Raw genomic sequence first — 54,339 nt, 5'->3', positions numbered from 1 at the left:
TTACCGAACAGGCGCAGAGCAGTATCCGGCTCGGCCAGTGCCGCACCGAGGCTGCCGAAGCTGACGCGCTGCGACTCCCCCTCAACCAAGATCACCGCAGAAGCCGATGGGCCGAACTGACGAATGGCCGGAATCGGCAAACCGAGAATCGCCCGCGCATGCAGGGCAAATTCGGACAGATCCTGGGAAATCAGGGCAACCAGGCCGGTGTCGTGCGGGCGCGGCGAAATTTCGCAGAACCACACCTGATCACCTTTGACGAACAGCTCAACTCCAAACAGCCCACGCCCACCCAGCGATCCGGTAACCGCCAGAGCGATACGCTCGGCTTCGGCCTGAGCTTTGGCGCTCATCGGCTGCGGCTGCCAGGACTCCTGGTAATCGCCCTTGACCTGCCGATGACCGACCGGCGCGCAGAAAGTGGTGCCGCCACTGTGGCGCACAGTAAGTAACGCGATTTCATAATCGAAATCGATAAAGCCCTCGACGATCACCCGCCCTTTTCCGGCGCGGCCACCGGCCTGGGCGTAGTCCCAGGCGGCCTGCAGATCATCCAGGCTTTTCAGCACCGACTGGCCTTTGCCGGAAGAACTCATGATCGGTTTAATCAGACAGGGAAAGCCGATGCTCTCCACCGCCACGCGACACTCTTCGAATGAGTCGGCAAACTGATAGGGCGAGGTCGGCAGCCCCAGCTCTTCGGCGGCCAGACGGCGGATGCCTTCGCGGTTCATGGTCAGCTGTGCAGCGCGGGCGCTGGGGATGACGGTGAAACCTTCATTTTCCAACTCGACCAGGGTCGCAGTGGCAATCGCCTCGATTTCCGGGACGATGTAGTGCGGCTGTTCCAGCTCGATCACTGCACGCAGGGCGGCACCATCGAGCATGTTGATCACATGGCTGCGGTGCGCCACCTGCATGGCCGGCGCATTCGCGTAGCGGTCCACGGCGATTACCTCAACACCGAGGCGCTGCAGTTCGATCACCACCTCCTTGCCCAGCTCGCCAGAGCCACACAACAGCACGCGGGTCGCGCTCGGCGACAAAGGGGTTCCGATACGGGGCATGGTGAATCCTCAAACTGATCAAGAAAGTTACAGCAGAATGCCTTTAGCCTTGGCCCGTTCATGACAGCGCATCAGCACCTCACGGCGCTCGCTGTTTTCCATCAGGCTCCAGCGGGTAATTTCGGCGACCGTACGCTGGCAACCGATGCAGATATCTTCATCGTCCAGCGCGCAGACATGCACGCAGGGCGAGGCGACGGGACGTTCCTGCGATTGCATCAGCCGTCCTGCTCCTGCAGATCACGGGCATAGCGCTGGGCGTTGTGCACGTAATGGGCGGCGCTGGCTTCGAGCATCTTCTTCTGCGGCTCGGTCAGTTCGCGCACCACCTTGCCGGGCGAGCCCATGACCAGCGAGCCATCGGGAATTTCCTTACCTTCACCGATCAGGCTATTGGCGCCGATGATGCAGTACTTGCCGATTTTCGCACCATTCAGGATCACCGCATTGATGCCGATCAGGCTGTAATCACCCACCGAGCAGCCATGCAGCATGGCGTTGTGGCCGATGGTCACGCCAGTGCCGATGGACAGCGGAAAGCCCATGTCGGTGTGCATCACCGTGCCGTCCTGTACGTTGCTGTTCTCGCCGATATGAATCAGCTCGTTGTCGCCACGCAGCACAGCGTTGAACCACACGCTGGCACCCGGCTCCAGCCTGACCTTGCCGACCAGCGTGGCATTCGGTGCAACCCAGCTGTCGGCATGGGCCTCGACGTGGGACGAACCCAGGCGGTATTTCATGGATGCTTCCTCATAGGCTCAGGTGAGCTTGATAAAGTGCTCGGGCGGCTGGTGCATATCGATATGCACATCATCGAACACCAGGTTGACCAACTCGACCAACATGATCGCCGTTAGCCCCCAGATTTTATATTCGCCATAACGGTAACTCGGCACATACCAGCTACGCCCGAGGTAATCGATACGATGGGTGGTTTCCCGCGGGTCGTCGCGAAAGAACGCCAGCGGCACGGCAAATACAGCGGCAATCTCACCGTCGTTGGGTTTGTACTCGACAAAATCCGGCACCACACCGACATAAGGGGTGACCTGAATACCGTGGCGCGATACCAGCGTGCTGAGCGGCCCGACTACCTCGACCAGCCCAGGCGGCAAACCGATTTCCTCTTCCGCCTCGCGCAAAGCAGTCTCGATCAGATCGGCATCTTCCGGGTCACGCCGACCACCGGGAAACGCCACCTCACCACCGTGGGTGGACAAACCGCTGGCGCGCAAGGTCAGCACCACTTCCGGCTCATCACTGCGGGTGATGGGCACCAGCACTGCGGCCTCAGGGTAACGCTTGTCGGTCTGCAGAATGTGCGGGCTATAGCCACGCATGCGATGGAGCAACTCGTCCAGCATGGGGATTCTCAGTCTTTTGTTCTGCGTTCGATCATGGCACGAAAGCAGCGCACGGCCCAAGCCCCGAACCACGACTGCAGTCATCCTGACACTCGGCAACTCAGCCTGCCAGGCCGCTTGCCGAGCAGCTGAGATGCGCGCCAAGATAACCAACACGCAGCGAGGGTCTGGCATGAAGTTCTGTAGCAACTGTGGTGGCGCGATCACCCACATCATCCCGCAGGGTGACAACCGCCTGCGCCACGTCTGCGCGCAGTGTCAGACCGTGCATTATCAAAACCCGCGAATCATCGCCGGCTGCCTGCCGGTGTGGGGCGAACAGGTGCTGCTGTGCCGCCGCGCCATCGAGCCACGGCGTGGCTACTGGACCCTGCCAGCAGGCTTTATGGAGAACGGCGAAACCCTGGAACAGGCCGCCGCCCGCGAAACCCACGAAGAAGCCTGCGCGCGAGTGCGCAGTCTGAGCCTCTATACCCTGTTCGACCTGCCGCACATCAATCAGGTGTATATGTTGTTTCGCGCGGAGCTGATCGACCTGGACTTTGCCCCGGGCGAAGAGAGCCTTGAGGTTCAGCTATTTCACGAACAGGACATCCCCTGGTCAGAACTGGCTTTCCCGACCATCGGGCGTACCTTAGAATGCTACTTCGCCGACCGCGTGCAACAGCACTTTCCGGTCCGCAACGAGCCGCTCGAAGCCTTGCGCGCACATTACAAGAAAGCCTTTTGATCCATGGGAATTACGATGCGCTGGTTGTTCGCCCTACTCTGCCTGACCGTTGCCCTGACTGGCCACGCCAACACCACCCCGACCCTTAACGGCAAAACCATCGACAAAGTGCTGGTGGTCAAGTCCGAACGCAAGCTGCACCTGATCAGCCGCGGCAATACCCTCAAGTCCTACCGCGTATCGCTGGGCAAACAGCCTGAAGGGGCGAAGCAACGCGAAGGCGACCTGCGCACCCCGGAAGGCTTCTACTGGATCGACTGGCGCAAGACCAGCGACAAGTACAACCTGTCGATGCACATCTCCTACCCCAACGCCCGCGACCAGGCGCAAGCCCGCGCCAAGGGCGTGTCGGCCGGCGGCATGATCATGATCCACGGCACGCCGCTGGACGAGGAATACCCCGAATGGTTCTTCCACACCCTGGACTGGACCGAAGGCTGCATAGCCATGAAAAACACCGACATGCGAGAAATCTGGGCCTTGGTCAAAGATGGCACGCTGATCGAAATCAGACCCTGATCGACCGACATAAAAAAGGCGCCTTAGAGGCGCCTTCTTATGAGCTAGAACTGGATATCTTACAGCCGCCACACTTCAAAAGCTGGCGTCTCATAAGGATGCTGCTTCTTCATGGCCTTGACCGCGTCATGAATCAGCTCGTCAGCCACCACCATCTCGACTTTCCACTCCGCCACTTGTTCGACCTGTCCAGGCTGACCAATAAATGGCTGGCTACCTTCCAGAGCACGGAACTGGCCCTGCCCCAGGGCTTGCCAACAACACTGATCATAATGGCCAATACGTCCGCCACCGGCACTGAATACCGCGCTTTTCACGGCATCCAGATGAGTTTCAGGCACATAAAAACACAGCTTGTACACGTTAGCACCTCCAGCCCAGCAAATGCGGGCCTGTCAGGGGTTTTGCTGTAATTTGGGTAGAAATTTTGGGTAGAATCACTGTGTAGAATCTGCCCTTTATAGTGTCATTATGCCAGCTAATCACTTAATTCAACGTGGCACTACTTGGCATTTTCGCCTAGACGTTCCGGTCGACCTTCGCGCCCATTACGGCAATCGCAGAATCCTATCTAAGTCACTGCGCACAGGTGACAAGATTCCAGCCAGAGAACTGGCCTCACGGCTGACAGCGCAATGGAAAGCTGAGTTCCGAGCAATAGCTAAAGCGTGGTGATGAATGGCGAGAACAATCATTCAATTACAGCAAGTCTCTAGTGGCCTGTCTGGTTAATCCAATAACTCATTCCGAATTACAGCCAGCTTTGCTCGATGCACGGAGCTGATAATCGACTCAGCCGTTTTGCTCCAGCGGAACGGCTTAGCCGAATGTTCGTTATGAGCCTCAATGAAGCGACGTATCGCCGCTCTCAGGTCAGCCACGCTGCTGAAGGCATCACGATAAAGCGCCCGTCTTTCCAGTTGCGCAAACCAGCCCTCCACGGCGTTCAGCCACGAGGCGCTGGTCGGTGTGAAGTGCAGCTTGAAACGGGGATGCTTCTCCAGCCATTCCCTGACGGCAGCGGTCTTGTGAGTCGAGCTGTTGTCCAGAATTACATGCAGGTCCAGCTCGGCGGGAGTGCTGCGGTCGATCTGTCGAAGGAACTCCAAAAACTCCTTGGCCCTGTGCCGCTGGGTGATACGGCCGATGACCTTACCCGTCAGGATGTCAAAGTCTGCGTACAGACTGGCCGTACCGTGGCGCTTATAGTCATGCGTCCGCCGCTCAATCTGCCCGGGCTTGAGCGGCAGCATGGGCTGTGTGCGGTCCAGCGCCTGGATCTGTGTTTTTTCGTCAACAGATAGCACCAGGGCGTTGTCGGGCGGATTCAAATAGAGCCCGACGACATCGACCACTTTGTCTGCAAAGTGCGGGTCGTTACTGATCTTGAAGGTTTTCAACCGGTGCGGCTTGAGGTCGGCAGCAGCCCACACCTGTGCGACCTGCCAGATGCTGACCCCAGCGTACTTGGCCATCAACCGTAGGCTCCAGTGGGTAGCTTCGCGCGGTACTCGCTGGGTCGTCAGCGTCAGGATTTCCTTGATCTTCGCTTCGTTGAGCTTGCGAGGCGCTCCACTGCGCCGCAGGTCACTCAGCCCCTCCAGACCGGTCTCCTGGTAGCGTTTACGCCATTTGAAGACCACTGGCGCAGAGACTTGCAGCTGCTCGCTGATCTCCTTGGGCGTGAGACCGTTGGCCAGCAGCAACAGAATTCTGGCCCGCTGGCCGATGCTCTGAGGCAGCGATCCCATGCGTAACCAGCCTTGCAGCATGTCGGCATCACTGGGACTCAAGAAGAATGGGGCTGCTGGCCGGGCCATATGGGAGCTCAATTCATGACGATAGAGCGCGCAGTATACTGGCCCGGCATTGGATTAACGAATTTTACAGACAGTTCACTAGCAACCTTTGCTGACAGTGCTGTCCTAGACGTTGTCGGCACTCGCCCTCTACCACCCTCAGCAACTGAATATGAAAGCGGCATGGTCATTTCAGGCGATGGGGAGACGTTTAGCCATAACCTTGAAGGCGGTACGCTAGCTGAGCAACTGGGCTTGATTAATGCCTTTGCTGAGACCAGTAGAGAAGCACAGGAAAGCTCTGTTCTGAAGGATTACCAACTCTCTCAATCTGATAAAGCTGAGCTTTCTGGAATCCTCGCAAATCCAGCCAGCTACAAGCCAAAGTCTCCAATCAGTAGCAGCGCTCTAAAAGCCTTTGAGCAGTATCAGCAAACCCAGACCGACAACGCCCGCACCATATCTATGGTGATGAGCAAACTAAAGGCTTTCTCTGCCTACCTGACAGCTGAAGGCAAGCCGCTGGATTACGACACCGTAGCCGACTACCTCGACACGATCAGCGACAAGCGGCAAACCCGACAAGGTCATCTGTGGGCGTTGCGCAAATTCCATAAGTGGGCCACCAAGACAGCAGGCACCTACCGGGATCAGTTTAAAGGGCTGGCTAGCCCCTATGACGATCACGAACACGCCCGAGTAGGTAAGGCCGGGGGCGAATCATGGACGCCATACACACCGGCAGAAGTGGTACAGCTTCACACAGCCGCCCTATCCAAGAATGACCAAGACCTAGCAGACCTGATCAAGTTTGCCTGCTACACCGGGTGCAGGATCGAGGAGATAGGCCGTATCAGCACCAGCACCACCATATTTGAGAAGGATCAGCCGGCAGCCTTCAAGGTCGAGGACAGCAAGACAGCGGCGGGTATTAGGTAAGCGCTCCATAGACCCCACCTCCCTCTGGAGAGGTTTTGCGTTTTACAGTGGCGTCGTTGGTTGGCAGTTCCAAGGCAGCAGCGCTTCGTAGGCTTCAACGCTGTTGGCCAGCGGCAGGCGTTCGAGGACATGGCGCAACCAGGCGTAGGGCTCCTGGCCATTGGTCTTGGCGGTTTCCACCAGGCTGTAGAGTTGGGCGCTGGCGGTCGCGCCTTTCGGCGTGTCGCTGAACAGCCAGTTCTTGCGACCTATGACGAAGGGCCGGATCGCGCGCTCGGCAGCGTTGTTATCGATCGGCAGGTGGCCAGCCTCGATGTAGCGTTCGAGTCGGCTCCAGTTGCTCGCCAGGTAGTTCACTGCTTTGCCCAGGGCATTCTGCGCCGTGACCTGCGGCTGGGTTTTCTCCAGCCAGGTCTTGAGCTGATCGAGGAGCGGTAGGCTGTGCTGCTGGCGGCCCCGGTAGCGCTGTTCATCGCTGGCATCCTTAAGTTCGCGCTCGATGCCGTAGAGCTTGTTGATCATCCCCAACGCGATGTCGGCACGCCCGGTTTTGCCCTTCGGTTGCACCTTTTGCGCTTCGACGAACTTGCGCCGCGCATGCGCCCAGCAGGCCAGGCGTTCAACACCTTGTTGTGCGGCCACGGCGTTGTAGCCGGCGTAATCGTCGGTCATCAGGTAGCCGCGATAACCGTCGAGCAGGCGCAGCGGCACCTCCTGCGCGCGGCTGGTTGTGTAGTCGAAGAGGATCACCGGTTTGCCAGGCGGGCCACCGGTCTGCACCCACATCCAGGAGTGGCTGCTCGGATCGCGCCCAGGCTCCTTGAGCACCTGCACGCGGGTTTCATCGCAGTGGATCACCGGACTGTCCAGCAGCCTGTCGCGCATCAGGTTGAGCAACGGTTGTAGCAGTTCGCCGCACTGGATCACCCAGCGCGCCAGGGTCTGCCGGGGGATGTCGATGCCATGGCGACTGAGCATCTTTTCGAAGCGATACAGTGGGATGCCGTCGGCGTATTTGCTGGTCAGCAGCATCGCCAGCACGCTCGGGCTGGCCAGGCTTTTCTCGATCAGTTGGGCCGGTTTGTCAGCGGTGACCGGCGCGCTTTCGCAGGCCTTGCAGGCATAGGTCTTGCGAATGTGGCGGATCACCTGAACCTGCATCGGGATGATTTCCAGCTGCTCGCTGGTTTCTTCGCCGATGGCCTGCTTGCGGCAACCGCATTCGCAGGTCAGTTCGTGTTCGGGCAGTTCGTGGATGACCTCGACACGCGGTAGTTCGGCCGGTAACGGCTTGCGCTTGCCGCGGCGCTTGGTCGGCGCAACGACTTCTTCCTCGACCTCAGCGGCCGGAGCTTCAGCCGCCGCTTCGGCCAGGCTTTCCGCTTCGTTGAACATCTCTAGCTGCGGTGAATCCGGGTCGCTGCTCTGCTCGGATTTACGGCCGAACAGGCGCTGGATCAACAGCGCGTTTTGTTCGCGCAGGCGCTCGATCTGCCCATCCTTGTCCTTGGCCAATTCCTGCGCCGACGACAACACCTCAGCGAGCAATTGCTTGAGCGCGGCGGGGTCATCAGGAAGGGTTTCGGGCACAGAAATCATGCCGTGGATTATACCGGCTCAGGTGACGAACCTAGGGGTCAAAACCTGGTGCGGCCGGTTGCGCCACAGGTCGATACCGTCCAACAACCAGTTCAACTCCTGGGCCGTCAGCACGATCGCATCTTCGCCAGGTTCCGGATGCGACTTGAAGCGTTCAGCCTCCAATCGCTTGAGCCACAGGCAAAAGCCGTTGCGCTCCCAATACAAAATCTTCACCCGGCTGCGCGCGCGGTTGAGGAAGACGAACAGCACCGGGTCGAACACCGCCACCTTGATATCCAGCTCGACCAGGGCGGCCAGGCCATCGATGGATTTTCGGAAATCCACCGGCTTGGGGTATAGATAGACTTTTTCGACTTTGGCGTCGGGGCGCATCATGACGGCTGGCTCCAGAAAGAAATTGGAGCTCAGCATTGGCTGGCCTGCGGATCATTTGTAGATGAGGTTTATGGAGCGCTTACGGTATTAGGACTATCCCCATCCATCCTGATTTACTGCCCACTTACCAGCGCCGACTAGAAGCGACTGAAGACGGGTACCTATTCGCAGGTAAGCAGGACAAGGCCGGCAAGCGACTGAATGCAGTGCAACAGAGATTCACCAAGCTGAAGCGCGAACAGAAATTTACAGACCTGCATGTTTTCCACTCATTCCGAGGGACGGTAATCACACAGCTTGAGCAGGCTGGGGTTAGCCCACTGGCGATAACCAGTATCGTGGGTCATAAGAGAGGGTCAATCACGTTTGACGTATACAGCGCAGGTGCCAGCCTCCGACAAAAACTTGAAGCTATCAGCCTGCTTTCATTCGACTTCTGACCAGCACCATCACACCCACGGCAGTAGCCCTCAAAGCCTTCGTTCGGCTGCGAAATAGGCCCGTAGAATCGTTTTCTCTGTTTAAAGGTACGCCAGTAGCTCTAAGCACCTAGCTCGCTTTCCTCGCTTTCTAGGGCTGCTTTTACTAAGGAATTACAGGAAAGATCATAGATTTTGCAGAAAAGCAAGAAAAAGCTTGACAGTTTTTTAGAATAGTTTAGAATGCTTCTCCCTGTTTTTGAAAACCATGCAATCGCAACAGCAGTAAACATGGGGACTGTAGAGCATTCAGCGTACTAGATTAAAAAATAAATCAAAAATAGCTTGACAAAGCTTCATAAATAGATTGACAAAAATCCACTTTTACTGATAGAGTGGTAATAGTAAATGAGAGTTTTTATATAAACCTCTCAACCCGAATTAGCTACCTCCTCCTCTGCTAATACCAACTCACTCCGGTGAGTTTTGTTGTTCTCTGTTCTCTCGCTCCAAATCGCTGCTTCTCATTGTTCTATTTCTTGCAAATGTCAGTGTGCGGTTTACCTCGACTGCATCAAAAGCACTGACAACCCCCGCTGACTGCTGGCCTTCTTCTCCAGCACCAGCACTTTAAACCAAAGCTTTGTACAAAGCTTTGTTATGGCTCACACATATTCCTATTTGGGTTATTTCAGGCACAAGGGCTGGAATATGTGTTGAGCTTTTTGTTTGCCAATTCTCAGAAACACTTACCTAAACCCAACTCATTAAGGAGTTCTTAATGCGCATCATCCTGCGCCCGTGTTTATTCTGCGGGCATGATATAGAGACAAAGCGAAGTCACACGATACTTCACAGCACTTGCCACGTTCCACACCATCGCTTGAAAAACAAACTCTTCCCCGACATGCCACCAGAAGAATTTAATGCTTTCTGTCGTGCAGAGTTAAAGGAAGGCCGACACCCCAACCCTAAACATAAAATCAACCAAAAATCAGAGGAACAACAATATGGGACGTAAGACCGTAGACCAGCCCAAAGGAAGTACAGAGCGCGCAAGGCGCTTCCGTAAGCGTAGAGCACTAATTGATACCTTCACCATCCTAGCCTATAGCACCAACGACAACGCTTCACTGGAAGCATTACAGAGCTTTCTAGACAGCATTAACAAAGACACGCAGGAAGAGACAGTAGAAGCCAATCAATAAACAATTGTTTGTTAAGTTTTTACCCCCTCTTTTCAACGATCACCCCAAAACCAATACAACCATAGTCACATTAGGCTAACGGCCTTTTACGGCCTAAATTCATAAGGATTTAATAATGAGTAGACGTTATCCAGATGGTACACGAAAACAATACCAATCGTTCCTACTACACCTGAATGTAGATGTTATTCAACAATTGGATTTACCAAAAAGCTTTACCCGCCATAACAATGACCTTAGCTTTTTAGTGAATGAATTGCTATCCGGTTACGTCAATGAACTTATAGACATTAAAGAGAACTCAGACAATGAGAAAGACGTTGTATCTGAATGACCGCGAATACGAAAAACAGACAGTTCTTTTGCAATTGGACAATCTGTTCTTTTTACAACGTGAAGCTTTGGCCACTGGCAGCAGTGTTAGTGAAATTCTAAACACCATCATCACAAAACACTTTGAGGAGATTGAACAGAATGAGTGATTATCTTGCCAACGGTGAAGAATGCCTATTAAAGATGGTACGACTTAGGATGAATCGAACCCTTGTAGAACGCTATGAAGCTATGGAGTCATCAAAACCCACCTTTTCCACTCTACTCAACTCGTTGCTTGAAGATTGGTTGGTTACAGAAGACCTCAAAGCAGAGTTTGAAAAGCTGAACAATAGCTAGTATTAAAACTTGTACATTTAACTCACTCCAGCCCTTTAAACATGCGACTTCCAACAATTTAAGGAGGGCGGTTGCAGGAGCTGAGTGCAACACGGTTATTGAATTGACGCTGGCGCATCATGCCGCATAGCCATGGCTTCTTGCATTACTTCGCTCATGACTTCGATCGGGCACTTGAAGTCGAAGCGCTTACGCGGCCGCATATTCAGTTGCAGTGCAATGGCATCCAACTGTTCTTGGCTGTGTCCCGACAAGTCTGTGCCCTTGGGCAGGTACTGGCGAATGAGGCCGTTGATGTTTTCGTTGCTGCCGCGCTGCCAGGGGCTGTGTGGGTCGCAGAAGTAGATCGCTATGCCGGTTCTCTGGGTGATCTCGGCGTGCCGCGCCATCTCCCGGCCCTGGTCGTAGGTCATGCTCTTACGCATCGCCAGCGGCATACGATTGAGTGCGGCGCTGAAACCTTCCATCGCCGAGGTCGCCGTCGCATCGTTCATCTTGATCAGCATCAGGTAGCCACTGGTGCGTTCTACCAAGGTGCCGACCGACGAGGCGTTGGCCTTGCCCTTGATAAGGTCGCCCTCCCAGTGGCCCGGCATCAGGCGGTCTTCAATCTCCGGCGGGCGCACGTGAATACTGACCAGCTCTGGGAGCTGGCCACGTCGATCCACGCCGCCAGAGCGCGGCCTGCGCGTCGTCTTGCTTTGGCGCAGGCAGATAATCAGCTCCTTACGCAGCTCGCCGACCGGCAAGGCATAGATCGCGGTATAGATCGTCTCGCGACAGACGTAGGCATCTCTGAGGCTGGGTATGTTCATGCTGCGCAGCTTGCCGGCAATCTGCTCGGGAGACAAACGCTCACGCAGCATATGGGTCACCAACTCGAAGCGTTCACTACCGGGCAGCAGCTTTCGCTTGGGCCGGCAGACTTGGCGCCGGGCTCTCATCTGCTGCTGCGCCGCACGGGCCGAGTAACGACCGCAGACCTCTCGATTACGGCGCAACTCGCGACTGATAGTCGAGGGGGATCGGTTGATCAGGTGGGCAATCTTGCGCAGGCTAAAGCCTTGGGCATGACCGATTTGAATAGTGGCGCGCTCTTCAACGCTGAGTTCGGAATAAGACATAGGGGCAGCACCGTATCGGAAAGATCAGGTGTTGCACTCAGTTTTTGCCGCCGCCGAGTTATCAAAATGCGCTTAGCCATTACAGGAAAAGCAGAAGAACAGTTCCTCAAGCTACTTGATGAGACAGGGGTAAATAATCCCACACACCTCAACAATCTACCTATCAGCTTTATCAGCACTCATCATTCCCAGGAGGCAATTACTTATGCCCAACATCGAGACAAACACAAACAAGAAGAAGCTTGAACGCATCTACACTTGTTCAGCATGCAGCACCAGCTACCCTACCACCCGCTACAGCAATACGCACTATTGCAGCCCTTCCTGCCGTTCTAAAGCCCGCAGTGACAAGACAGCAGCTAAAAGAATCGAGAAGATCCCTTACAGTGACAACTGGTTATGGAATGCTCGGGAATGCCGTAGAGCTGGCACAGTAGAAGTCTTGCAAGACGTAGACTTAGAAAAACTGTTTGAAATCTACAATCGCCGTTATAAGTGCTACGGCTGGGACTCAGACAAGAAGCAAAGTAAATTTCACCTTTGCCATATATCCCCCGTATCTGGTAATGGCTCTGTAGGTCTTCTACACCATCAAAACCTTTTTATTGGCGGGAGTCTTCCTAACCAAGTACAGGGTACAAAGTATTATAAAGGTGCTGGCTTAAGCATCCGTAGTATCAAGCTCTTACCAAAATGGCGAGTCGCCAAGGAAGATTCAGACAAGCAAGTCTTTGCAACGATTCAAACATATTTGGGAAGCAAGCTCACCGACTACGCCAAGGCCAACCCCATCAGAAAGGCCAACCGTTTTGTTATAGCTGACCGCATATTCAAGCTTGATAATAATACTCTTCCTTTGTCTGATCTTCGCAAGATGAGCACAAGCAACCTAATGCAGCTAGAGGCCGATTTGTTAAACAAGTCTGTATTCACATTAAGTTAACAGCGCGCCGCTCTCTGTCGGTTTATCTTGAAGAGCTTGAACGCTTCGCCAGCTACAACACAGAAAAGAAAGATGATTATCTCTTTGTAGCTGCTGCTGTTCGCATTCTTACTCAGTACATGGTGCAGCAACAGGAACAAGGATTGGCAGACGTTGCACAGCGTACCTTTCGTAGTTATTTGACATTTAAACCGCTAACCAGAAAGCAAGGTAAGGCAATTAATAAGCTACGTGATTTTATCGGATTCACAGCCTTCTCTACGCTACAAGGTGCAGAAGTCGATAGAGCGCTGATTACAAACACTATCCGCAGTTATCTGCACGTAGATAGCCTGTCTGTAATCGAGCATATGAAGCCAGATTTTAAGTAAGCGCTCCATAGACCCCACCTCCCTCTGGAGAGGTTTTGCGTTTTACAGTGGCGTCGTTGGTTGGCAGTTCCAAGGCAGCAGCGCTTCGTAGGCTTCAACGCTGTTGGCCAGCGGCAGGCGTTCGAGGACATGGCGCAGCCAGGCGTAGGGCTCCTGGCCATTGGTCTTGGCGGTTTCCACCAGGCTGTAGAGTTGGGCGCTGGCGGTCGCGCCTTTCGGCGTGTCGCTGAACAGCCAGTTCTTGCGACCTATGACGAAGGGCCGGATCGCGCGCTCGGCAGCGTTGTTATCGATCGGCAGGTGGCCAGCCTCGATGTAGCGTTCGAGTCGGCTCCAGTTGCTCGCCAGGTAGTTCACTGCTTTGCCCAGGGCATTCTGCGCCGTGACCTGCGGCTGGGTTTTCTCCAGCCAGGTCTTGAGCTGATCGAGGAGCGGTAGGCTGTGCTGCTGGCGGCCCCGGTAGCGCTGTTCATCGCTGGCATCCTTAAGTTCGCGCTCGATGCCGTAGAGCTTGTTGATCATCCCCAACGCGATGTCGGCACGCCCGGTTTTGCCCTTCGGTTGCACCTTTTGCGCTTCGACGAACTTGCGCCGCGCATGCGCCCAGCAGGCCAGGCGCTCAACACCTTGTTGTGCGGCCACGGCGTTGTAGCCGGCGTAATCGTCGGTCATCAGGTAGCCGCGATAACCGTCGAGCAGGCGCAGCGGCACCTCCTGCGCGCGGCTGGTTGTGTAGTCGAAGAGGATCACCGGTTTGCCAGGCGGGCCACCGGTCTGCACCCACATCCAGGAGTGGCTGCTCGGATCGCGCCCAGGCTCCTTGAGCACCTGCACGCGGGTTTCATCGCAGTGGATCACCGGACTGTCCAGCAGCCTGTCGCGCATCAGGTTGAGCAACGGTTGTAGCAGTTCGCCGCACTGGATCACCCAGCGCGCCAGGGTCTGCCGGGGGATGTCGATGCCATGGCGACTGAGCATCTTTTCGAAGCGATACAGTGGGATGCCGTCGGCGTATTTGCTGGTCAGCAGCATCGCCAGCACGCTCGGGCTGGCCAGGCTTTTCTCGATCAGTTGGGCCGGCTTGTCAGCGGTGACCGGCGCGCTTTCGCAGGCCTTGCAGGCATAGGTCTTGCGAATGTGGCGGATCACCTGAACCTGCATCGGGATGATTTCCAGCTGCTCGCTGGTTTCTTCGCCGATGGCCTGCTTGCGGCAACCGCATTCGCAGGTCAGTTCGTGTTCGGGCAGTTCGTGGATGACCTCGACACGCGGTAGTTCGGCCGGTAACGGCTTGCGCTTGCCGCGGCGCTTGGTCGGCGCAACGACTTCTTCCTCGACCTCAGCGGCCGGAGCTTCAGCCGCCGCTTCGGCCAGGCTTTCCGCTTCGTTGAACATCTCTAGCTGCGGTGAATCCGGGTCGCTGCTCTGCTCGGATTTACGGCCGAACAGGCGCTGGATCAACAGCGCGTTTTGTTCGCGCAGGCGCTCGATCTGCCCATCCTTGTCCTTGGCCAATTCCTGCGCCGACGACAACACCTCAGCGAGCAATTGCTTGAGCGCGGCGGGGTCATCAGGAAGGGTTTCGGGCACAGAAATCATGCCGTGGATTATACCGGCTCAGGTGACGAACCTAGGGGTCAAAACCTGGTGCGGCCGGTTGCGCCACAGGTCGATACCGTCCAACAACCAGTTCAACTCCTGGGCCGTCAGCACGATCGCATCTTCGCCAGGTTCCGGATGCGACTTGAAGCGTTCAGCCTCCAATCGCTTGAGCCACAGGCAAAAGCCGTTGCGCTCCCAATACAAAATCTTCACCCGGCTGCGCGCGCGGTTGAGGAAGACGAACAGCACCGGGTCGAACACCGCCACCTTGATATCCAGCTCGACCAGGGCGGCCAGGCCATCGATGGATTTTCGGAAATCCACCGGCTTGGGGTATAGATAGACTTTTTCGACTTTGGCGTCGGGGCGCATCATGACGGCTGGCTCCAGAAAGAAATTGGAGCTCAGCATTGGCTGGCCTGCGGATCATTTGTAGATGAGGTTTATGGAGCGCTTACGGTATAACCCGCATCGGCGCACACCACGTTTTCCTCGCCGTGCAGCAACTTGTCGACCTGAGTGACATCCGCCACGTTGGCCGCCGTGCCTACCACGCTGTGTACCAGCCCCGACTCGTCATCCACGCCAATGTGCGCCTTCATGCCGAAGTAGTATTGGTTGCCCTTCTTGGCCTGGTGCATCTCTGGGTCCCGTTTGCCGTCCTTGTTCTTGGTCGAACTCGGCGCATTGATCAGCGTGGCATCGACGATGGTGCCTTGGCGCAACGACAGGCCACGGTCGCCAAGATAGCCATTGATGACGGCCAGGATGCCGGCAGCCAACTCATGTTTCTCCAGCAGACGACGGAAGTTGAGGATGGTGGTTTCGTCGGGGATACGTTCCAGACTCAGCCCGGCGAACTGCCGCAGGATAGTGGTCTCGTACAGCGCTTCTTCCATCGCCGGGTCGCTGTAGCCGAACCAGTTCTGCATCAGGTGCACACGTAGCATCGCCATCAGCGGATAGGCCGGCCGACCGCCTTCACCCTTGGGGTAATACGGTTCGATCAGTGCGATCAAACCCTTCCACGGCACCACCCGATCCATCTCGATCAGGAACAACTCTTTGCGGGTCTGCTTGCGTTTGCCGGCGTACTCGGCATCGGCGAAGGTCATTTGCTTCATCGGAAAACTCGGCGGGTGGCGTCCGGGCATTTTGCCAAAATCAGGAAGTCTTATTCAGAGTTTCCGAAGGTTAAAGCTCATATAAATAGCTTCAAGAGCCACCTCTACCTTCAATTCCCTTTTATTAAGAAAGAACACTTTAACTCAACATTGGAAAACTACGAAAAATTGCGCATAAAACAAATAAAAGAGGCAGTAAATGCCTTATAACAAGTGGTAAAAACCGTTCGCTGCGCTCACTGGGACCGGCTAAAGCCGGCCCCTTAACCAAACGTTGGGCAATGACCGCTTTGGATCGTGAAGCTGCCTTTTGACAGCGGCAGCTATTTAACCGAAAGCTGCCGTCTTTAGCCCTGATGCAGTGCCCGGTAATGACTAGGCGCCATACCTACCACTTTGCGAAATAGCCGCGAGAAGTAATACACATCGTCATAACCCAGCTGTTCGGCCACCTGGCGGATGCTCTGTTCGCCCTCATCGAGCAGGCGACAGGCGTGGGCCATTTTCAGTTGGATAAAGTCCTGAATCGGCGCATGCCCGGTCAGGGCACGGTAGGTTTTGGCGAAGTGAAAACGCGACAGTTTGAACTGCGCGGCCAGCTCGTCGAGGTTTAGCGAGTCATGCAGATGGGCGCGCATCACCGCCTGTACCGCGTCTACATCCAGCACCCGTCCGGATTTCAGGGTGGTACGCGCCGGCAGCACCGCCAGAGAAGTGAGCAATACCTGCAACTGGTGCGCGGCATGAACGAAATGTGCCAGGTTCAAGCCCTGCTTGCGCAGGTTGAGCAAGGCGTCGAACTCGGCCAGCAAACGCGGTTGCACGCCGATGCGCCACAGCGGCCCCTTACCCAGTGGCTTGAGAAAGTCCGTTACCAGCTCGCCGTCAAAATGCACCCAGTACAGCGTCCAGGGCTTGTCCACATCCGCGCCGTAGGCGTGCGCCGCGCCTTTGGGTAACAGCAGCAGATCGCCACCACTGACAGCTAATCGTCCATCCATTGTCTCCAGCCAGCCCTGCCCGGAACGGCAGTAAATCAGCAGGTGATCCTCCGGCTGCGGGCGATGCATGCGGTGCCCCCGAGCCTCGGGATAGTACCCCAGGGCCAGGGGATAACAGCCCTGCCCCAAGGGATGCTTTGCCAGCAAGCGGCGCAGCCTGGGCGGCGTGATAAAGCGCACGCCATTGGCCGGCAAAGGCCAGTTGGATGTATCGACAAAAGTGCGCATTGGGGTACTCAAGTAGCCCGGATGCAATCCGGTAGAAATGCTCCCGGATTGCATCCGGGCTACAGGTTAAATCCCAAGATAGTCCATCTGCAGACCAAGATCGTCAATCCACAAAGCCGAGCAAGGCAGCTATAACACTGACAAAACAACAATCGAGCCCACCCTGAGGTTCGCCGGAGGAACGCATGGCCAAGGCAATCCCACAGTTGATCGACGGTGAATGGCGCGAAAGCCGCGCCCGCGAATTTATCGAGGTCACCGACCCGGCGACCCAGGAAGTGCTGGCACTGGCCCCCAAGGCCACTGCCGAGGAAATCGAAGCGGCGATTGCCAGTGCTAAGGCTGCCTTCCTCACCTGGCGCGAAGTACCCGTCTCCGACCGGGCGCGGGTGATGCTGCGTTACCAGCATCTGCTCAAGGAACATCACGACGAGCTGGCGGAAATTCTCGCTGGCGAAACCGGCAAGACCCTGGCCGATGCCAAGGGCGATGTCTGGCGCGGCATCGAGGTGGTCGAGCAGGCCTGCAATATCGCCAGCCTGATGATGGGCGAGACCATGGAGAACGTGGCCCGCGACATCGACACCGCCAGCTGGATTCAGCCGCTGGGCGTGTGCGTGGGCATCACTCCATTCAATTTCCCAGCAATGATTCCGCTGTGGATGTTTCCCCTGGCCATCGCCGCCGGCAATACCTTTATTCTCAAGCCGTCCGAACAGGACCCACTGACCCCCAATCGCCTGGCCGAGCTGTTTATCGAGGCCGGCGCGCCCAAGGGTGTATTGCAGGTGCTGCATGGCGCTCGCGAGGTGGTCGACAGCCTGCTGACCCACCCGGATATCCGCGCGATTTCCTTCGTCGGCTCGGTGCCGGTGGGCCAGCATATCTACCGCACCGGCACCGCGCACCTGAAGCGCGTGCAGGCGTTTGCCGGGGCGAAGAACCATATGGTGATCATGCCCGACGCCAACAAGCAGCAGGTGCTGAGCAACCTGGTCGGTGCCAGTTGCGGTGCGGCCGGGCAGCGTTGCATGGCGATCAGCGTGGCGGTGTTTGTCGGCGAATCGAAGCAATGGATCGACGAACTGCAGGCGCAGATGGCCGACCTGCAACCCGGCTACTGGACCGATGGCCACGCCGCCTTTGGCCCGCTGATCAGCCAGCAGGCCAAACAGCGCGTGCTGCGCCTGATCGCCGAGGGCAAGGCGGAAGGGGCCGAATGCCTGCTGGATGGCTCGCACTGCGCAGTCGAGGGCTACCCCAACGGTAACTGGGTCGGCCCTACCCTGTTCCGCGGCGTTACCGCAAAAATGAGCCTGTATCGCGAGGAAATCTTCGGCCCGGTGCTAGTGTGCATGGAGGTCGACACCCTTGAGGAGGCCATCGAACTGGTCAACGCCAGCCCCTACGGCAACGGCACCTCGATCTTCACCCGCTCGGGCGGCGCAGCGCGGCATTATCAGCACGCGGTGGAAGTCGGCCAGGTCGGCATCAACGTACCAGTGCCGGTGCCGCTGCCGTTCTTCTCCTTTACCGGCTGGAAGGGCTCGTTCTACGGTGACCTGCACGCTTACGGTAAACAGGGCGTGCGCTTCTTTACCGAAACCAAGACGGTGACCAGCCGCTGGTTCGATGAAGACTCCGTAGCCGGAGCAAATATGACCATTCAGTTGAAATAAGAAGGGTGACGGCCCTGTAGAGCCTGTTTTACGAGCTCGCGAGCTAGAGTCCGGCAAGGCGCTACGTAGTAACAGCCTCCGGCTGGTTAAAACGGTGAGGAAGCGGAGTGTACTTTTGTACATGAGCACTCCGAGGCTGTTTTTAACGCAGCAGGGCCGACGCGCAGCAGCTCGTAAACAGGTTCTTAGACCAATAGACGATCTCAACAATTAGTCCAATGGCGTAAAAAGTTCTCCGAGTTCCAACAACAAGAACAAGGAGAACTGCCATGCAACGATTGACCACCGCCCTGGCCCTATGGGCCGGGCTTACTGCCTGTGCACAGGCGGCTGAGCCGATTACCCTCGGCCTCAACTACCCACGCACCGGCCCCTATAAGGAAGAAGGATTGGCACAGATGCGCGGAGCCTTGCTGGCCATCGACGAGCTCAACGCCCAGGGCGGAGTGCTCGGGCGGCCGCTGCGCCTGTCCAGCAAGGACACCGCGTCGCGTCCAGCCAAGGCAGTGAAGAACGTCGACAAACTGGCCAGCGAAGGCGCCGCCATGCTGTTTGGCGGATCAAGCAGCGCGGTGGCCATCGCCTCTGGCAAGCGTGCGGCGCAACATCGGCTGCTGTATTTCGGCACCCTTACCTACTCCAACGACACCACCGGCAAGGATGGCCACCGCTATATGTTCCGCGAGTGCAACAACGCCTGGATGAGCGCGCGGGTACTGGGCCAATACCTGAGCAAGAACCTGCCGAACAAGCGCTACTTCTATATCACCTCCGACTACACCTGGGGCCACACCACAGAGAGTTCGTTGCGCCGGACCACCGGCAGCGAAGACAGCGGCCAGCATCCGGGGCTCAAGGTGACCTTCCCCGGCGCCCGCCTGGCCGATTATCAGGATGCCCTGACCCAGGCCGCATCGAGCAATGCCGAAGTGCTGGCCCTGGTGCTGTTCGGTGAAGACCTGGTGCGCGCCATGCGCATCGCCAAGGATCTGGGCCTGACCGAGCGCATGCAGATCGTGGCGCCCAACCTGACCCAGAGCATGGTCGAGCAAGGCGGCCCTGGTTTGATGGAAGGCGTAATCGGTACTGAACCCTGGACCTGGCGCGTACCGGCGCTGGAGAAATCCGTGCGCGGCGAAGTCTTCGTCAAAACCTTCAGCGAGCGCTACGCGATGTACCCATCCAGCTCTGCCGCGTCGGCCTATAGCATCGTCTATCAATGGGCCGATGCCGCCAAACGGGCGAACAGCCTGGACAGCGAAGCGCTGATCAAGGCTCTGGAAGGCCACAGCTATCAGCTGCTTAAGGATCAACAAACCTGGCGCACCCTCGACCACCAGAACCTGCAGACGGTGTATGCCGTCAAGGTCAAAGCGCGTGCCGACGTGCTGAAAGACCCGCTCAAACAAGACTACTTTGAAATCGTCGATCGCCTCGACGCCACCCAAGCGGCACCCAGCCTCGCCGAATGGCAGGCCGAACGACGCGCCGCCGGGCAACCCCTGCCCCTGCAATGAGGACTTATGGATTTCGAACTCAGCGATGAACAACGCCTGCTGGTAGACAGCGCCCGCCAATTCGCCAGCCGTGAGCTGGCGCCGCATGCCGCCGACTGGGACCGCGACCACCACTTCCCGCTGGATGTGATCAAGCGCGCCGCCGAGCAGGGCTACCTAGCGCTGTATATCAATGAAGACGATGGCGGCCTGGGCCTGTCCCGGCTGTCGGCCTCGCTGATTTTCGAACAGCTGTCGGCCGGCTGCATCGCCACCACGGCGTTTTTGACCATCCACAATATGGCCTCGTGGATGCTCGCCTCCTTCGCCGACCAGGCGCTGAAAGATGCCTGGCTGCCGCGTCTGGTCAGCGGTGAACTGCTGGCCTCCTACTGCCTGACCGAGCCGGACGCTGGCTCCGACGCCGCGCACCTGCGCACCCGCGCCAAGCGCGATGGCGACGACTACGTGCTGGACGGCAGCAAGTGCTTTATCTCCGGCGCTGGAAGTACGGATGTGCTGATCGTGATGGCGCGCACCGGCGAGGAAAGCGGCGCCAAGGGCGTGTCCTGCTTCCTGGTGCCGGCCGAGGCCGAGGGCGTGAAGTACGGGCGTAACGAATTGAAGATGGGCTGGCGCGCCCAGCCGACCCGCACCATCACCTTTGAAGGCGTGCGTATACCGGCGGGCAACCGCATCGGGCCTGAGGGCCAGGGCTTTGTCTACGCGATGAAGGGCCTGGATGGCGGACGCATCAATATCGCCAGCTGCTCGCTGGGCGCGGCACAAGCGGCGCTGGAGCAGTCGCTGCGCTACGTCGAGGAACGCAAGCAGTTCGGCAAGCCGCTGAGCGACTTCCAGTCCCTGCAGTTCAAGCTCGCCGACATGCTCACTGATCTGACCGCCAGTCGGCAGATGGTGCGCCTGGCCGCACACAAGCTGGACCACGGCCACAGCGAAGCCAGCCTGTATTGCGCCATGGCCAAGCGTTTTGCCACCGATCACTGCTTCAACCTGTGCAACGAGGCACTGCAACTGCACGGCGGCTACGGTTACCTCAACGACTACCCGCTGGAGCGCTGGGTGCGTGACAGCCGCGTGCACCAGATACTCGAAGGCACCAACGAGATCATGCGGGTGATTATCGCCCGCCGCCTGCTGGATCAGGGCGGCATGCTGGATCACTTGCTGTAACCCTTTGCCTAGGCGGGTATACCCGCCCTGTATGACTGATATGAGGACGCCCATGAGCAACGCCATTGAAGCCTACAACCCCGGCGTATTTGACCTGACCCACAAGCTCACCGTGGAAAAGCACGGCCATACCGCGCTGATCACCATCAACCAGCCACCGGCCAACACCTGGGACCGCGACTCGCTGATCGGCCTCAAGCTGCTGGTTGAACACCTCAACCGCGACGATGACATCTACGCCCTGGTGATTACCGGACAGGGCGGCAAATTCTTCAGCGCCGGGGCCGACCTCAAGCTGTTCGCCGATGGCGACAAGGCCCGCGCCCGTGAAATGGCCCGCCGTTTCGGCGAAGCCTTCGAGGCGCTGCGTGATTTCCGTGGCGTATCGATTGCCGCGATCAACGGCTACGCCATGGGCGGCGGCCTGGAATGTGCCCTGGCCTGCGATATTCGTATCGCCGAGCGCCAGGCGCAAATGGCCCTGCCGGAAGCCACGGTCGGTCTGCTGCCCTGTGCCGGCGGCACCCAGCACCTGAGCTGGCTGATCGGCGAAGGCTGGGCCAAGCGCATGATCCTCTGCGGCGAACGGGTGGATGCAGAAACCGCAATGCGTATCGGCCTGGTCGAGCAGGTGGTCGACAGCGGCGAAGCCCGTGGCCACGCCCTGCTGTTGGCGGCCAAGGTTGCGCGGCAAAGCCCGGTGGCGGTGCGCACTATCAAACCGCTGATCCAGGGTGCCCGCGAACGCAGCCCGAATACCTGGCTGAGTGAAGAGCGCGAGCGCTTTGTCGACCTGTTCGACGCCGACGACACCCGCGAAGGGGTCAACGCCTTCCTGGAAAAACGCGACCCGCAGTGGCGCAATAAATAATCCGCAGGATGACAACCACGATGAATGTGCAATTCGAAGAACGCCCAGCCCAACACGGCATGCGCATTGGCATCGCCAGCCTGGATGCCGAAAAAAGCCTCAACGCCCTGTCGCTGCCAATGATCGAAGCGCTGGATGCCAAGCTCAAAGCCTGGGCGGACGACCCGAGCATCGCCTGCGTAATGCTGCGCGGTAACGGCCCTAAAGCCTTCTGCGCCGGCGGCGATGTGGTGCAACTGGTGCATCAGTGCCGCGAGCATCCGGGCGAAATCCCGCCCCTGGCGCGACGCTTCTTTGCCGACGAATACCGCCTCGACCATCGCATCCATACCTACCCGAAACCCTTTATCTGCTGGGTTCACGGCCATGTGCTGGGCGGCGGCATGGGCCTGATGCAGGGCGCTGGTATCCGCATCGTCACCCCAGGCAGCCGCCTGGGCATGCCGGAAGTGAATATCGGCCTGTACCCGGATGTCGGCGGCAGCTGGTTCCTCGCGCGCCTGCCGGGCAAGCTCGGCCTGTTTCTCGGCCTGACCGCCAGCAGTATCAACGCTAAAGATGCGCTGGATCTGGACCTGGCTGACCGCGTCCTGCTCGACAGCCAGCAGGACGAGCTGCTTACTGGTTTAGCCCAGATCAACTGGCAGGACCAAAGCGCGCAACAACTGCACAGCCTGCTCAAGGCCCTGGAAAACCAGGCACTCGCCGAACTGCCAGAAGCCCAGTGGCTACCGCGCCGCGCGCGCATCGACGAATTGCTCGACAGTGCAGACCTGCCCCACGCCTGGAATGCCATCAGCGCCTTGCACAGCGGCAGCGACCTGCTACTGGCCCGCGCTGCCAAGACCTTGGCCGGCGGCTGCCCGCTAACCGGGCACCTGGTGTGGGAGCAGATCAAGCGCGCCAAACATCAGTCCCTGGCCGAAGTATTCCAGATGGAATACGCCATCAGCCTGAACTGCTGCCGCCACCCGGAATTCCCCGAAGGCGTGCGCTCGCGACTGATCGACAAGGATCACGCGCCGCGCTGGCATTGGCCGGATGTGACGAGCATTCCGCAGCAGGTAATCGACGCACACTTCGCCCCAGCCTGGGACGGCGAACATCCACTGGCCGATTTGTAAGGCATATCGATGTAGGAACGGGGGAAACGCCTAGTTCCATGCCAGTACGTAGGGTGGATGACGCCTTTTTCATCCACCGACAAGACCGCAGCCGGTGGATGGGTGAAGCGTCATCCACCCTACCCCGCTGCATACCACCACCTGCACGAGAGTTATTCAGCGCGACAGGAGCATAACAATGACAACAATCGCTTTTATCGGCCTCGGCCATATGGGCCTGCCCATGGCCCGCAACCTGCTCAAGGCCGGCTTCAACCTGAGAGCCTTCGACCTGCTGCAAGCGGCCGTCGAAGACCTGGTCAAGGACGGCGCGCAGGCCGCCTGCAGCGCCCTGGATGCCGTGCAGGATGCCGAGGTGGTGATCAGCATGCTGCCCGCCAGCCGGCATGTTGAAGGCCTGTACCTGGGGGATAAAGGCCTGCTGAGCGCGCTCAAACCCGGCAGCCTGGTGCTGGAATGCTCAACCATCTCCCCTGAAGTCGCACGCAAGGTGCATCAGGCGGCCAGCGCGCGCGGTATAGAACTGCTTGACGCACCGGTATCCGGTGGCACCGCCGGTGCGGCAGCAGGCACCCTGACCTTTATGATCGGCGGCGCGGCAACCACGCTGGAAAAAGCCCGGGCGATCTTCGAGGCCATGGGCAAGAACATCTTCCATGCCGGCCCCGATGGCGCAGGCCAGGTGGCCAAGGTGTGCAACAACCAGGTGCTGGCGGTGCAGATGATCGCCACCGCCGAAGCCATGGCCATGGGCGTGGCTAACGATCTGGAGCCCGCAGTACTGGCCGAGATCATGCGCCAGAGTTCAGGCGGCAACTGGACGCTGGAGAAGTACAACCCCTGGCCCGGCGTGATGGAAAATGCACCGGCTTCCAAAGGCTACAGCGGCGGCTTTATGGCCGAGCTGATGGCCAAAGACCTCGGCCTCGCCCAGGAAGCCGCTCAAACCAGCGGCAGCAGCACGCCCATGGGCGCGCTGGCCTTGCAGCTGTATCGCCTGCTGCTCAAGCAAGGTAAAGGCAAGCAGGACTTCTCAGTGGTGCAGCAGCTGTTTGTTGAGTAGGTGTATGCCGTATGCGGGCCATGCCCGTAAGCCTTCATGCGCGACTACAGGCTGCTCTACATCGACAAATGGCTAACCTCTGCAGACAACAAAAAGCCGCAGCGAGCTGCGGCTTTTCTATTTAGCGCGTCCACCACTCAGCGCTCGCGCAAGGCCTCAGAGCGCGCACGAAGAATTGGTTTAAGCAAGTAACTGAGCACGCTCTTCTGTAAGCGCTCCATAGACCCCACCTCCCTCTGGAGAGGTTTTGCGTTTTACAGTGGCGTCGTTGGTTGGCAGTTCCAAGGCAGCAGCGCTTCGTAGGCTTCAACGCTGTTGGCCAGCGGCAGGCGTTCGAGGACATGGCGCAGCCAGGCGTAGGGCTCCTGGCCATTGGTCTTGGCGGTTTCCACCAGGCTGTAGAGTTGGGCGCTGGCGGTCGCGCCTTTCGGCGTGTCGCTGAACAGCCAGTTCTTGCGACCTATGACGAAGGGCCGGATCGCGCGCTCGGCAGCGTTGTTATCGATCGGCAGGTGGCCAGCCTCGATGTAGCGTTCGAGTCGGCTCCAGTTGCTCGCCAGGTAGTTCACTGCTTTGCCCAGGGCATTCTGCGCCGTGACCTGCGGCTGGGTTTTCTCCAGCCAGGTCTTGAGCTGATCGAGGAGCGGTAGGCTGTGCTGCTGGCGGCCCCGGTAGCGCTGTTCATCGCTGGCATCCTTAAGTTCGCGCTCGATGCCGTAGAGCTTGTTGATCATCCCCAACGCGATGTCGGCACGCCCGGTTTTGCCCTTCGGTTGCACCTTTTGCGCTTCGACGAACTTGCGCCGCGCATGCGCCCAGCAGGCCAGGCGCTCAACACCTTGTTGTGCGGCCACGGCGTTGTAGCCGGCGTAATCGTCGGTCATCAGGTAGCCGCGATAACCGTCGAGCAGGCGCAGCGGCACCTCCTGCGCGCGGCTGGTTGTGTAGTCGAAGAGGATCACCGGTTTGCCAGGCGGGCCACCGGTCTGCACCCACATCCAGGAGTGGCTGCTCGGATCGCGCCCAGGCTCCTTGAGCACCTGCACGCGGGTTTCATCGCAGTGGATCACCGGACTGTCCAGCAGCCTGTCGCGCATCAGGTTGAGCAACGGTTGTAGCAGTTCGCCGCACTGGATCACCCAGCGCGCCAGGGTCTGCCGGGGGATGTCGATGCCATGGCGACTGAGCATCTTTTCGAAGCGATACAGTGGGATGCCGTCGGCGTATTTGCTGGTCAGCAGCATCGCCAGCACGCTCGGGCTGGCCAGGCTTTTCTCGATCAGTTGGGCCGGTTTGTCAGCGGTGACCGGCGCGCTTTCGCAGGCCTTGCAGGCATAGGTCTTGCGAATGTGGCGGATCACCTGAACCTGCATCGGGATGATTTCCAGCTGCTCGCTGGTTTCTTCGCCGATGGCCTGCTTGCGGCAACCGCATTCGCAGGTCAGTTCGTGTTCGGGCAGTTCGTGGATGACCTCGACACGCGGTAGTTCGGCCGGTAACGGCTTGCGCTTGCCGCGGCGCTTGGTCGGCGCAACGACTTCTTCCTCGACCTCAGCGGCCGGAGCTTCAGCCGCCGCTTCGGCCAGGCTTTCCGCTTCGTTGAACATCTCTAGCTGCGGTGAATCCGGGTCGCTGCTCTGCTCGGATTTACGGCCGAACAGGCGCTGGATCAACAGCGCGTTTTGTTCGCGCAGGCGCTCGATCTGCCCATCCTTGTCCTTGGCCAATTCCTGCGCCGACGACAACACCTCAGCGAGCAATTGCTTGAGCGCGGCGGGGTCATCAGGAAGGGTTTCGGGCACAGAAATCATGCCGTGGATTATACCGGCTCAGGTGACGAACCTAGGGGTCAAAACCTGGTGCGGCCGGTTGCGCCACAGGTCGATACCGTCCAACAACCAGTTCAACTCCTGGGCCGTCAGCACGATCGCATCTTCGCCAGGTTCCGGATGCGACTTGAAGCGTTCAGCCTCCAATCGCTTGAGCCACAGGCAAAAGCCGTTGCGCTCCCAATACAAAATCTTCACCCGGCTGCGCGCGCGGTTGAGGAAGACGAACAGCACCGGGTCGAACACCGCCACCTTGATATCCAGCTCGACCAGGGCGGCCAGGCCATCGATGGATTTTCGGAAATCCACCGGCTTGGGGTATAGATAGACTTTTTCGACTTTGGCGTCGGGGCGCATCATGACGGCTGGCTCCAGAAAGAAATTGGAGCTCAGCATTGGCTGGCCTGCGGATCATTTGTAGATGAGGTTTATGGAGCGCTTACGCTCTTCTTGCCAGTGATGATATCCACCGAAGCAACCATGCCGGGAATGATTAACAGCGGGTGCTCATCGCTACCCAGATGACTCTTGTTGGTACGCAGCTTGATCACATAAAAGCTGTTGCCATCATCATCGGTCACCGTGTCAGCACCGATCTGTTCGAGTTCAGCCTTGAGCCCGCCATAAATGGTGTAGTCATAGGCGGTGAACTTGACCATGGCCTCCTGCCCCGGATGCAGGAAGGCGATGTCCTGCGGACGAATCCGCGCCTCGACCAGCAGGTTCTCACCCAGCGGCACGATTTCCACCAGGTCGCTACCCGGCTGGATCACCCCGCCGATGGTGGTGACCAGTAGTTGTTTAACGATGCCGCGTACCGGCGAGATCACCAGAGTGCGGTTGACCCGATCTTCCAGCGCCTTGCCGGTTGACTGGATTTTGCTCAGCTCGGTGCGCGCCTCGTTGAGCTCGGTCAGCGCCTCGCTGCGAAAACGCCCACGGGTTTCATCGATCTTGCGCTCGACTTCCTTGATCGCCGACTCGGCGCGCGGTATCGCCAGAGTAGTGGCCTCCAGCTGGCCGCGCGCCTCCACTTCGGCACGTTTGAGGCGCAGTACCTCCACCTGGGAAATTGCGCCTTGGGCCACCAGAGGCTCAGACATCTGCACTTCCTGACGCAGCAAACTGAGGCTATTGCGGAACTGCCCCTGCTTGGAGGCAAACTCGCGCAGTTCCTGTTGGCGCTGAATCAACTGCTCTTCCAGGCCAGCTACTTCATCGAGCAATTGCTGTTTGCGGCTGTTGAATAACTGAATTTCGTTATCCGCCTGCCTCGGCACCTTCTCGCGCACTTCATCGGCCACCACCAGCTCGCGGTCCTGCACTTCGGCGCTCAGACGCTCCACGCGCAGCAGTAGGGCCAGGCGATCGGCCTCGGTTTCGCCGACGTTGGAGGCAAAGCGCGTGTCATCGAGGCGTAACAGCGGATCGCCCGCGTCGACAATCTGCCCTTCACGAACAAACAGCTCGGCGACGATGCCGCCTTCAAGGTTCTGGATTTTCTGCAGCCGCGAGGACGGAATCGCCTTGCCATCGCCACGGGTCACTTCATCGACCACGGCGAAGTTAGCCCACAGCAGGCAGAACACTACAAAGGCAATCAAGCCCCAGATGGTGAGCCGCACCACCCTTGGAGCGTCTTCGATCAACGCCTTGTTGACCTCCGGCAGCGGTTCATCACCCAGCTCATCGTGACTGCCGAAATAGGCGGCAACAGCCTGACGCAGGCTCCTTTTCTCAGGCGCTTTAGCTGACACTGATCTGCCCCTTCTTCAGCGCTTCCATCACACTACTTTTTGGCCCGTCGGCGATGATCTGCCCACGGTCGACAATGACCAGCCGGTCAACCAGGCTAAGCATCGAGGCGCGGTGCGTCACCAGCAGCAGGGTCTTGGTGCCAATCACCGCAGACAAGCGCTGCTTGAGGCGTTCTTCGCCGGTGTTATCCATGGCACTGGTTGGTTCATCAAGCAGCAGAATCGGCGGGTCGAGCAATAGCGCGCGCGCCAGGGCGACGTTCTGCCGCTGACCGCCAGACAGGTTCTGCCCGCGTTCACCGACCTGCAGCTCGTAGCCTTTCGGATGCAGTCGGGCGAATTCGTGCACGCCAGCCAGTTCGGCGGCCTGCAACACCAGTTCGTCTTCGACATAACGCGCGCCGGACACCAGGTTGTCGCGCAGGGTGCCGCTGAACAGCTGAATATCCTGCGGCACATAGCCGATGTTGTGGCGTAGATCGCTGACATCCAGCTGGCGTACATCGATACCATCAACCAGCAAGCTGCCGCCATCGGGCTGATACAGACCGACGACCAGCTTGGCCAGCGAGCTTTTGCCCGAGCCACTGCGGCCGATAATGCCGATCTTCTCGCCGGGGCGAACCACCAAATTGATGCCCAACAGAGCGGCTTGCTGCTGATCCGGGTAATGGAATTCCAGCTGGCGGAACTCGATGGCGCCTTGCAGCGACTGGCGCTTGAGCGGGCGTTCGTCGGCGTGGCGTTCCTGCGGCAGCTCCATCATCTGGTTAACCGACTCAAGGGTCACCCGCGCCTGTTGATAGCGCGTAAGTAGGCCGGAAATCTGCGTCAACGGCCCCAGCGCGCGACTGCTGAGCATGTAACAGGCAATCAGCCCGCCCATGCTCAGGTTGCCGTCGATGATCTGGTACACGCCGAGCACGATCACCACCACACCCGCCAGTTGCTGCAGCAGCATGGTGGCGTTCATCGCCAGGCTGGAGAGCATGCGTGCGCGCAGCTCCAAACGGCTGAGGGTGCCGATGGTCTGTTCCCACAGGTACTGGCGCTCGCTCTCGGCGTTATTCACCTTGACCGCATCCAACCCGGCCAGGCTCTCGATCAGGCTCGACTGGCGCTCGCCAGCCAGGGCCATGGTGCGCTGCATGGTCTCGGCCAGCGGGCGCTGCAAGGCCCAGCCGATCAAGGCCACCAGTGGAAAGGCCAGCACCGGGATCCACACCAGATGGCCGCCGATCATGGCGATTACCGCGAGAATCAATAGGGTAAACGGCAGATCGATGACGCTGGCCAGGGTCAGCGAGGCGAGAAAGTCGCGCAGGCTCTGAAATTCGTGAATGTTCTGCGCAAAGCTGCCGACCCGCGCCGGGCGAAACTTCATGGCCATGCCGACGATGCGTTCGAACAGCGTCGCGGAGATGATCAGGTCAGTCTTCTTGCCGGCCAGATCGAGACACAGGCCGCGCAGGGTCTTCAGCAGCAGATCGAAAAAGAACACCCCGGTGATGCCAATCGCCAACACCCACAGAGTGGCTTCGGCCTGGTTGGGCACCACGCGGTCGTACACGCTCATCACAAACAGCGGCGTGGCCAGACCGATCAGATTGATCAGAAAGCTCGCCGCGATGGCATCGATATACAGCCAGCGCGAACGCTTGAGGGTGTCGCGAAACCAGGAGGTGGCGCGCGGGATCAGCTCGCCACGGTTGAAATCAAACTTGTGCTGCGGCTGGGCAAAAAACACCCGCCCGCTGTAATCCTCGGCCAGCGCCTCGGCACTGACGCGCACTTCGCCGCCCTCGCTTTCGCTGGGCATGATGCGCGCGCCCCTGGTCATCCCATCCCAGCAGAATGGCGCTGCGACCATCGTGCAGCAGCAAGGCTGGCATGGCCAAGGCCGGAATCTTTTCCAGGCCACGACGCAACCAGCGCCCCTGTAACCCCGCTCGCGCCGCCGCACGCGGCAGTAATTCGGCACTCAGACGCTGTTCAGGCAGCGGCAAACCTGCGGTGAGCATGGCGCGGCTTACCGACTTCTGGTGCAGCCCACACAGCGACAACAGGCTGTCGAGCAGAGGGTCGTCGTAGCGATCACGGGGATCGCTACGGGTTTGCATCGGGCTTGGGTCTACTGCCACTGGGTTTTACTCATCAACGACTGGGCTCAGTTCAGACCCGGCAAGTTGGCCTGGGCCTTGATCTCGTCCAGTGGTGCAGCGGCCATTGGCGCGACTACACCCTGGCTCTTGAGCAGGGAGCCCATGGTGGCCTTGATCCGGTACTGAGTAAACAGCTCGGTGTAACGCACTTCCTCAAGACGGCGCGAAGCGGTAAACAACTCGTTTTCACTGTCGAGCAAATCCAGCAGGGTACGGTCGCCCAAACTGAACTGCTTCTGATAGGACTCGCGCACGCGGCTGCTGTAGTCAACGTACTGTTGGGCAATCGGCAACTGCTGGCGAGCATTCTCCAAGGCATTCCAGGCCAGGCCAAGGTCTTCATTTAATACGCGTAGAGCGTTGTTGCGAATGTCCATGGCCTGATTGGTCTGATAGGCCTTGGACTGCAGATCGGCCTTGTTGCTGCCACCGGCGAACAGGTTGTAGCGCATGCGCAGCATGGCCTGCCACTCGTTGCTATGACCGCTGACGCCATCGACATTGTTGTCCATACCGCGCGACAGCTCGGCATCAAAGCGCGGGTAAAAACTCGACTTAGCGGCTTCGTACTGCTGCTCACTGGCCTGCACATCGGCCTCGGCCGAACTCAGGAACGGGTTGTTGGCGAGCATTTCCTGGCGCGCTGCTGGCAGGCTTTCCGGCAGATGACCCGCCAAACCGGGCGGCGGGCTCAACTCGCTGGCATCACGACCAACCACGCTGAAATAGTTGACCCGTGCATCCGCCAGGTTGGTCTGTTCGGTAATCAGGTTGTTACGGGCCTGGGCCAGACGCGCCTCGGCCTGATCGAGGTCAGCCGTGCGCCCTACTCCACTCTGGCTACGCAGGGTGATCTGGTCATAAATACGTTCGTGGCTGGCCAGGTTGCTCTCGGCCAGACGCACCAGTTCCTGACGGGTCAGCACATCCAGATAAACCTGTGCCACCGTCAGCGCGGTACGCTCGGAAGTGCCCAGCAATTCATAGGCACGTGCATTTACCGTGGCACGCTGGCGACCGACTTCACTGCTGGTAGCAAAGCCGTCAAACACCATCTGCTGCAAACGCAGGCTAGACTCACCGCGAGTCAGGGTTTCAGTATTGTGATTCTGCCCACGAGTGCCTGGGCTGTCGGTGCCTTCACGGCCATAACCTGCCAACAGATCAACTCGCGGCAGGTAACCGCCTTTAGCGGCTTTCATCTGTTCTTCAACCGACAAACGCGCATGAATCCCAGCCTGAACCTCCGGATGCACCTCAAGGGCACTTTGCATGGCCTCATTAAGCGTTTGGCCATGAGCAGCCATCGATACCGCAAGAGCAAGAGGGAACAGTGCAAAAAAGCGCATTAAATGAAATTCCTTTCAGGCTGGGCTAGTGACTTAGAACAACGAAGAGGCGACGCGCTTGACGCAGGATACATAAACAGCCGACAAAGCGTGATGCGCATCACATCACGAACAAACCAATATCAAAGTGCCATCAGCGCGCGCATTGTTTAGGATGGTCTGAAAAAGACTTCCTGATTTTGGCAAAATATCCGCACTCCACCCGCCGAGTTTTCCGATGAAGCAGATGACCTTCGCCGACGCCGAGTACGCCGGCAAGCGCAAGCAGACCCGCAAAGAATTGTTCCTGATCGAGATGGATCGGGTAGTGCCATGGAAAGGGTTGATCGCTTTGATCGAGCCGCATTATCCAAAGGGTGAAGGCGGCCGACCGTCCTATCCGCTGATGGCGATGCTGCGAGTGCATCTGATGCAAAACTGGTTCGGTTACAGCGATCCGGCGATGGAAGAGGCGCTGTACGAGACCACCATCCTACGCCAGTTTGCCGGGCTGACTCTGGAGCGCATTCCTGACGAAACCACCATCCTCAACTTCCGCCGCTTGCTGGAAAAACACGAACTGGCTGCCGGCATCCTGGCCGTGATCAATGGCTACCTGGGTGACCGTGGTTTGTCGCTGCGCCAAGGCACCATCGTCGATGCCACGCTGATCAACGCGCCGAGTTCAACCAAGAACAAGAACGGTAAGCGTGACCCTGAGATGCACTCAACCAAGAAAGGCAATCAGTATTACTGTAAGCGCTCCATAAACCTCATCTACAAATGATCCGCAGGCCAGCCAATGCTGAGCTCCAATTTCTTTCTGGAGCCAGCCGTCATGATGCGCCCCGACGCCAAAGTCGAAAAAGTCTATCTATACCCCAAGCCGGTGGATTTCCGAAAATCCATCGATGGCCTGGCCGCCCTGGTCGAGCTGGATATCAAGGTGGCGGTGTTCGACCCGGTGCTGTTCGTCTTCCTCAACCGCGCGCGCAGCCGGGTGAAGATTTTGTATTGGGAGCGCAACGGCTTTTGCCTGTGGCTCAAGCGATTGGAGGCTGAACGCTTCAAGTCGCATCCGGAACCTGGCGAAGATGCGATCGTGCTGACGGCCCAGGAGTTGAACTGGTTGTTGGACGGTATCGACCTGTGGCGCAACCGGCCGCACCAGGTTTTGACCCCTAGGTTCGTCACCTGAGCCGGTATAATCCACGGCATGATTTCTGTGCCCGAAACCCTTCCTGATGACCCCGCCGCGCTCAAGCAATTGCTCGCTGAGGTGTTGTCGTCGGCGCAGGAATTGGCCAAGGACAAGGATGGGCAGATCGAGCGCCTGCGCGAACAAAACGCGCTGTTGATCCAGCGCCTGTTCGGCCGTAAATCCGAGCAGAGCAGCGACCCGGATTCACCGCAGCTAGAGATGTTCAACGAAGCGGAAAGCCTGGCCGAAGCGGCGGCTGAAGCTCCGGCCGCTGAGGTCGAGGAAGAAGTCGTTGCGCCGACCAAGCGCCGCGGCAAGCGCAAGCCGTTACCGGCCGAACTACCGCGTGTCGAGGTCATCCACGAACTGCCCGAACACGAACTGACCTGCGAATGCGGTTGCCGCAAGCAGGCCATCGGCGAAGAAACCAGCGAGCAGCTGGAAATCATCCCGATGCAGGTTCAGGTGATCCGCCACATTCGCAAGACCTATGCCTGCAAGGCCTGCGAAAGCGCGCCGGTCACCGCTGACAAGCCGGCCCAACTGATCGAGAAAAGCCTGGCCAGCCCGAGCGTGCTGGCGATGCTGCTGACCAGCAAATACGCCGACGGCATCCCACTGTATCGCTTCGAAAAGATGCTCAGTCGCCATGGCATCGACATCCCCCGGCAGACCCTGGCGCGCTGGGTGATCCAGTGCGGCGAACTGCTACAACCGTTGCTCAACCTGATGCGCGACAGGCTGCTGGACAGTCCGGTGATCCACTGCGATGAAACCCGCGTGCAGGTGCTCAAGGAGCCTGGGCGCGATCCGAGCAGCCACTCCTGGATGTGGGTGCAGACCGGTGGCCCGCCTGGCAAACCGGTGATCCTCTTCGACTACACAACCAGCCGCGCGCAGGAGGTGCCGCTGCGCCTGCTCGACGGTTATCGCGGCTACCTGATGACCGACGATTACGCCGGCTACAACGCCGTGGCCGCACAACAAGGTGTTGAGCGCCTGGCCTGCTGGGCGCATGCGCGGCGCAAGTTCGTCGAAGCGCAAAAGGTGCAACCGAAGGGCAAAACCGGGCGTGCCGACATCGCGTTGGGGATGATCAACAAGCTCTACGGCATCGAGCGCGAACTTAAGGATGCCAGCGATGAACAGCGCTACCGGGGCCGCCAGCAGCACAGCCTACCGCTCCTCGATCAGCTCAAGACCTGGCTGGAGAAAACCCAGCCGCAGGTCACGGCGCAGAATGCCCTGGGCAAAGCAGTGAACTACCTGGCGAGCAACTGGAGCCGACTCGAACGCTACATCGAGGCTGGCCACCTGCCGATCGATAACAACGCTGCCGAGCGCGCGATCCGGCCCTTCGTCATAGGTCGCAAGAACTGGCTGTTCAGCGACACGCCGAAAGGCGCGACCGCCAGCGCCCAACTCTACAGCCTGGTGGAAACCGCCAAGACCAATGGCCAGGAGCCCTACGCCTGGCTGCGCCATGTCCTCGAACGCCTGCCGCTGGCCAACAGCGTTGAAGCCTACGAAGCGCTGCTGCCTTGGAACTGCCAACCAACGACGCCACTGTAAAACGCAAAACCTCTCCAGAGGGAGGTGGGGTCTATGGAGCGCTTACGTATTACTTCGGCATGAAGGCGCACATCGGGGTGGATGACGAGTCTGGCTTGGTGCACAGCGTGGTGGGTACTGCCGCCAACGTGGCGGATGTCACCCAGGTCGATAAGCTGCTGCACGGCGAGGAAAACATGGTGGGGGCCGATGCCGGATATACCGGTGTCGAGAAGCGCCCCGAGCATGAGGGCCGTCAAGTGATCTGGCAGGTTGCAGCACGGCGTAGCACTTACAAGAAACTCGGTAAGCGCAGCGCGCTGTACAAAGCCAAGCGCAAAATCGAGAAGGCCAAGGCCCAAGTGCGAGCCAAGGTCGAGCATCCGTTTCGGGTGATCAAGCGTCAGTTCGGTTATGTGAAGACGCGCTTCCGTGGCCTGGTCAAAAACACGGCGCAACTGGTGACTTTATTCGCGCTGTCAAATCTGTGGATGGCGCGCCGACATTTACTGACGAATGCAGGAGAGGTGCGCCCGTAATGCTGGAAATGGCTGCCGCGAGGTGCTCGCGGCGGCTAAAAACACAGAAATGAGCCGGTAATCTGATCGTTTTTGATCGATTTATCACTTTCGAAATCAGCAGAGGCTGACGTCAGCCAGAAATGCATGGCTACTTCAGAGGATCCTTGAAACAATAGGCCGGCAGATAGAAAAACACCGGCGCAAGGCCGGTGTTTTGGGGTTATGCCTGGGAAAAAACCGTGGTTTGTCCCCAGTTTACTCGGGCTTGCTAGAAATTAATCGTGGTCTGTCCCCGATTGCCCTCAAACCGTTCGCTTCGCTCACTGGGACGGGCTAAAGCCCGCCCCTTAACCAAACGTTATGTTTTTAGGACATTTATGAAAATCAATCAAAGTGTTGAAGCGGGTCAGGCAGTATATACAAAAAATACACTTTCTATTTATGACTTGTGGGTTCTTGGATTTTCAAATTCTTTTTTGTGGAAGTGCCCAACCAATAAACTGAGAGATACATTTAAAAACCATTCAACTGTAAATCATCTTGATGTTGGTGTTGGTTCCGGATATTACCTTGATAAATGTTTATCTAACATTGAAAGAAGAGTTGCATTATTAGATCTGAATATGAATAGCTTAAACGCTGCTGCTACTCGCATTAGCAGGTTCAATCCTGAGATATACTGTGGTAACGCATTAGAGCCATTAAACACTCAGTGTGAAAAATTCGATTCTATAAGTGTTAACTATTTACTGCATTGTCTCCCAGGATGTTTGCAAGAAAAAGGTATTATGTTTAAACACCTAGAGAAGCTACTCAATGATAAAGGTGTATTATTTGGTAGTACCATTTTAGGCAAGGACTCAAATTATGGTTATTTTGCTGGTAAATTAATGGCTTTATATAATAAAAAAGGTATTTTTGATAATTCCTCTGATGACTTACCAAGCTTAGAGTCATCACTTAACCAGTATTTTCAAAACGTAAACATAACGATTGTAGGTTGTGTTGCTATTTTCTACGCACAAAAAATATAACAAGCAATTCAACAAGGACAAAAAACAGTTGGCTTTTGCTCCTTCGTCGCCATTTTAGCTAACAATTTTTTGCCTGTTAATTGGGCGTTAGCCTCTATTAAAGGCGCATAACCTTTTTTACTTGGAGAAAATTATGATTAAAGATGAAAGTGAAACTGTTGTTTTAGATGCAGTAAATGCGGCCAGCGCGAAGTGGAAACATGCTTTTAATTCCGGCGATGCTGCTGGTTGTGCAGCTCAGTATGAAGACAATGCTGTAATGAAGGCAAAACCGTTCGGCATATTTACAGGGACCGCTGAAATTCAAGGTTTTTGGCAAAAACTAATCAATGATGGTTTCTCAGACGTAGATTATATTGACCCAAAAATAGAAGTGATTGATGCCACCAGTGCAGTATTAGCGTCTGGTTGGAAGATGAACAATGCCTCTGGGGTTATCACCAGAGAGTTTTGGGTTTTGCAGTCCGACGGAACGGCAAAGTTACGCGAAGACAATTTCGAGGCACAAGGCTAACAAGCGCATGCAGTCGGACAAAGTGCCCGCTACGCGTGCACTTTGCCGCTGATGCGAGCGTTAGCGAGCGTCTGCTCCGGGTCGAATCCGCCCCTTCGTGAACGGCTGCTGTCGACCCATAGCGGTCATTGCCTAACGTTTGAATTCACCGGCCTGCGCGGCTGTTTGCGCAGGTCCGGTGGAATGATGGGTTGGGCGCTCTTTGTCATATTGCATCAATTCAACCGGGGCACCATTTACTTCGATAAAAGCTACCGTCAATCCTTCGCTTGGGCTATTGGGAGCAATCAGGATTTTCTGCCCTTCAATCGCGGTAGACAGATCATCTGTCACGAAAGCGACATGAGGCACCGATTTGACCAAGTCGGGGTATGGGGCATCCGCCCAGTATCTTTGCCACTGGATGCCAAACGGATTGTTGAGGTGGTCGCTAACCGTCATCTTCAAGTGAGGTAGATCGATCTCGCCTTCGAACCGTTCCGTTGTAGGAATGCCAATGTGGTTGTATTTCATCTTTAGTTACCTGGATTCAATTGCTGTGCCCAACGCCTTAATAACTGGCGTGTAGGTTAGTGTTGTTTTTGCGTCTTTTTCTTTTGCAAAAACGATGACAACCGTAATACGCCCAGTTGATTAACTTGTTATGTGCTAAATCTCTAGCCATGTTATAGAGTTATCTTTATTTTTTATTTTTAATTCTGGATTTTTAAGAATAATATTTGAAAATTTATTTGGATCTGAGAATACGAGAAATTCAGTTTCATGGGTATTACATTCACCGAATAAAAGACGGAACTCTCGCTGGTAGGAATAATCTATTGATTTACATAGACTTCCCCAATGCGACTTATCTGCACTATATTCCACCTCATCACAAACCATAGGTAAAGGGCTGAGCTCTTCTATAAGATCAAGGAAGCCGGCTATAGATGGAGCCGGTATGAAAGCAAATAGCTCCCCAAATTCACGTTTCATTCTCACTATATCAAGTTTTAATTGATCTAACGACTTCTCGTTTTGAGGTAACCTTAAGCTAAACCAACAATGCATCCATGAATCTTTATCGGCTTTATTACGAACTGTTAACGAAGTGTGTTCTGTTATTCTACGATCATTTATATGTAAAATTATTTCATCATCTTTTCTACTCTTTCTGTAAGAAAAGTTACAACTTTCAAATTTATCAGAAATCCCTTTTTGTTCATCCAGCCTGTAAACCTCAGGTGGTGTGCAATAGAAGGTTCCATTGACTAATTTATCCAAAAACTCTTCATTTCTAAAAAATTTGATGAGCCCAATAAGTTGATTTGATTGCATACATCCTCCTTGGCACATAACGTTTGGTTAAGGGGCGGGCTTTAGCCCGTCCCAGTGAGCGCAGCGAACGGTTTGAACCGCTAGTTAGACGCTGTGCTGAGCCGTGCACATAGAATGCTAAAAAGTTATGGCCCCCAGCCTTGAACACGAAAATTACTCTTTTGTTTTAACCTGCTCTAGATAACGCCTTAAGCCCTTTGCAAGACTTCCATCTTCGATATAGAAGATATTCTCGGCTGTGGGCTCACGCATACGGGCTGCATTCATAATTAGTTGACCAAGCCGTAGATCCGGATTGTCCTGCCAAACTTCACGAATTAATTCCAGCATCTCGTCGATGCGTTCTGGGTCTCTCATGTTGTAAGCGCCTAACAGTGATTAGACCGAATTCGGCTATAACGGAATAGTACCGCGTTCGTTATAACGTAAGCGCTCCATAAACCTCATCTACAAATGATCCGCAGGCCAGCCAATGCTGAGCTCCAATTTCTTTCTGGAGCCAGCCGTCATGATGCGCCCCGACGCCAAAGTCGAAAAAGTCTATCTATACCCCAAGCCGGTGGATTTCCGAAAATCCATCGATGGCCTGGCCGCCCTGGTCGAGCTGGATATCAAGGTGGCGGTGTTCGACCCGGTGCTGTTCGTCTTCCTCAACCGCGCGCGCAGCCGGGTGAAGATTTTGTATTGGGAGCGCAACGGCTTTTGCCTGTGGCTCAAGCGATTGGAGGCTGAACGCTTCAAGTCGCATCCGGAACCTGGCGAAGATGCGATCGTGCTGACGGCCCAGGAGTTGAACTGGTTGTTGGACGGTATCGACCTGTGGCGCAACCGGCCGCACCAGGTTTTGACCCCTAGGTTCGTCACCTGAGCCGGTATAATCCACGGCATGATTTCTGTGCCCGAAACCCTTCCTGATGACCCCGCCGCGCTCAAGCAATTGCTCGCTGAGGTGTTGTCGTCGGCGCAGGAATTGGCCAAGGACAAGGATGGGCAGATCGAGCGCCTGCGCGAACAAAACGCGCTGTTGATCCAGCGCCTGTTCGGCCGTAAATCCGAGCAGAGCAGCGACCCGGATTCACCGCAGCTAGAGATGTTCAACGAAGCGGAAAGCCTGGCCGAAGCGGCGGCTGAAGCTCCGGCCGCTGAGGTCGAGGAAGAAGTCGTTGCGCCGACCAAGCGCCGCGGCAAGCGCAAGCCGTTACCGGCCGAACTACCGCGTGTCGAGGTCATCCACGAACTGCCCGAACACGAACTGACCTGCGAATGCGGTTGCCGCAAGCAGGCCATCGGCGAAGAAACCAGCGAGCAGCTGGAAATCATCCCGATGCAGGTTCAGGTGATCCGCCACATTCGCAAGACCTATGCCTGCAAGGCCTGCGAAAGCGCGCCGGTCACCGCTGACAAACCGGCCCAACTGATCGAGAAAAGGCTGGCCAGCCCGAGCGTGCTGGCGATGCTGCTGACCAGCAAATACGCCGACGGCATCCCACTGTATCGCTTCGAAAAGATGCTCAGTCGCCATGGCATCGACATCCCCCGGCAGACCCTGGCGCGCTGGGTGATCCAGTGCGGCGAACTGCTACAACCGTTGCTCAACCTGATGCGCGACAGGCTGCTGGACAGTCCGGTGATCCACTGCGATGAAACCCGCGTGCAGGTGCTCAAGGAGCCTGGGCGCGATCCGAGCAGCCACTCCTGGATGTGGGTGCAGACCGGTGGCCCGCCTGGCAAACCGGTGATCCTCTTCGACTACACAACCAGCCGCGCGCAGGAGGTGCCGCTGCGCCTGCTCGACGGTTATCGCGGCTACCTGATGACCGACGATTACGCCGGCTACAACGCCGTGGCCGCACAACAAGGTGTTGAGCGCCTGGCCTGCTGGGCGCATGCGCGGCGCAAGTTCGTCGAAGCGCAAAAGGTGCAACCGAAGGGCAAAACCGGGCGTGCCGACATCGCGTTGGGGATGATCAACAAGCTCTACGGCATCGAGCGCGAACTTAAGGATGCCAGCGATGAACAGCGCTACCGGGGCCGCCAGCAGCACAGCCTACCGCTCCTCGATCAGCTCAAGACCTGGCTGGAGAAACCCCAGCCGCAGGTCACGGCGCAGAATGCCCTGGGCAAAGCAGTGAACTACCTGGCGAGCAACTGGAGCCGACTCGAACGCTACATCGAGGCTGGCCACCTGCAGATCGATAACAACGCTGCCGAGCGCGCGATCCGGCCCTTCGTCATAGGTCGCAAGAACTGGCTGTTCAGCGACACGCCGAAAGGCGCGACCGCCAGCGCCCAACTCTACAGCCTGGTGGAAACCGCCAAGACCAATGGCCAGGAGCCCTACGCCTGGCTGCGCCATGTCCTCGAACGCCTGCCGCTGGCCAACAGCGTTGAAGCCTACGAAGCGCTGCTGCCTTGGAACTGCCAACCAACGACGCCACTGTAAAACGCAAAACCTCTCCAGAGGGAGGTGGGGTCTATGGAGCGCTTACGGACCGGCTAATGGGTGTCCCCGATTGTTTCCCGATAAAGTCTTCACCTATAAAGATGCGAGACCACGCGGATCAGGTAGACGCGCAGGTTTTCGCCTCCGATGGAGGCAGGACTGGTTGATCTTGCTTCCGGCCTCGATGCGCGGACAGTTGATCTTCGCTCACTCACCGCCAGTACTGACATCAAAGCCACTGCTTGGCGCTTCCTCCTTCAAGTCCTCGACGCCATGGCAGAAATGGCGCGGAAATTGATCCTGGAGCGAACAAAGGCCAGCCTTGAAGCGGCCGAGCTTTGCGTAAAGGCCGGGGGGCCGCCCTCCAGCTATTACCCATCCAATGTCCAAGGCGCCTATCCCCTTGCTGAGCAATGGGATAGGCGCTAAAAAGGTGATCTGTCGCTACCCTCCCTCTTTCGACACCTTCCGGCGCGGGATAGAAAATAGGTCACCGACCGACCTGTGCAAAATGTAAGACTTACCCCTGTTACGCACCTACTTCATGTAAATCTAATTCAATAAGTCTTTTGCGGAATGTCGCTCTGCTAATCCCAAGAGTTTTAGTGGCGTTACTTTGGTGTTTACTATGACGAATGAAAACAAAACGATACACGGCATAATCCATGTCATTGATAAATACTTTATATAAGCCTTTTGACGGCACCTCTCCATCTAGATCAGCTAAATATCTGCCCACAATCTCACTTACAGATTTTCTTAATGCCAGGTTATCCATGAGTAAACACGCCGCATGCAAAGAATGACTAGACCTAGTAAGTTAATAATAAGCGGTCAGTGACAACATGACCTTCTAGCGTAGCTCCGTCCATTTGAAACCTTCTCAACATGGATCGTCCCACATTGATAAACACTTCTCTTTCGAACAGCCCTTGAGGCACCGCCACCTCACAGAGCTTCTCTCCTGAGAATTTAGTGCCGTCAATGCTTAGCGCAACGTATACACCACGGGACTTGCACAACTCGATCCTGTCAAGCAGTCGCGTTAACGAGAAGTTTTGAGCACCATAAAGTATGGCCTGGCTATCAACGTAGGGCGGATCGCAGTAAATCAGATCCCCCTCCGTAGCCCTATCCATGATTTGATCGAAATCGCTTAGGAGAAACGTTGTATTTTTTGTTCTCTCGTGCCATATGTCCACCCTAGCTGAAAATTTCTCTGGCGCTATAGGGTCGTGAGCTCCACAGGGCGTTGACATATATCCGTCTTTCTTTCGAAACCTAACAACACCACCGTAGCAAGACCTTAACAGGAAAACAAAATCAGCACCGTTTGGGCGCTGATTATAGGAGGTCAATAGCTCTTGGTATGCAGTAACTTTCCCTATCGCCATCATCCTGGCATATCGCTCTGCGTACCATCTCTTTAGTTCGGCGGGTTCATTGCACAGAGCCGTCCATATTTCAACCAATGGCGGGAATATATCGCTTGCAACCGCTTTGTGAGGTGCCAGTGTACCAAGCACGCCACCGCTGCCAACAAAGGGCTCATAGTAAGTCCCATAATCTCTTGGGAAATAGCTAATTATATCTTGAGCTTGCTTTTGTTTGTTGCCAATCCATTTTAACAGCTGCGTCTTAAAGGGTTTAACACCCCCATTTAACTTGACAGCCCCTCCTTGAAAAGAATCAAAAACATCGTTTGTTAGGGATGGTCTGAAAAAGACTTCCTGATTTTGGCAAAATATCCGCACTCCACCCGCCGAGTTTTCCGATGAAGCAGATGACCTTCGCCGACGCCGAGTACGCCGGCAAGCGCAAGCAGACCCGCAAAGAATTGTTCCTGATCGAGATGGATCGGGTAGTGCCATGGAAAGGGTTGATCGCTTTGATCGAGCCGCATTATCCAAAGGGTGAAGGCGGCCGACCGTCCTATCCGCTGATGGCGATGCTGCGAGTGCATCTGATGCAAAACTGGTTCGGTTACAGCGATCCGGCGATGGAAGAGGCGCTGTACGAGACCACCATCCTACGCCAGTTTGCCGGGCTGACTCTGGAGCGCATTCCTGACGAAACCACCATCCTCAACTTCCGCCGCTTGCTGGAAAAACACGAACTGGCTGCCGGCATCCTGGCCGTGATCAATGGCTACCTGGGTGACCGTGGTTTGTCGCTGCGCCAAGGCACCATCGTCGATGCCACGCTGATCAACGCGCCGAGTTCAACCAAGAACAAGAACGGTAAGCGTGACCCTGAGATGCACTCAACCAAGAAAGGCAATCAGTATTACTTCGGCATGAAGGCGCACATCGGGGTGGATGACGAGTCTGGCTTGGTGCACCGCGTGGTGGGTACTGCCGCCAACGTGGCGGATGTCACCCAGGTCGATAAGCTGCTGCACGGCGAGGAAAACATGGTGGGGGCCGATGCCGGATATACCGGTGTCGAGAAGCGCCCCGAGCATGAGGGCCGTCAAGTGATCTGGCAGGTTGCAGCACGGCGTAGCACTTACAAGAAACTCGGCGCGCGCAGCGCGCTGTACAAAGCCAAGCGCAAAATCGAGAAGGCCAAGGCCCAAGTGCGAGCCAAGGTCGAGCATCCGTTTCGGGTGATCAAGCGTCAGTTCGGTTATGTGAAGACGCGCTTCCGTGGCCTGGTCAAAAACACGGCGCAACTGGTGACTTTATTCGCGCTGTCAAATCTGTGGATGGCGCGCCGACATTTACTGACGAATGCAGGAGAGGTGCGCCCGTAATGCTGGAAATGGCTGCCGCGAGGTGCTCGCGGCGGCTAAAAACACAGAAATGAGCCGGTAATCTGATCGTTTTTGATCGATTTATCACTTTCGAAATCAGCAGAGGCTGACGTCAGCCAGAAATGCATGGCTACTTCAGAGGATCCTTAGGTCATTCATAATTGCCCCCGCAGCATGATCATTATTCTGATTTTGAATAATAGCACGGCTCGTATAGCTTACTCCAATGAAAAAATACCGCTACGGCATAATCCTGCGAAGCGCGCGCTTGAGAGCAGGAGTCACCCAGGCTCATGTCGCCGAGCTGATCGGGGAGTCACAGTCTTACGTCAGTAAATACGAAAACGGTGAGCAGCGCCTTGACCTTCTAGAGCTCGAGGCGATTTGTGTAGCCATTGATGTTGATCTGCTGGATTTTATAAGGGAATATCTTGAGAGCTAATGATAAGTTTCTGAAGCAGCCCCCGAATTCTGGGCACATGTAAGGACAATAAGTCAAGAACTGGGGTACACAGATCGCCGAGATAAAAGCATTCTAATACCCTCTATTGAAAAACTAAGGAAAGGCTTCAAAAAATTGTCGCTATCAATGCGTCATATTGAAGATGAGAGTGGAAAGTTAAGCAGTTTCGGCGAAATCCTTTTTGATTACTTTCGCTTTAGATCAGAAATACTTAACGGCCCCGTTAAAAGCAACCTAATGGATAAGGATGCTGCGGCAAAACTTTTCTTTGAAACAAAAAACAAACTCGAACCGCAATGTGTTCTCCCAATGAACAAGCAGAAAGGTGATAAGAAGAATTACTCCTTTCTTACTGGGATCGTGAACATGATTGTTGAGTCAAATATTGGCGATTTCGGTTGCGATTACGACCCAAGAAGCTTAACCACAGTCACACATAACTCCATGCCACTTAGGGATGGTCTGAAGTAGCCATGTATTTCTGGCTGACTTCAGCCCCCGCCGATTTTGAAAGCGGCAAATCGATCAAAAACGATCAGATTGCCCATTCATTTCTGTGTTTTTAGCCGCCGCGAGTAGCTCGCGGCAGCCATTTCCCGCATTACAGGCGCACCTCTCCTGCATTGGTCAGTAAATGTCGGCGTGCCATCCACAGGTTCGACAGCGCGAACAGCGTCACCAGTTGCGCCGTGTTCTTGGCCAAGCCACGGAAGCGTGTCTTTACATAACTGAACTGACGCTTGATCACCCGGAACGGGTGCTCAACCTTGGCGCGCACCTGGGCCTTGGCCTTCTCGATCTTGCGTTTGGCTTTGTACAGCGGGCTGCTCTTACCCAGCTTCTTATAGGTGCTGCGGCGGGCAGCAACCTGCCAGATCACCTCGCGCCCATCATGTTCGGGGCGCTTTTCGACACCGGTATAACCCGCATCGGCGCACACCACGTTTTCCTCGCCGTGCAGCAACTTGTCGACCTGAGTGACATCCGCCACGTTGGCCGCCGTGCCTACCACGCTGTGTACCAGCCCCGACTCGTCATCCACGCCAATGTGCGCCTTCATGCCGAAGTAGTATTGGTTGCCCTTCTTGGCCTGGTGCATCTCTGGGTCGCGTTTGCCGTCCTTGTTCTTGGTCGAACTCGGCGCATTGATCAGCGTGGCATCGACGATGGTGCCTTGGCGCAACGACAGGCCACGGTCGCCAAGATAGCCATTGATGACGGCCAGGATGCCGGCAGCCAACTCATGTTTCTCCAGCAGACGACGGAAGTTGAGGATGGTGGTTTCGTCGGGGATACGTTCCAGACTCAGCCCGGCGAACTGCCGCAGGATAGTGGTCTCGTACAGCGCTTCTTCCATCGCCGGGTCGCTGTAGCCGAACCAGTTCTGCATCAGGTGCACACGTAGCATCGCCATCAGCGGATAGGCCGGCCGACCGCCTTCACCCTTGGGGTAATACGGTTCGATCAGTGCGATCAAACCCTTCCACGGCACCACCCGATCCATCTCGATCAGGAACAACTCTTTGCGGGTCTGCTTGCGTTTGCCGGCGTACTCGGCATCGGCGAAGGTCATTTGCTTCATCGGAAAACTCGGCGGGTGGCGTCCGGGCATTTTGCCAAAATCAGGAAGTCTTATTCAGGATTTCCCTAGCGACCCTAGTTACACTCTTGCAAGTTAAGGCTCAGCTCGACCGCCTACTGCATGCCACAGCGCTATTCGGTCACCTGTGAAGCGGTGGCGTTTTGAGTAGCTGTTCGATAGGTTGTCGTATAGCCCAGCCGACAAGCCTTGTTTTCAATAGCACAGGCCAGCTAGGTCTTACCTGCTCCAGTAGCACCAAGGCCAACCCCAACAACCCGGACGCCATGCTGGTGCAGAAACTGGTGCGCGAGCTGAAGCAGGACGGTACCCTGGATGTATTGCGCCATGGCTTCAAACTGCCGAGAGTGAAGATCGAGGCGGCAGTTTCAGGCCCGACCACAGTATGAACTCGCCCCCTCAAGCGCTACCAGTGCAACCGCCTGCGCGTTGTGCAGGAGGTGTCTTACTCGCCGTATTACCGTGAGGGGGAGTTACAACCCGCGCCTCGATCTGGTGCTGTTCGTCAACGGCATCACCGCCGCCACACTGGCGCTGAAAAGCTAGTTCAAGCAAAGCGTAGAAAACGCCAAGCGCCAGTACCGCTACGACCGCCCGGTTAAAGACCCGCTGACGCGCAAGTCGGAGCCGCTGCTGACCTTCAAACGTGGCGCGCTGGTGCACTTTGCCGTGAGCCAGGATGAAGTGGCAATGACCATCAAGCTGGCCGGCAAGGAGACCTTCTTCCTTCCGTTCAACCTCGGCAGCCTCGACGGCGGTGTGCGTGTATGCAAAACACCTGTACCCCCTGCTGCGCGTGGATCACCTCGATCAGGAGGACGTGGACGTGGGCGAACTGCAACTAACCCACTACCGCCTGACCAAGCGCGCCGAACATCAGCTGCGCATGCACGAAGAGGACGGCGAATATGGCCTCAACCCGGCCAGCGCGCTGACCAGCGGCAAGGCCCATGACCCGGAGAAGAAGCGGCTATCGGAAATCATCGAGGCGCTGAACGATATCTTCGGTACCGAAGTGAGCGATGAGGATCAGCTGCAGTTCTTCACCGGCATCGCCAATCGCATCAGCCGCCAGGAAGATGTCATGGCTCAGGTCAGCAACCACTAGGTCGAGCAAGTGATGCACGGCCTGTTCCCCAAGCGTGTGCTCGACACCGTGCTGGATAACGAGACCAAGAGCCGGGCGTTTGCGTTGGTGATTCTGAAGATGCTGACGGCAGCAGGCGGGCTGGGGCAAGGTAATAGCGGTGCGGCTGTCTGAACGTATACGTGCTCGGGTTAGATTTCAGACGGCTGTGGCAGAAGGCTTGAAGGGTCACAGGCGAGTTCGCCTGCGATACGGTAGAGCTTCTCAACGGTGATGTTGACCTCGCCACGCTCGATGCGACCTACATAACTGCGGTCGAGACTGCACGCCAGCGCCAATGCGTCCTGGGAAATCCGGCAGGTCTTCCTCTGCATTCGGATGCGTTCCCCTAACGCTTTCGCCAACTTATCCATGACCGTCTCAATTCAACTTGAGGCGGCACTATCGTGCGTTTGCGGACGCACGGGCCACGGATTATAATCCGTATTTACGCGCTAACTCTTCTGGTGTCTCAATGAAATCGGCCTCGTTTATCTTCGACAGGCGTCTGTATGAGCTGCTTCAGGAGCCAGGGCGTACAACGTTTACGACCCGTGAACTGCGCGATGCTTATGCCGCTCGCTTGAGCGGCATACATTTCCGTATCGCCGATGTGCGCCGTTATGTGTATGAGCAGATTCGTCGACTAGTGCGCGCGGGCTGGGTTCTGCCGGACGAGGATCGTCGTGTTCGAGGGCAGGTCTACCACCTGCAGCCGATTCCGGTACATCTGCAACTGGAACTGATCGACAACAGTTTTGAGAACAGCCTTATGGCTGCCGGTGTGCCCGAACCAGACACGACAGAACGCGACGTGGAAGCTTTGCCGCTTAAGTCGTCAGCCAATACGGATTTGCAGTTGGAGGCGCTCCACAAGGAAATCCGCTTGGACTTTCTCACTTCAATGGGCGAGGCAGAGCGATTCAAACTGCTTCTGGAAGAGATGCCGCATTTGCGGGACAAGGTTGAAGGCGATTACCTGGAGGCCAGGGATCGCAGCTCTCGCCTCTTGGGGCATTTGCGCGCCATCGAAAAAACTCTCAAAACACTCGCTGCACCACGATGAGCAACTCGCTACGGAACTGGCAGAACAGCTGCATCACCAGGGCGTTGGAGCACTTTACCGTCACGTCGCACTTCTTCTGCCAGGCAACGCCGGGAGCCGGAAAGACGCGCATGGCTGCAGAGCTGGCCAGCCGACTGCTTGAGCAGGACAGAATCGATTTGGTGCTGTGCTTTGCGCCGTCCTGCCAGGTCGTGGAGGGTTTTCGTTCGACCTTTGCTGCTGTGCTAGGCAGGCGTCTCGACGGCCAGATAGGTGCCGTGGGCGCGGCTTATACCTATCAGGCTATGGAATACCGTGATGAGGGATTCTGGCAGCTTCTTGATGACTACCGGGTGTTCGTGGTCTTCGATGAGATCCACCATTGCGCCGGCCACGATCCGCTGCTCAGCAATGCCTGGGGGCAGCAGATACTGCATCGGATACAGGATCGGGCTGCCTTCACGTTGGCTCTGTCTGGCACGCCCTGGCGTTCGGACGACAAGGCCATCGCATTGGCTCGCTACTCTTCGCCCGAGGGGCATTTGATCTGTGATTACCGTTATTGCTTAAAAGATGCCATTGCCGACGACGTGTGCCGATCACCTCGCATTGTGTTGCTCGACAATCAGAAGGTGAAACTTACGGAAGAGCTTGACGCGGATAGCTCCGTGAGGCTATTTCCCAGCATCGCCAAGCTTTTAGGGGAGTCACCTGTCACCTATGAGGAACTTCTGCGTCATGACGAGGTGATCAATCCAATCCTCGATCTTGGCTGCAGCAAGCTGAACGAGCTACGCCAGATCAAACCTGATGCCGCTGGTTTGGTGGTGGCCACAGACATCGAACACGCCCAGCAAGTGGCACTGGCTCTAGAAGCAATGGGTGAAGAGTGCCGCATCGTGACCAACAAAACCCCGGATGCGCAGCAGGTGATCAATGCATTCCGGTGCAGCGCCTGCCGCTGGATTGTGGCCGTCGGAATGATCAGCGAAGGCACCGACATTCCCCGCCTGCAAGTGTGCTGCTATCTCAGCCGTATCCGCACCGAACTGCATTACCGGCAAGTGCTGGGGCGAGTGCTGCGGCGCACAGGTGAGTCCGACGACCAGGCATGGCTATTCATGTTGGCTGAACCGACGCTTCAGAGCTTTGCGGAGCGAATTGCGGATGATTTACCGGATGATCTGGCTGTTTTGAGCGATGCCCATATGCCTGGTTTAACTCCAGGCTCCTTGCCAGAGCCGGTGGGGGCATTGGGGCATGCCGAAGGTATCGGCGATGTAGAATTTGGTGGTGCAGAGCCTAGTATTGGGGCCCAGGCTACGAACATCATTTCGCTTGGTGGCTTTGCAATTGAGCCCGCTTACCAGGTCAACTTTTCCCAGCATTATCGGCAGCAGCTACTGGCTTGTTTTTGATGCTCAGCCAGGCGAGGCTGACCCAATGATGTTGGTGTTCATGAATCCATAACCGGCCGGCGTCGTGTGGAACGTAATCGTGAGGTGTGCATGGATATTAAGTCGCAGGCATTGGTCGATGTCGTTGAGGATGTGATCTGCGACGTGTGCCGCTCTGGCACGCGTATTCCCGGCTATGGCCCCCAATACGGCAAGCTTGAAGCCCAATGGGGATATGGCTCCCAGCATGATGGGGAGCACTACCGGGTGCATCTCTGTGAACCCTGCTTTTTCAGGGTGCTGAGTGGGTTGCGTCGGGAGCGCATGGTCAATGGTATGTTCGATGATGATCAGCCATTTGCTTCTGAAGATTTTGGTCTGGTCAGCAAAGACAACTACTGGGGAAAGAACTGATTGTTGGGTTGAAAATCCATCAGCCACCACGTCGAATCGCGGACCGACTAGGAGTATGGGCATGGTTTGCCCGACTGGTCTCGTAGACTGGAATAACTGAGTCAGGAGGAGGTAGCCACATTGACCCTGCCACATGAAAGAACCCGGAGTGTCATCAAGACCGAAGCCTTTCTTCGCGAGCTCTCTCGTAACACCGGGCTACCTGATGACATTCGTAGCTATGCCAAAAGCTTACTCAGGCACTACCCGTCCGCCGATCAGATTTTCTCGCTGGGGCGCCTCGAAGAATGCCTGGTAAGCGCCCCTCAAGATGATGAATATCGGCGAAGGGTAATTGCGTTCCATCAGCCGCTTTTCAGTTCGTCGCTAGACTTCACGCTATAGGTGTGAACGCCACGATGCTCAGCACTGATCAAGCCCAGTCGGTATCCGTCCAGGTTGCGCAACGGGTCAAGCGCCTACCTAAAGGACAGCCTTTCAGCATCAGCCGTTTCACAGGGTTTGGAACGAACAACGCCGTATCCAAGGCAATAGCTCGACTGGTCAAACGAGGCGAACTCGAACGGGTGTATCGCGGGATTTATATGCGCCCGAAACCCGGACGTTACGTTGCCAGGGCTCGCCCCAATCCGTGGACATTGCTTAGCCTGATTACTAGGCAGAAGCGCTTGTCTCTGCAGATCCATGGTGCCAATGCTGTAAGGAGGTTTGGACTCAGTACACAGATGCCACTCATTCCAATCTATTACACCAACGGAACCAGCCGTTCAGTATTCATAGGGAAATCTGAAGTCCGGCTGGTACATGCGGCACCGATAGTTATGCAGCATGCAGGGAATGAGGTGGGGATGGCGATCAGCGCCCTGTTTTATCTTGGTAAAGACGGAGCTACTCCAGAATGTATTGCTGCGATCAAGAAAGCACTCAGGCCTGAAGACCTAGTTACTTTGATGGCCTGCACAATGCCGAAATGGATGCGCATGGCATTGGAAACGAGATGATTGAACCATGATCTACCGCTCCAGCCAAACCAACTGCGCCACCTGCCCGCTGAAAGCGAAGTGTGGCCCCAACACACCGAATCGGAAGGTCGTTCGCAGCATCCATGATGCTGCCCGCGACGTGGCCCGACGTATCGCCAGACACCAAAGCACCTCGTCTCTCGCTGCGAACGAAAGAATGTGGAGATGCTTTTCGCCCACCTCAAACGGATCATGAAACTCAACCGTTTACGACTGCGTGACCTGACGGGTGCGACTGACAAATTCACCTTGGCCGCGACAGTGCAAAACCTGAGGTGTATGGCCAAGCACCTACCTCAAGGGCCACCGATCACGGGATAGGTGCGCCTGCGGAAAGCAGAAACCCTGGAATTAACCCTCAGACTAGCAAGGAAGCTCAGTGAAATGCGGAAAGGCAACTTGAAGTGGCTTGCGACCACTTCGATAGCAGGAACACCCTCACGGGCTGTCTGCCGCTGAAACTACTTTCCAACAGAATCGTACGAACGCTGTATGTAGACAGCGCTAACTCTTGCCCCCTTGCACAATGACAACTCATCCGCGACTGGAAGACTATTCCCCCATGCTGGACTGTAGGTAGTTCTCCAGACCAACCTTCTCGATCAGATCCAGCTGAGTTTCCAGCCAATCGATATGCTCTTCTTCCGAATCGAGGATTTCTTCGAGTAGATCTCGAGTGCCGTAGTCGGCATGAGTTTCGCAATAGGCGATAGCAGCTTTCAGATCTGGCAAGGCTTGTTGCTCAAGCTTGAGGTCGCACTCGAGCATTTCCTTGGTGCTTTCGCCAATCATCAATTTGCCCAGATCCTGTAGGTTAGGCAGGCCCTCGAGAAAGAGAATGCGCTTGATCAACTTGTCAGCGTGTTTCATCTCGTCAATGGACTCGTGATACTCGTGCTCGCCAAGTTTCGCTAACCCCAGTCTTGGTACATGCGCGCATGCAGAAAGTACTGGTTAATGGCAATCAGTTCGTTGCCGAGAATCTTGTTGAGATGCTGGATGACCTTCTTATCGCCTTTCATGACAAATCCTGCCTCTCGCTGGTAGGTAACTAGAAAGAGTGGTCGTGTAACCTGTGGCTGTCAAACCACTACAGGCGGTATTTTCAGGCAGTCCATCGGTGGTCAAGCTGGCTTATTGCCGCAGTTGGCAGCCCATGCAAGCTGCCAACTGCAGGAGCGCTAGGCGATATGCAGCGCCCGGCTTGTCACTTTTGCCAGAGCTTGATCCAAGGCTTGCTGGAAACGCTCGACCAGCAAGTCGATTTCCTCGGGCTGAATCAACAGCGGCGGCAGGAAACGCACCACTGCACCATGGCGCCCACCCAGTTCAAGGATGATGCCCAAGCACAGGCACTGGTGCTGAATGGCTTTGGCCAGCGCCGAGTCGGCCGGCGGTACACGGCTGCCGTCGGCGGCGCCGACTATTTCCACGCCGACCATCAAGCCGCGGCCACGTACATCGCCCAGGCATGGGTAATCGTGTTGCAGCTGACGGAGCCGGCCCATCAGGCGTTCGCCCATGGTGGCGGCGTGCGCCGGCAGGTTTTCGCTGAGGATATGGCGCAGGGTTGCCGCGCCGGCCGCCATGGCCATCTGGTTGCCACGGAAGGTGCCAGCATGGGCGCCGGGTTTCCAGGTGTCCAGTTCGTCGCGGTAGACCAGCACGGATAACGGCAGGCCGCCGCCGAGGGCCTTGGATAGCACCAGGATATCGGGCTCGATATCGGCATGCTCGAAGGCGAACAAGCGACCGGTGCGGCCCAGGCCGGTCTGCACTTCGTCGATGATCAGCACTATGCCGTGCTTGCGGGTCAGTTGGCGCAAGCCCTGCAGCCAGCGTGCCGGGGCCGGAATCACCCCACCCTCCCCCTGCACCACCTCCACCACCACGGCGGCCGGTGGCAACACACCGGATTCGGGGTCGCTGAGCAGTTGCTCGATATAGTGCAGCCCAGCGTCTATGCCGGCTTCGCCACCAATGCCGAACGGGCAGCGATAGTCGTAGGGATACGGCAGGAACTGCACCTCGGCCATCGCCGCGCCTAGCGCCAACTTCGGTCCCAGATTGCCCATCAGGCTGAGTGCGCCGTGGGTCATGCCGTGATAGCCGCCGGAGAAGGACAGGATCGGCTTACGTCCAGTGGCGATTCGCGCCAGCTTCAGTGCCGCTTCGATGCCATCGGCGCCGGTCGGCCCGCAGAATTGGATGCGTGCCTGGCGGGCGAAGGCTTCGGGCAGCGCGGCGAACAGTTCTTCGACGAAGCGATCCTTGACTGGCGTGGTCAAGTCCAGGGTATGCAGGGGCAAGCCAGCATCCAGGGTCTGGCGCATGGCGGCTATGGCCACCGGGTGGTTGTGACCCCAGCGCCAGGGTGCCGGCACCGGCCAGGCAGTCCATAAATAGCTGCCCTTGGGTGTCGCGCACGTACATCCCGTGGGCCTCTTGCAACGCCAAGGGGATGCGCCGCGGGTAGGAGCGCGCGTTGGATTCGCGGGCAGCCTGGCGCTGCAATAGGGGTTGGCGTTCAGCTCGCGCGGGCCTTGCTGGCGAAAATGCTCAAGAGTAAAGGCAGGCTGGACGAGGGCAGACTTTGAATGCATTCCATGGTGGATTCCCTTAGGGGTGACAATACTTCTGGGTAATGGGGGCTCTCGACCCGAGCACTGCTCGTCAGCTCGGCCAAGGACTGGAAACGGATCAGGGGGGAAGGAAACGGCGTAGCGACGCAGCCGAGGTAACCCGCGGGCAGCGCCAGTGCATGCAGGCCACCAGCCCTGACCAGCGTCCCAGGCGCTTCGATACGCGCTTGCCAGCCGCCGCCTGCGCTCAAGCGAATGGCCGTGAGTGGCAGGCTCAGCCCCTCGCCGCGGCCTTTCAGATAAGCCTCCTTGGCAGTCCACAAACGCAGTAGTCGAGCACGACCTTGCGGCGTCTGCGGCATCCTGAAAATCGGCCTGCTCGGCAGGATGGCAACAGAGCGGCAGCAGCTCGCGCCAGTCGAGATCGGCCTGCTGCCATTCCAGATCCACGCCGACTGCGCTGAGGGATAAGGCAATCAAGGCCAGCTGGCCGCTATGGCTGACATTGAATTGCAGATCGCCCATCCCGGCACCGAGCTGGGGCTTTGCCCCAAGCTCCGCTGCTTAGCGCGACGGCACCTGCAGGTAAATCGAGGTAGTGCCCGAGCAGTGCGCGCAAAGCCATGCGGGTTTGCACGAATACACTGCGTGCCTGGGGACAGCGCATGCGCGCGGCTCGCGCTCGCTCGTCCACAGCCAAGTCCAGCGTAGGGGGCTCGGCCTGCTGCAGCGGCGCCTCATCAAGAGGAGCGCCCAGAGGTGCACCTCCCCTTCAGACAGCTGCATGGCGGTTCTTTCGCGGTGAACAGAGTTGGCGTTGAATCAGCTCGAGCAGCTCAGTCTCATGCTCGAACAGATAGAAGTGTCCGCCCGCAAACAATGTGCTTTGACAGCCAGCCAGGGTCTCGCCGGCCCAGCCATCGAGCAGGGCCAGGGGTACGCTGGCATCGTCACGCCCTGCCACTACCTGGATCGGGCAAGCCAGCGGCAGCCCTGGGCAATAGCGGTAGTTTTCGCAGAGGGCGAAATCGGCGCGGATGATTGGCAGGAATAACGCCAGCCAGTCCGAATTGTCGAGCACTTCCTGGGGCAGGCCATTCATGCTGCGAATGACTTCGAGGAAGGCTTCGTCCGGCAGATCGGACAAACGCTTGCGCCAGCCGTGGGCGACCGGCGCGGTGCGCGCCGACACCAGCAGCGCACGGGGCGATAGTCCGCGTTTCTGCAAGGCGCGTGCAGTCTCGAAAGCCAGCAAGGCGCCCATGCTATGACCGAAAAAGGCGAAGTGCTCAGGCCCCTCGCTGGTTTCGGCAATCGCTTGCGCCAAGGCCTCGGCCAATTCGTCGAGCGAGTCGGCATGGGGCTCGGAGAAGCGCGCGCCGCGGCCCGGCAGCTTGATCAAAGCCAGTTCGATATCATCGGTCAGCCGCGCCCGCCAATGCTGAAACACCGTGTGCCCGGCCCCGGCATAGGGGAAGCAGTAAAGACGCAATGCGGCTGGCGTCTTGCCTTGCGCCACTACCGAGAACCAGGGGCTGGCAGTCACTGTCATCAGCCCTGCCCTTGTGCCTGCAGGGCCTGACGCAGACTCAGCGGGCGCATGTCGGTCCACACCGATTCGATATAGGCCAGGCACTCCTCCTTGCTGCCCTGCTTGTCGACGGCTCGCCAGCCTTCGGGCAGCGGCTTGTAGTCCGGCCAGATGGAGTACTGCTCCTCGTGATTGACCACCACCAGAAAACGCGTCTCGGGGCTGTCCAG

At 57.0% G+C, this 54,339-nt stretch carries 61 protein-coding genes and 6 pseudogenes (1 of these 67 only partly in view); 37 read left to right on the top strand and 30 right to left on the bottom strand.

The window, feature by feature from the left end; all coding sequences use genetic code 11:
- The 4 genes in view from purT to BLW24_RS24735 are tightly spaced (at most 27 nt apart) and all read right to left on the bottom strand, a layout consistent with a single transcriptional unit that may run on beyond the window.
- Positions 1-1,067 carry the 5' portion of a formate-dependent phosphoribosylglycinamide formyltransferase gene (gene purT / locus BLW24_RS24750; RefSeq protein WP_090387898.1) on the bottom strand. It extends 115 nt beyond the left edge of the window, so 1,067 of the gene's 1,182 nt are visible here — the first part of the coding sequence; it begins with the start codon at positions 1,065-1,067; the stop codon falls past the left edge of the window.
- Positions 1,068-1,094: 27 nt separating this feature from the next.
- Positions 1,095-1,286 carry a DUF1289 domain-containing protein gene (locus BLW24_RS24745; protein WP_090387897.1) on the bottom strand — a complete coding sequence of 64 codons (192 nt, stop codon included), beginning with the start codon at positions 1,284-1,286 and terminating at the stop codon, positions 1,095-1,097.
- Positions 1,286-1,810 carry a gamma carbonic anhydrase family protein gene (locus tag BLW24_RS24740; protein WP_090387896.1) on the bottom strand — a complete coding sequence of 175 codons (525 nt, stop codon included), beginning with the start codon at positions 1,808-1,810 and terminating at the stop codon, positions 1,286-1,288. Before BLW24_RS24740 ends, BLW24_RS24745 begins: the two co-directional genes overlap by 1 nt.
- 18 nt (positions 1,811-1,828) lie before the next feature.
- Entirely contained in the window at positions 1,829-2,434 is a 606-nt protein-coding gene (locus BLW24_RS24735) for a CoA pyrophosphatase (RefSeq protein WP_090387895.1), read from the bottom strand.
- A 172-nt stretch (positions 2,435-2,606) separates the two neighbouring features.
- Here BLW24_RS24735 and BLW24_RS24730 point away from each other — a divergent pair, with 172 nt between their 5' ends.
- Positions 2,607-3,164: an NUDIX hydrolase gene (locus BLW24_RS24730; RefSeq protein WP_090387894.1), complete on the top strand. Its 558-nt coding sequence runs from the start codon at positions 2,607-2,609 to the stop codon at positions 3,162-3,164.
- Between the two features lie 15 nt (positions 3,165-3,179).
- A complete protein-coding gene (locus BLW24_RS24725) occupies positions 3,180-3,683 on the top strand; it encodes a L,D-transpeptidase family protein (protein ID WP_090387893.1) in 504 nt (167 codons plus the stop codon).
- A 59-nt stretch (positions 3,684-3,742) separates the two neighbouring features.
- On the opposite strand, the gene BLW24_RS24720 is transcribed toward BLW24_RS24725, so the two are convergent.
- Positions 3,743-4,045, bottom strand: coding sequence for a YqfO family protein (locus tag BLW24_RS24720; protein WP_090387892.1), 303 nt, complete (start codon positions 4,043-4,045; stop codon positions 3,743-3,745).
- 109 nt (positions 4,046-4,154) lie between these two features.
- On the opposite strand from BLW24_RS24720, the gene BLW24_RS27345 reads away from it, so the two are divergent.
- A complete protein-coding gene (locus BLW24_RS27345; protein ID WP_420875050.1) occupies positions 4,155-4,358 on the top strand; it encodes a DUF6538 domain-containing protein in 204 nt (67 codons plus the stop codon).
- 53 nt (positions 4,359-4,411) lie between these two features.
- Here the strand turns inward: BLW24_RS27345 and BLW24_RS24715 are convergent, their stop codons facing one another.
- On the bottom strand, positions 4,412-5,503 hold the full coding sequence (locus BLW24_RS24715; protein WP_090376034.1) for an IS630 family transposase: 1,092 nt from the start codon (positions 5,501-5,503) through the stop codon (positions 4,412-4,414).
- 15 nt (positions 5,504-5,518) lie between these two features.
- On the opposite strand from BLW24_RS24715, the gene BLW24_RS24710 reads away from it, so the two are divergent.
- Positions 5,519-6,421, top strand: coding sequence for a site-specific integrase (locus BLW24_RS24710; protein ID WP_139272757.1), 903 nt, complete (start codon positions 5,519-5,521; stop codon positions 6,419-6,421).
- A 42-nt stretch (positions 6,422-6,463) separates the two neighbouring features.
- On the opposite strand, the gene tnpC (BLW24_RS24705) is transcribed toward BLW24_RS24710, so the two are convergent.
- Positions 6,464-8,020, bottom strand: a complete 1,557-nt coding sequence (gene tnpC, locus BLW24_RS24705) for an IS66 family transposase (RefSeq protein WP_090375474.1) — start codon at positions 8,018-8,020, stop codon at positions 6,464-6,466.
- A gap of 18 nt (positions 8,021-8,038) precedes the next feature.
- Positions 8,039-8,434, bottom strand: coding sequence for an IS66 family insertion sequence element accessory protein TnpB (gene tnpB / locus BLW24_RS24700; RefSeq protein ID WP_244161054.1), 396 nt, complete (start codon positions 8,432-8,434; stop codon positions 8,039-8,041).
- Positions 8,435-8,484: 50 nt separating this feature from the next.
- Between tnpB (BLW24_RS24700) and BLW24_RS24695 the strand changes: the two genes are divergently transcribed.
- From BLW24_RS24695 to BLW24_RS24685, 5 genes are all read left to right on the top strand, one after another.
- Positions 8,485-8,838 (top strand): tyrosine-type recombinase/integrase, encoded by a 354-nt coding sequence (locus BLW24_RS24695; protein WP_090387890.1) that lies wholly within the window; start codon positions 8,485-8,487, stop codon positions 8,836-8,838.
- A gap of 760 nt (positions 8,839-9,598) precedes the next feature.
- Entirely contained in the window at positions 9,599-9,838 is a 240-nt protein-coding gene (locus BLW24_RS25840; RefSeq protein WP_139272623.1) for a hypothetical protein, read from the top strand.
- Positions 9,828-10,025, top strand: coding sequence for a hypothetical protein (locus tag BLW24_RS24690; RefSeq protein ID WP_090387889.1), 198 nt, complete (start codon positions 9,828-9,830; stop codon positions 10,023-10,025). The genes BLW24_RS25840 and BLW24_RS24690 overlap by 11 nt, the downstream gene beginning before the upstream one ends.
- A 115-nt stretch (positions 10,026-10,140) precedes the next feature.
- Positions 10,141-10,359 carry a hypothetical protein gene (locus BLW24_RS25835; RefSeq protein ID WP_139272756.1) on the top strand — a complete coding sequence of 73 codons (219 nt, stop codon included), beginning with the start codon at positions 10,141-10,143 and terminating at the stop codon, positions 10,357-10,359.
- 140 nt (positions 10,360-10,499) lie between these two features.
- Positions 10,500-10,697, top strand: a complete 198-nt coding sequence (locus BLW24_RS24685; RefSeq protein WP_090387888.1) for a hypothetical protein — start codon at positions 10,500-10,502, stop codon at positions 10,695-10,697.
- A 95-nt stretch (positions 10,698-10,792) separates the two neighbouring features.
- Here the strand turns inward: BLW24_RS24685 and BLW24_RS24680 are convergent, their stop codons facing one another.
- The gene (locus tag BLW24_RS24680; RefSeq protein WP_090375993.1) at positions 10,793-11,821 is read right to left on the bottom strand and encodes an IS30 family transposase; all 1,029 of its coding nucleotides are present in this window, start codon (positions 11,819-11,821) and stop codon (positions 10,793-10,795) included.
- A gap of 205 nt (positions 11,822-12,026) precedes the next feature.
- Here BLW24_RS24680 and BLW24_RS24670 point away from each other — a divergent pair, with 205 nt between their 5' ends.
- Positions 12,027-12,764, top strand: coding sequence for a hypothetical protein (locus tag BLW24_RS24670; protein WP_139272754.1), 738 nt, complete (start codon positions 12,027-12,029; stop codon positions 12,762-12,764).
- 413 nt (positions 12,765-13,177) lie between these two features.
- On the opposite strand, the gene tnpC (BLW24_RS24665) is transcribed toward BLW24_RS24670, so the two are convergent.
- The 4 genes and pseudogenes from tnpC (BLW24_RS24665) to BLW24_RS24650 all read right to left on the bottom strand — a co-directional run bounded on the left by tnpC (BLW24_RS24665) (position 13,178) and on the right by BLW24_RS24650 (position 17,090).
- Positions 13,178-14,734, bottom strand: coding sequence for an IS66 family transposase (tnpC, locus tag BLW24_RS24665; protein WP_090375474.1), 1,557 nt, complete (start codon positions 14,732-14,734; stop codon positions 13,178-13,180).
- Positions 14,735-14,752: 18 nt separating this feature from the next.
- On the bottom strand, positions 14,753-15,148 hold the full coding sequence (tnpB, locus tag BLW24_RS24660) for an IS66 family insertion sequence element accessory protein TnpB (RefSeq protein ID WP_244161054.1): 396 nt from the start codon (positions 15,146-15,148) through the stop codon (positions 14,753-14,755).
- A 47-nt stretch (positions 15,149-15,195) separates the two neighbouring features.
- Positions 15,196-15,861 (bottom strand): annotated as a pseudogene (locus BLW24_RS24655) (IS5-like element ISPst7 family transposase); the annotation flags it as partial.
- A gap of 347 nt (positions 15,862-16,208) precedes the next feature.
- On the bottom strand, positions 16,209-17,090 hold the full coding sequence (locus tag BLW24_RS24650; protein ID WP_090387885.1) for an AraC family transcriptional regulator: 882 nt from the start codon (positions 17,088-17,090) through the stop codon (positions 16,209-16,211).
- Positions 17,091-17,275: 185 nt separating this feature from the next.
- On the opposite strand from BLW24_RS24650, the gene BLW24_RS24645 reads away from it, so the two are divergent.
- The 6 genes from BLW24_RS24645 to mmsB all read left to right on the top strand — a co-directional run bounded on the left by BLW24_RS24645 (position 17,276) and on the right by mmsB (position 24,517).
- On the top strand, positions 17,276-18,769 hold the full coding sequence (locus tag BLW24_RS24645; RefSeq protein WP_090387884.1) for a CoA-acylating methylmalonate-semialdehyde dehydrogenase: 1,494 nt from the start codon (positions 17,276-17,278) through the stop codon (positions 18,767-18,769).
- 269 nt (positions 18,770-19,038) lie between these two features.
- On the top strand, positions 19,039-20,286 hold the full coding sequence (locus BLW24_RS24640; RefSeq protein WP_090387883.1) for a substrate-binding protein: 1,248 nt from the start codon (positions 19,039-19,041) through the stop codon (positions 20,284-20,286).
- A 6-nt stretch (positions 20,287-20,292) separates the two neighbouring features.
- Positions 20,293-21,459 carry an isobutyryl-CoA dehydrogenase gene (locus BLW24_RS24635; protein WP_090387882.1) on the top strand — a complete coding sequence of 389 codons (1,167 nt, stop codon included), beginning with the start codon at positions 20,293-20,295 and terminating at the stop codon, positions 21,457-21,459.
- Between the two features lie 52 nt (positions 21,460-21,511).
- Entirely contained in the window at positions 21,512-22,330 is an 819-nt protein-coding gene (locus BLW24_RS24630; protein WP_090387881.1) for an enoyl-CoA hydratase, read from the top strand.
- A gap of 20 nt (positions 22,331-22,350) precedes the next feature.
- Positions 22,351-23,454, top strand: coding sequence for an enoyl-CoA hydratase/isomerase family protein (locus BLW24_RS24625; protein WP_090387880.1), 1,104 nt, complete (start codon positions 22,351-22,353; stop codon positions 23,452-23,454).
- 178 nt (positions 23,455-23,632) lie between these two features.
- On the top strand, positions 23,633-24,517 hold the full coding sequence (gene mmsB / locus BLW24_RS24620; RefSeq protein WP_090387879.1) for a 3-hydroxyisobutyrate dehydrogenase: 885 nt from the start codon (positions 23,633-23,635) through the stop codon (positions 24,515-24,517).
- Between the two features lie 254 nt (positions 24,518-24,771).
- Here the strand turns inward: mmsB and tnpC (BLW24_RS24615) are convergent, their stop codons facing one another.
- The 5 genes and pseudogenes from tnpC (BLW24_RS24615) to BLW24_RS24595 all read right to left on the bottom strand — a co-directional run bounded on the left by tnpC (BLW24_RS24615) (position 24,772) and on the right by BLW24_RS24595 (position 31,614).
- Entirely contained in the window at positions 24,772-26,328 is a 1,557-nt protein-coding gene (gene tnpC / locus BLW24_RS24615; RefSeq protein WP_090375474.1) for an IS66 family transposase, read from the bottom strand.
- Between the two features lie 18 nt (positions 26,329-26,346).
- Entirely contained in the window at positions 26,347-26,742 is a 396-nt protein-coding gene (gene tnpB / locus BLW24_RS24610; protein WP_244161054.1) for an IS66 family insertion sequence element accessory protein TnpB, read from the bottom strand.
- A gap of 32 nt (positions 26,743-26,774) precedes the next feature.
- Complete coding sequence (locus tag BLW24_RS24605; RefSeq protein WP_090387982.1) at positions 26,775-28,073, bottom strand: HlyD family type I secretion periplasmic adaptor subunit; 1,299 nt, start codon at positions 28,071-28,073, stop codon at positions 26,775-26,777.
- A gap of 19 nt (positions 28,074-28,092) precedes the next feature.
- Positions 28,093-30,223, bottom strand: a pseudogene (locus BLW24_RS24600) (type I secretion system permease/ATPase).
- A 47-nt stretch (positions 30,224-30,270) separates the two neighbouring features.
- The gene (locus tag BLW24_RS24595; RefSeq protein WP_090387878.1) at positions 30,271-31,614 is read right to left on the bottom strand and encodes a TolC family outer membrane protein; all 1,344 of its coding nucleotides are present in this window, start codon (positions 31,612-31,614) and stop codon (positions 30,271-30,273) included.
- A 217-nt stretch (positions 31,615-31,831) separates the two neighbouring features.
- Between BLW24_RS24595 and BLW24_RS24590 the strand changes: the two are divergent.
- The 6 genes and pseudogenes from BLW24_RS24590 to BLW24_RS24565 form a co-directional block, all read left to right on the top strand.
- Positions 31,832-32,347, top strand: a pseudogene (locus BLW24_RS24590) (IS5 family transposase); the annotation flags it as partial.
- 48 nt (positions 32,348-32,395) lie between these two features.
- Positions 32,396-32,791, top strand: a complete 396-nt coding sequence (gene tnpB, locus BLW24_RS24585; RefSeq protein ID WP_244161054.1) for an IS66 family insertion sequence element accessory protein TnpB — start codon at positions 32,396-32,398, stop codon at positions 32,789-32,791.
- A gap of 18 nt (positions 32,792-32,809) precedes the next feature.
- Positions 32,810-34,366, top strand: a complete 1,557-nt coding sequence (tnpC, locus tag BLW24_RS24580; RefSeq protein WP_090375474.1) for an IS66 family transposase — start codon at positions 32,810-32,812, stop codon at positions 34,364-34,366.
- Positions 34,336-34,884, top strand: a complete 549-nt coding sequence (locus BLW24_RS24575) for an IS5 family transposase (protein WP_276326468.1) — start codon at positions 34,336-34,338, stop codon at positions 34,882-34,884. The genes tnpC (BLW24_RS24580) and BLW24_RS24575 overlap by 31 nt, the downstream gene beginning before the upstream one ends.
- Positions 34,885-35,243: 359 nt before the next feature.
- Entirely contained in the window at positions 35,244-35,900 is a 657-nt protein-coding gene (locus BLW24_RS24570) for a methyltransferase (RefSeq protein ID WP_090387877.1), read from the top strand.
- Between the two features lie 133 nt (positions 35,901-36,033).
- Positions 36,034-36,414, top strand: a complete 381-nt coding sequence (locus tag BLW24_RS24565) for a Cif family virulence factor (RefSeq protein WP_090387876.1) — start codon at positions 36,034-36,036, stop codon at positions 36,412-36,414.
- Between the two features lie 132 nt (positions 36,415-36,546).
- On the opposite strand, the gene BLW24_RS24560 is transcribed toward BLW24_RS24565, so the two are convergent.
- From BLW24_RS24560 to BLW24_RS24555, 3 genes are all read right to left on the bottom strand, one after another.
- On the bottom strand, positions 36,547-36,927 hold the full coding sequence (locus BLW24_RS24560) for a VOC family protein (protein ID WP_208600246.1): 381 nt from the start codon (positions 36,925-36,927) through the stop codon (positions 36,547-36,549).
- Positions 36,928-37,062: 135 nt separating this feature from the next.
- Complete coding sequence (locus tag BLW24_RS25825) at positions 37,063-37,731, bottom strand: hypothetical protein (protein WP_139272752.1); 669 nt, start codon at positions 37,729-37,731, stop codon at positions 37,063-37,065.
- Positions 37,732-37,884: 153 nt separating this feature from the next.
- On the bottom strand, positions 37,885-38,088 hold the full coding sequence (locus BLW24_RS24555; RefSeq protein ID WP_090387875.1) for a DUF1040 family protein: 204 nt from the start codon (positions 38,086-38,088) through the stop codon (positions 37,885-37,887).
- A 115-nt stretch (positions 38,089-38,203) separates the two neighbouring features.
- On the opposite strand from BLW24_RS24555, the gene tnpB (BLW24_RS24550) reads away from it, so the two are divergent.
- The 3 genes from tnpB (BLW24_RS24550) (at position 38,204) to BLW24_RS24540 (ending at position 40,603) form a co-directional block, all read left to right on the top strand.
- Positions 38,204-38,599, top strand: coding sequence for an IS66 family insertion sequence element accessory protein TnpB (gene tnpB, locus BLW24_RS24550; RefSeq protein ID WP_244161054.1), 396 nt, complete (start codon positions 38,204-38,206; stop codon positions 38,597-38,599).
- Positions 38,600-38,617: 18 nt separating this feature from the next.
- Entirely contained in the window at positions 38,618-40,174 is a 1,557-nt protein-coding gene (gene tnpC, locus BLW24_RS24545) for an IS66 family transposase (RefSeq protein ID WP_090387874.1), read from the top strand.
- A gap of 147 nt (positions 40,175-40,321) precedes the next feature.
- Positions 40,322-40,603, top strand: coding sequence for a recombinase family protein (locus BLW24_RS24540; protein WP_090387873.1), 282 nt, complete (start codon positions 40,322-40,324; stop codon positions 40,601-40,603).
- 100 nt (positions 40,604-40,703) lie between these two features.
- Here the strand turns inward: BLW24_RS24540 and BLW24_RS25820 are convergent, their stop codons facing one another.
- Positions 40,704-40,952 (bottom strand): DNA-binding transcriptional regulator Fis, encoded by a 249-nt coding sequence (locus BLW24_RS25820; protein WP_139272751.1) that lies wholly within the window; start codon positions 40,950-40,952, stop codon positions 40,704-40,706.
- 34 nt (positions 40,953-40,986) lie between these two features.
- Positions 40,987-41,928, bottom strand: a complete 942-nt coding sequence (locus BLW24_RS24535) for a DNA adenine methylase (RefSeq protein WP_244161296.1) — start codon at positions 41,926-41,928, stop codon at positions 40,987-40,989.
- 20 nt (positions 41,929-41,948) lie between these two features.
- On the opposite strand from BLW24_RS24535, the gene BLW24_RS24530 reads away from it, so the two are divergent.
- The 3 genes from BLW24_RS24530 to BLW24_RS24520 all read left to right on the top strand — a co-directional run bounded on the left by BLW24_RS24530 (position 41,949) and on the right by BLW24_RS24520 (position 43,863).
- Positions 41,949-42,929, top strand: a complete 981-nt coding sequence (locus BLW24_RS24530) for an IS5 family transposase (RefSeq protein ID WP_090383541.1) — start codon at positions 41,949-41,951, stop codon at positions 42,927-42,929.
- Between the two features lie 226 nt (positions 42,930-43,155).
- Positions 43,156-43,371: a helix-turn-helix domain-containing protein gene (locus BLW24_RS24525; RefSeq protein ID WP_090387872.1), complete on the top strand. Its 216-nt coding sequence runs from the start codon at positions 43,156-43,158 to the stop codon at positions 43,369-43,371.
- Positions 43,372-43,419: 48 nt separating this feature from the next.
- Positions 43,420-43,863, top strand: a complete 444-nt coding sequence (locus tag BLW24_RS24520; RefSeq protein ID WP_420875052.1) for a DUF7687 domain-containing protein — start codon at positions 43,420-43,422, stop codon at positions 43,861-43,863.
- A 130-nt stretch (positions 43,864-43,993) separates the two neighbouring features.
- Here BLW24_RS24520 and BLW24_RS24515 read toward each other — a convergent pair whose 3' ends face one another.
- A complete protein-coding gene (locus BLW24_RS24515; protein ID WP_090375425.1) occupies positions 43,994-44,974 on the bottom strand; it encodes an IS5 family transposase in 981 nt (326 codons plus the stop codon).
- A gap of 257 nt (positions 44,975-45,231) precedes the next feature.
- On the opposite strand from BLW24_RS24515, the pseudogene BLW24_RS27340 reads away from it, so the two are divergent.
- The 3 genes and pseudogenes from BLW24_RS27340 to BLW24_RS26730 all read left to right on the top strand — a co-directional run.
- Positions 45,232-45,751: pseudogene (locus tag BLW24_RS27340) on the top strand (type I restriction endonuclease); the annotation flags it as partial.
- Positions 45,752-45,755: 4 nt separating this feature from the next.
- Positions 45,756-46,100: a hypothetical protein gene (locus tag BLW24_RS26735; protein WP_244161165.1), complete on the top strand. Its 345-nt coding sequence runs from the start codon at positions 45,756-45,758 to the stop codon at positions 46,098-46,100.
- Between the two features lie 12 nt (positions 46,101-46,112).
- Positions 46,113-46,253 carry a hypothetical protein gene (locus BLW24_RS26730; RefSeq protein WP_228757739.1) on the top strand — a complete coding sequence of 47 codons (141 nt, stop codon included), beginning with the start codon at positions 46,113-46,115 and terminating at the stop codon, positions 46,251-46,253.
- Between the two features lie 17 nt (positions 46,254-46,270).
- Here BLW24_RS26730 and BLW24_RS24505 read toward each other — a convergent pair whose 3' ends face one another.
- Positions 46,271-46,492, bottom strand: coding sequence for a helix-turn-helix domain-containing protein (locus tag BLW24_RS24505; RefSeq protein ID WP_057386994.1), 222 nt, complete (start codon positions 46,490-46,492; stop codon positions 46,271-46,273).
- A gap of 101 nt (positions 46,493-46,593) precedes the next feature.
- Here BLW24_RS24505 and BLW24_RS24500 point away from each other — a divergent pair, with 101 nt between their 5' ends.
- The 6 genes and pseudogenes from BLW24_RS24500 to BLW24_RS24475 all read left to right on the top strand — a co-directional run.
- Complete coding sequence (locus tag BLW24_RS24500) at positions 46,594-47,184, top strand: hypothetical protein (RefSeq protein ID WP_090382788.1); 591 nt, start codon at positions 46,594-46,596, stop codon at positions 47,182-47,184.
- Entirely contained in the window at positions 47,181-48,581 is a 1,401-nt protein-coding gene (locus tag BLW24_RS24495) for a DEAD/DEAH box helicase (protein WP_090382785.1), read from the top strand. The genes BLW24_RS24500 and BLW24_RS24495 overlap by 4 nt, the downstream gene beginning before the upstream one ends.
- A gap of 90 nt (positions 48,582-48,671) precedes the next feature.
- The gene (locus tag BLW24_RS24490) at positions 48,672-48,974 is read left to right on the top strand and encodes a hypothetical protein (protein ID WP_090382780.1); all 303 of its coding nucleotides are present in this window, start codon (positions 48,672-48,674) and stop codon (positions 48,972-48,974) included.
- Between the two features lie 120 nt (positions 48,975-49,094).
- On the top strand, positions 49,095-49,358 hold the full coding sequence (locus BLW24_RS27035; RefSeq protein ID WP_090382775.1) for a BPSL0761 family protein: 264 nt from the start codon (positions 49,095-49,097) through the stop codon (positions 49,356-49,358).
- A 14-nt stretch (positions 49,359-49,372) separates the two neighbouring features.
- Positions 49,373-49,975 carry a DUF6088 family protein gene (locus BLW24_RS24480; protein ID WP_090387751.1) on the top strand — a complete coding sequence of 201 codons (603 nt, stop codon included), beginning with the start codon at positions 49,373-49,375 and terminating at the stop codon, positions 49,973-49,975.
- A gap of 4 nt (positions 49,976-49,979) precedes the next feature.
- A pseudogene (locus BLW24_RS24475) lies at positions 49,980-50,317 on the top strand (transposase); the annotation flags it as partial.
- A 231-nt stretch (positions 50,318-50,548) separates the two neighbouring features.
- Here BLW24_RS24475 and bfr read toward each other — a convergent pair.
- The 5 genes and pseudogenes from bfr to BLW24_RS24450 form a co-directional block, all read right to left on the bottom strand.
- Positions 50,549-51,018 (bottom strand): annotated as a pseudogene (gene bfr / locus BLW24_RS24470) (bacterioferritin).
- Between the two features lie 159 nt (positions 51,019-51,177).
- On the bottom strand, positions 51,178-52,380 hold the full coding sequence (locus tag BLW24_RS24465; RefSeq protein ID WP_244161295.1) for a diaminobutyrate--2-oxoglutarate transaminase family protein: 1,203 nt from the start codon (positions 52,378-52,380) through the stop codon (positions 51,178-51,180).
- Positions 52,381-52,523: 143 nt separating this feature from the next.
- On the bottom strand, positions 52,524-52,940 hold the full coding sequence (locus BLW24_RS24460; RefSeq protein WP_090387870.1) for a 4'-phosphopantetheinyl transferase superfamily protein: 417 nt from the start codon (positions 52,938-52,940) through the stop codon (positions 52,524-52,526).
- A 410-nt stretch (positions 52,941-53,350) separates the two neighbouring features.
- Entirely contained in the window at positions 53,351-54,130 is a 780-nt protein-coding gene (locus tag BLW24_RS24455) for a thioesterase II family protein (protein WP_090382763.1), read from the bottom strand.
- Entirely contained in the window at positions 54,130-54,339 is a 210-nt protein-coding gene (locus BLW24_RS24450) for an MbtH family protein (RefSeq protein ID WP_090387869.1), read from the bottom strand. Before BLW24_RS24450 ends, BLW24_RS24455 begins: the two co-directional genes overlap by 1 nt.

The organism is Pseudomonas anguilliseptica (genome assembly GCF_900105355.1).
Taxonomy (GTDB): Bacteria; Pseudomonadota; Gammaproteobacteria; order Pseudomonadales; family Pseudomonadaceae; genus Aquipseudomonas; species Aquipseudomonas anguilliseptica.
The sequence above is the reverse complement of the archived record's forward strand: the minus strand, read 5'-3'. Positions and strand labels throughout refer to the sequence as shown.

Excerpts from the sequence above, each read along its gene's own strand:
- BLW24_RS24745 (WP_090387897.1), bottom strand. The coding sequence starts at position 1,286 with ATGCAATCGCAGGAACGTCCCGTCGCCTCGCCCTGCGTGCATGTCTGC.
- BLW24_RS24680 (WP_090375993.1), bottom strand. The coding sequence starts at position 11,821 with ATGTCTTATTCCGAACTCAGCGTTGAAGAGCGCGCCACTATTCAAATC.
- BLW24_RS24460 (WP_090387870.1), bottom strand. The coding sequence starts at position 52,940 with ATGCCGCAGACGCCGCAAGGTCGTGCTCGACTACTGCGTTTGTGGACT.
- BLW24_RS24565 (WP_090387876.1), top strand. The coding sequence starts at position 36,034 with ATGATTAAAGATGAAAGTGAAACTGTTGTTTTAGATGCAGTAAATGCG.
- BLW24_RS24540 (WP_090387873.1), top strand. The coding sequence starts at position 40,322 with ATGGAGGCAGGACTGGTTGATCTTGCTTCCGGCCTCGATGCGCGGACA.
- tnpC (WP_090375474.1), top strand. The coding sequence starts at position 32,810 with ATGATTTCTGTGCCCGAAACCCTTCCTGATGACCCCGCCGCGCTCAAG.
- BLW24_RS24630 (WP_090387881.1), top strand. The coding sequence starts at position 21,512 with ATGAGCAACGCCATTGAAGCCTACAACCCCGGCGTATTTGACCTGACC.
- tnpC (WP_090387874.1), top strand. The coding sequence starts at position 38,618 with ATGATTTCTGTGCCCGAAACCCTTCCTGATGACCCCGCCGCGCTCAAG.
- BLW24_RS25840 (WP_139272623.1), top strand. The coding sequence starts at position 9,599 with ATGCGCATCATCCTGCGCCCGTGTTTATTCTGCGGGCATGATATAGAG.
- BLW24_RS27345 (WP_420875050.1), top strand. The coding sequence starts at position 4,155 with ATGCCAGCTAATCACTTAATTCAACGTGGCACTACTTGGCATTTTCGC.
- BLW24_RS24480 (WP_090387751.1), top strand. The coding sequence starts at position 49,373 with ATGCTCAGCACTGATCAAGCCCAGTCGGTATCCGTCCAGGTTGCGCAA.
- BLW24_RS24725 (WP_090387893.1), top strand. The coding sequence starts at position 3,180 with ATGCGCTGGTTGTTCGCCCTACTCTGCCTGACCGTTGCCCTGACTGGC.
- BLW24_RS24715 (WP_090376034.1), bottom strand. The coding sequence starts at position 5,503 with ATGGCCCGGCCAGCAGCCCCATTCTTCTTGAGTCCCAGTGATGCCGAC.
- BLW24_RS24635 (WP_090387882.1), top strand. The coding sequence starts at position 20,293 with ATGGATTTCGAACTCAGCGATGAACAACGCCTGCTGGTAGACAGCGCC.
- BLW24_RS24455 (WP_090382763.1), bottom strand. The coding sequence starts at position 54,130 with ATGACAGTGACTGCCAGCCCCTGGTTCTCGGTAGTGGCGCAAGGCAAG.
- BLW24_RS25835 (WP_139272756.1), top strand. The coding sequence starts at position 10,141 with ATGAGTAGACGTTATCCAGATGGTACACGAAAACAATACCAATCGTTC.
- BLW24_RS24730 (WP_090387894.1), top strand. The coding sequence starts at position 2,607 with ATGAAGTTCTGTAGCAACTGTGGTGGCGCGATCACCCACATCATCCCG.
- BLW24_RS24530 (WP_090383541.1), top strand. The coding sequence starts at position 41,949 with ATGAAGCAGATGACCTTCGCCGACGCCGAGTACGCCGGCAAGCGCAAG.
- BLW24_RS26730 (WP_228757739.1), top strand. The coding sequence starts at position 46,113 with ATGCACGGCCTGTTCCCCAAGCGTGTGCTCGACACCGTGCTGGATAAC.
- BLW24_RS25820 (WP_139272751.1), bottom strand. The coding sequence starts at position 40,952 with ATGGATAACCTGGCATTAAGAAAATCTGTAAGTGAGATTGTGGGCAGA.
- tnpB (WP_244161054.1), bottom strand. The coding sequence starts at position 15,148 with ATGCTGAGCTCCAATTTCTTTCTGGAGCCAGCCGTCATGATGCGCCCC.
- BLW24_RS24495 (WP_090382785.1), top strand. The coding sequence starts at position 47,181 with ATGAGCAACTCGCTACGGAACTGGCAGAACAGCTGCATCACCAGGGCG.
- BLW24_RS24670 (WP_139272754.1), top strand. The coding sequence starts at position 12,027 with ATGCCCAACATCGAGACAAACACAAACAAGAAGAAGCTTGAACGCATC.
- BLW24_RS24525 (WP_090387872.1), top strand. The coding sequence starts at position 43,156 with ATGAAAAAATACCGCTACGGCATAATCCTGCGAAGCGCGCGCTTGAGA.
- BLW24_RS24490 (WP_090382780.1), top strand. The coding sequence starts at position 48,672 with ATGGATATTAAGTCGCAGGCATTGGTCGATGTCGTTGAGGATGTGATC.
- BLW24_RS24505 (WP_057386994.1), bottom strand. The coding sequence starts at position 46,492 with ATGGATAAGTTGGCGAAAGCGTTAGGGGAACGCATCCGAATGCAGAGG.
- tnpB (WP_244161054.1), top strand. The coding sequence starts at position 32,396 with ATGCTGAGCTCCAATTTCTTTCTGGAGCCAGCCGTCATGATGCGCCCC.
- BLW24_RS24555 (WP_090387875.1), bottom strand. The coding sequence starts at position 38,088 with ATGAGAGACCCAGAACGCATCGACGAGATGCTGGAATTAATTCGTGAA.
- tnpC (WP_090375474.1), bottom strand. The coding sequence starts at position 14,734 with ATGATTTCTGTGCCCGAAACCCTTCCTGATGACCCCGCCGCGCTCAAG.
- BLW24_RS24690 (WP_090387889.1), top strand. The coding sequence starts at position 9,828 with ATGGGACGTAAGACCGTAGACCAGCCCAAAGGAAGTACAGAGCGCGCA.
- BLW24_RS24650 (WP_090387885.1), bottom strand. The coding sequence starts at position 17,090 with ATGCGCACTTTTGTCGATACATCCAACTGGCCTTTGCCGGCCAATGGC.
- BLW24_RS24685 (WP_090387888.1), top strand. The coding sequence starts at position 10,500 with ATGAGTGATTATCTTGCCAACGGTGAAGAATGCCTATTAAAGATGGTA.
- BLW24_RS24710 (WP_139272757.1), top strand. The coding sequence starts at position 5,519 with ATGACGATAGAGCGCGCAGTATACTGGCCCGGCATTGGATTAACGAAT.
- BLW24_RS24515 (WP_090375425.1), bottom strand. The coding sequence starts at position 44,974 with ATGAAGCAAATGACCTTCGCCGATGCCGAGTACGCCGGCAAACGCAAG.
- BLW24_RS24625 (WP_090387880.1), top strand. The coding sequence starts at position 22,351 with ATGAATGTGCAATTCGAAGAACGCCCAGCCCAACACGGCATGCGCATT.
- BLW24_RS24640 (WP_090387883.1), top strand. The coding sequence starts at position 19,039 with ATGCAACGATTGACCACCGCCCTGGCCCTATGGGCCGGGCTTACTGCC.
- tnpC (WP_090375474.1), bottom strand. The coding sequence starts at position 26,328 with ATGATTTCTGTGCCCGAAACCCTTCCTGATGACCCCGCCGCGCTCAAG.
- BLW24_RS24570 (WP_090387877.1), top strand. The coding sequence starts at position 35,244 with ATGAAAATCAATCAAAGTGTTGAAGCGGGTCAGGCAGTATATACAAAA.
- BLW24_RS25825 (WP_139272752.1), bottom strand. The coding sequence starts at position 37,731 with ATGCAATCAAATCAACTTATTGGGCTCATCAAATTTTTTAGAAATGAA.
- BLW24_RS24500 (WP_090382788.1), top strand. The coding sequence starts at position 46,594 with ATGAAATCGGCCTCGTTTATCTTCGACAGGCGTCTGTATGAGCTGCTT.
- tnpC (WP_090375474.1), bottom strand. The coding sequence starts at position 8,020 with ATGATTTCTGTGCCCGAAACCCTTCCTGATGACCCCGCCGCGCTCAAG.
- BLW24_RS24560 (WP_208600246.1), bottom strand. The coding sequence starts at position 36,927 with ATGAAATACAACCACATTGGCATTCCTACAACGGAACGGTTCGAAGGC.
- BLW24_RS24740 (WP_090387896.1), bottom strand. The coding sequence starts at position 1,810 with ATGAAATACCGCCTGGGTTCGTCCCACGTCGAGGCCCATGCCGACAGC.
- mmsB (WP_090387879.1), top strand. The coding sequence starts at position 23,633 with ATGACAACAATCGCTTTTATCGGCCTCGGCCATATGGGCCTGCCCATG.
- BLW24_RS24645 (WP_090387884.1), top strand. The coding sequence starts at position 17,276 with ATGGCCAAGGCAATCCCACAGTTGATCGACGGTGAATGGCGCGAAAGC.
- BLW24_RS24595 (WP_090387878.1), bottom strand. The coding sequence starts at position 31,614 with ATGCGCTTTTTTGCACTGTTCCCTCTTGCTCTTGCGGTATCGATGGCT.
- tnpB (WP_244161054.1), top strand. The coding sequence starts at position 38,204 with ATGCTGAGCTCCAATTTCTTTCTGGAGCCAGCCGTCATGATGCGCCCC.
- tnpB (WP_244161054.1), bottom strand. The coding sequence starts at position 8,434 with ATGCTGAGCTCCAATTTCTTTCTGGAGCCAGCCGTCATGATGCGCCCC.
- tnpB (WP_244161054.1), bottom strand. The coding sequence starts at position 26,742 with ATGCTGAGCTCCAATTTCTTTCTGGAGCCAGCCGTCATGATGCGCCCC.
- BLW24_RS24735 (WP_090387895.1), bottom strand. The coding sequence starts at position 2,434 with ATGCTGGACGAGTTGCTCCATCGCATGCGTGGCTATAGCCCGCACATT.